Annotated in this window: 51 protein-coding genes (2 of these 51 running past the window's edge); 20 read left to right on the top strand and 31 right to left on the bottom strand. The window is 63.8% G+C overall.

The window, feature by feature from the left end:
• Positions 1 to 123: the 5' portion of a xanthine dehydrogenase family protein molybdopterin-binding subunit gene (locus G365_RS0106495; RefSeq protein WP_019644697.1), read on the bottom strand. The gene continues 2,181 nt to the left of window position 1, outside the view; only the first 123 of its 2,304 coding nucleotides appear in the window; it begins with the start codon at positions 121 to 123; its stop codon lies beyond the left edge, outside the window.
• 200 nt (positions 124 to 323) lie between these two features.
• Here G365_RS0106495 and G365_RS0106490 point away from each other — a divergent pair, with 200 nt between their 5' ends.
• Entirely contained in the window at positions 324 to 539 is a 216-nt protein-coding gene (locus G365_RS0106490; protein WP_019644696.1) for a hypothetical protein, read from the top strand.
• Positions 540 to 556: 17 nt separating this feature from the next.
• Here G365_RS0106490 and G365_RS0106485 read toward each other — a convergent pair whose 3' ends face one another.
• The 3 genes from G365_RS0106485 to G365_RS22790 form a co-directional block, all read right to left on the bottom strand.
• On the bottom strand, positions 557 to 1,504 hold the full coding sequence (locus G365_RS0106485) for an AEC family transporter (protein WP_019644695.1): 948 nt from the start codon (positions 1,502 to 1,504) through the stop codon (positions 557 to 559).
• 104 nt (positions 1,505 to 1,608) lie between these two features.
• Complete coding sequence (locus tag G365_RS0106480) at positions 1,609 to 2,523, bottom strand: LysR family transcriptional regulator (RefSeq protein ID WP_019644694.1); 915 nt, start codon at positions 2,521 to 2,523, stop codon at positions 1,609 to 1,611.
• Positions 2,524 to 2,525: 2 nt separating this feature from the next.
• The gene (locus G365_RS22790; RefSeq protein WP_155976159.1) at positions 2,526 to 2,939 is read right to left on the bottom strand and encodes a hypothetical protein; all 414 of its coding nucleotides are present in this window, start codon (positions 2,937 to 2,939) and stop codon (positions 2,526 to 2,528) included.
• 200 nt (positions 2,940 to 3,139) lie between these two features.
• Between G365_RS22790 and G365_RS0106470 the strand changes: the two genes are divergently transcribed.
• The 5 genes from G365_RS0106470 (at position 3,140) to G365_RS0106450 (ending at position 9,510) form a co-directional block, all read left to right on the top strand.
• Positions 3,140 to 3,610 carry a carboxymuconolactone decarboxylase family protein gene (locus G365_RS0106470; RefSeq protein ID WP_019644692.1) on the top strand — a complete coding sequence of 157 codons (471 nt, stop codon included), beginning with the start codon at positions 3,140 to 3,142 and terminating at the stop codon, positions 3,608 to 3,610.
• Between the two features lie 19 nt (positions 3,611 to 3,629).
• The gene (gene sigJ / locus G365_RS0106465; RefSeq protein ID WP_019644691.1) at positions 3,630 to 4,544 is read left to right on the top strand and encodes an RNA polymerase sigma factor SigJ; all 915 of its coding nucleotides are present in this window, start codon (positions 3,630 to 3,632) and stop codon (positions 4,542 to 4,544) included.
• Between the two features lie 194 nt (positions 4,545 to 4,738).
• Positions 4,739 to 6,241, top strand: a complete 1,503-nt coding sequence (locus G365_RS0106460) for a leucyl aminopeptidase (RefSeq protein ID WP_019644690.1) — start codon at positions 4,739 to 4,741, stop codon at positions 6,239 to 6,241.
• A gap of 72 nt (positions 6,242 to 6,313) precedes the next feature.
• Complete coding sequence (locus tag G365_RS20615) at positions 6,314 to 7,816, top strand: leucyl aminopeptidase family protein (protein WP_019644689.1); 1,503 nt, start codon at positions 6,314 to 6,316, stop codon at positions 7,814 to 7,816.
• A 227-nt stretch (positions 7,817 to 8,043) separates the two neighbouring features.
• Positions 8,044 to 9,510: a methyl-accepting chemotaxis protein gene (locus tag G365_RS0106450; protein WP_081628467.1), complete on the top strand. Its 1,467-nt coding sequence runs from the start codon at positions 8,044 to 8,046 to the stop codon at positions 9,508 to 9,510.
• Positions 9,511 to 9,568: 58 nt separating this feature from the next.
• Here the strand turns inward: G365_RS0106450 and G365_RS0106445 are convergent, their stop codons facing one another.
• From G365_RS0106445 to G365_RS0106415, 7 genes are all read right to left on the bottom strand, one after another.
• Entirely contained in the window at positions 9,569 to 10,273 is a 705-nt protein-coding gene (locus G365_RS0106445; RefSeq protein WP_019644687.1) for an ABC transporter ATP-binding protein, read from the bottom strand.
• 14 nt (positions 10,274 to 10,287) lie between these two features.
• Positions 10,288 to 11,049, bottom strand: a complete 762-nt coding sequence (locus G365_RS0106440; protein ID WP_019644686.1) for an ABC transporter ATP-binding protein — start codon at positions 11,047 to 11,049, stop codon at positions 10,288 to 10,290.
• Entirely contained in the window at positions 11,046 to 12,008 is a 963-nt protein-coding gene (locus G365_RS0106435) for a branched-chain amino acid ABC transporter permease (RefSeq protein WP_019644685.1), read from the bottom strand. Before G365_RS0106435 ends, G365_RS0106440 begins: the two co-directional genes overlap by 4 nt.
• Before the next feature lie 25 nt (positions 12,009 to 12,033).
• Positions 12,034 to 12,909, bottom strand: a complete 876-nt coding sequence (locus tag G365_RS0106430) for a branched-chain amino acid ABC transporter permease (RefSeq protein ID WP_019644684.1) — start codon at positions 12,907 to 12,909, stop codon at positions 12,034 to 12,036.
• Positions 12,910 to 13,050: 141 nt separating this feature from the next.
• Positions 13,051 to 14,217, bottom strand: a complete 1,167-nt coding sequence (locus tag G365_RS0106425) for an ABC transporter substrate-binding protein (protein WP_019644683.1) — start codon at positions 14,215 to 14,217, stop codon at positions 13,051 to 13,053.
• Between the two features lie 303 nt (positions 14,218 to 14,520).
• Positions 14,521 to 14,922 (bottom strand): hypothetical protein, encoded by a 402-nt coding sequence (locus G365_RS0106420; RefSeq protein ID WP_081628466.1) that lies wholly within the window; start codon positions 14,920 to 14,922, stop codon positions 14,521 to 14,523.
• Between the two features lie 166 nt (positions 14,923 to 15,088).
• Positions 15,089 to 15,922: a Phenylacetic acid catabolic protein gene (locus G365_RS0106415; RefSeq protein ID WP_019644681.1), complete on the bottom strand. Its 834-nt coding sequence runs from the start codon at positions 15,920 to 15,922 to the stop codon at positions 15,089 to 15,091.
• A gap of 641 nt (positions 15,923 to 16,563) precedes the next feature.
• Here G365_RS0106415 and paaX point away from each other — a divergent pair.
• Positions 16,564 to 17,508: a phenylacetic acid degradation operon negative regulatory protein PaaX gene (gene paaX, locus G365_RS0106410; protein WP_019644680.1), complete on the top strand. Its 945-nt coding sequence runs from the start codon at positions 16,564 to 16,566 to the stop codon at positions 17,506 to 17,508.
• A 54-nt stretch (positions 17,509 to 17,562) separates the two neighbouring features.
• Positions 17,563 to 18,885 carry an FAD-dependent oxidoreductase gene (locus G365_RS0106405; RefSeq protein WP_019644679.1) on the top strand — a complete coding sequence of 441 codons (1,323 nt, stop codon included), beginning with the start codon at positions 17,563 to 17,565 and terminating at the stop codon, positions 18,883 to 18,885.
• Positions 18,886 to 18,984: 99 nt separating this feature from the next.
• Here the strand turns inward: G365_RS0106405 and G365_RS20610 are convergent, their stop codons facing one another.
• Together G365_RS20610 and guaB are read right to left on the bottom strand one after the other, a co-directional pair.
• A complete protein-coding gene (locus G365_RS20610; RefSeq protein ID WP_019644678.1) occupies positions 18,985 to 20,364 on the bottom strand; it encodes an RsmB/NOP family class I SAM-dependent RNA methyltransferase in 1,380 nt (459 codons plus the stop codon).
• A gap of 131 nt (positions 20,365 to 20,495) precedes the next feature.
• Positions 20,496 to 21,959 (bottom strand): IMP dehydrogenase, encoded by a 1,464-nt coding sequence (guaB, locus tag G365_RS0106395; protein ID WP_019644677.1) that lies wholly within the window; start codon positions 21,957 to 21,959, stop codon positions 20,496 to 20,498.
• A 413-nt stretch (positions 21,960 to 22,372) separates the two neighbouring features.
• Here guaB and G365_RS0106390 point away from each other — a divergent pair, with 413 nt between their 5' ends.
• A complete protein-coding gene (locus tag G365_RS0106390; protein WP_019644676.1) occupies positions 22,373 to 23,623 on the top strand; it encodes an MFS transporter in 1,251 nt (416 codons plus the stop codon).
• A gap of 24 nt (positions 23,624 to 23,647) precedes the next feature.
• Here G365_RS0106390 and G365_RS20605 read toward each other — a convergent pair whose 3' ends face one another.
• On the bottom strand, positions 23,648 to 24,589 hold the full coding sequence (locus G365_RS20605) for a LysR family transcriptional regulator (protein WP_019644675.1): 942 nt from the start codon (positions 24,587 to 24,589) through the stop codon (positions 23,648 to 23,650).
• A gap of 152 nt (positions 24,590 to 24,741) precedes the next feature.
• Between G365_RS20605 and G365_RS0106380 the strand changes: the two genes are divergently transcribed.
• The 3 genes from G365_RS0106380 (at position 24,742) to G365_RS0106370 (ending at position 28,187) form a co-directional block, all read left to right on the top strand.
• Positions 24,742 to 25,851, top strand: a complete 1,110-nt coding sequence (locus tag G365_RS0106380; RefSeq protein ID WP_211217670.1) for an S-(hydroxymethyl)glutathione dehydrogenase/class III alcohol dehydrogenase — start codon at positions 24,742 to 24,744, stop codon at positions 25,849 to 25,851.
• Between the two features lie 72 nt (positions 25,852 to 25,923).
• A complete protein-coding gene (gene fghA, locus G365_RS0106375) occupies positions 25,924 to 26,784 on the top strand; it encodes an S-formylglutathione hydrolase (RefSeq protein ID WP_019644673.1) in 861 nt (286 codons plus the stop codon).
• 62 nt (positions 26,785 to 26,846) lie between these two features.
• Complete coding sequence (locus tag G365_RS0106370; RefSeq protein WP_026345147.1) at positions 26,847 to 28,187, top strand: GH1 family beta-glucosidase; 1,341 nt, start codon at positions 26,847 to 26,849, stop codon at positions 28,185 to 28,187.
• A gap of 3 nt (positions 28,188 to 28,190) precedes the next feature.
• Here the strand turns inward: G365_RS0106370 and G365_RS0106365 are convergent, their stop codons facing one another.
• From G365_RS0106365 to G365_RS0106340, 6 genes are all read right to left on the bottom strand, one after another.
• On the bottom strand, positions 28,191 to 28,913 hold the full coding sequence (locus G365_RS0106365; protein WP_019644671.1) for an N-acetylmuramoyl-L-alanine amidase: 723 nt from the start codon (positions 28,911 to 28,913) through the stop codon (positions 28,191 to 28,193).
• Positions 28,910 to 30,547, bottom strand: a complete 1,638-nt coding sequence (locus G365_RS20600) for a methyl-accepting chemotaxis protein (RefSeq protein ID WP_169545063.1) — start codon at positions 30,545 to 30,547, stop codon at positions 28,910 to 28,912. The genes G365_RS0106365 and G365_RS20600 overlap by 4 nt, the downstream gene beginning before the upstream one ends.
• A gap of 173 nt (positions 30,548 to 30,720) precedes the next feature.
• Positions 30,721 to 32,433 carry a hypothetical protein gene (locus tag G365_RS0106355; protein ID WP_169545061.1) on the bottom strand — a complete coding sequence of 571 codons (1,713 nt, stop codon included), beginning with the start codon at positions 32,431 to 32,433 and terminating at the stop codon, positions 30,721 to 30,723.
• A gap of 99 nt (positions 32,434 to 32,532) precedes the next feature.
• Entirely contained in the window at positions 32,533 to 33,006 is a 474-nt protein-coding gene (locus G365_RS0106350) for a DNA polymerase III subunit chi (RefSeq protein ID WP_019644668.1), read from the bottom strand.
• Between the two features lie 102 nt (positions 33,007 to 33,108).
• Positions 33,109 to 33,408 carry a ribbon-helix-helix domain-containing protein gene (locus tag G365_RS20595; RefSeq protein ID WP_019644667.1) on the bottom strand — a complete coding sequence of 100 codons (300 nt, stop codon included), beginning with the start codon at positions 33,406 to 33,408 and terminating at the stop codon, positions 33,109 to 33,111.
• Between the two features lie 224 nt (positions 33,409 to 33,632).
• Positions 33,633 to 34,283 (bottom strand): alpha/beta fold hydrolase, encoded by a 651-nt coding sequence (locus G365_RS0106340; RefSeq protein ID WP_019644666.1) that lies wholly within the window; start codon positions 34,281 to 34,283, stop codon positions 33,633 to 33,635.
• Positions 34,284 to 34,485: 202 nt separating this feature from the next.
• On the opposite strand from G365_RS0106340, the gene G365_RS0106335 reads away from it, so the two are divergent.
• From G365_RS0106335 to G365_RS0106300, 8 genes are all read left to right on the top strand, one after another.
• Positions 34,486 to 35,661: an efflux RND transporter periplasmic adaptor subunit gene (locus G365_RS0106335; protein ID WP_169545060.1), complete on the top strand. Its 1,176-nt coding sequence runs from the start codon at positions 34,486 to 34,488 to the stop codon at positions 35,659 to 35,661.
• 5 nt (positions 35,662 to 35,666) lie between these two features.
• Positions 35,667 to 38,777: an efflux RND transporter permease subunit gene (locus G365_RS0106330; RefSeq protein ID WP_019644664.1), complete on the top strand. Its 3,111-nt coding sequence runs from the start codon at positions 35,667 to 35,669 to the stop codon at positions 38,775 to 38,777.
• 130 nt (positions 38,778 to 38,907) lie between these two features.
• The gene (locus G365_RS0106325; protein WP_019644663.1) at positions 38,908 to 39,180 is read left to right on the top strand and encodes an exodeoxyribonuclease VII small subunit; all 273 of its coding nucleotides are present in this window, start codon (positions 38,908 to 38,910) and stop codon (positions 39,178 to 39,180) included.
• 13 nt (positions 39,181 to 39,193) lie between these two features.
• Entirely contained in the window at positions 39,194 to 40,108 is a 915-nt protein-coding gene (locus G365_RS0106320) for a polyprenyl synthetase family protein (protein ID WP_019644662.1), read from the top strand.
• Positions 40,109 to 40,245: 137 nt separating this feature from the next.
• Complete coding sequence (dxs, locus tag G365_RS0106315; RefSeq protein ID WP_019644661.1) at positions 40,246 to 42,183, top strand: 1-deoxy-D-xylulose-5-phosphate synthase; 1,938 nt, start codon at positions 40,246 to 40,248, stop codon at positions 42,181 to 42,183.
• Between the two features lie 85 nt (positions 42,184 to 42,268).
• The gene (locus tag G365_RS0106310) at positions 42,269 to 42,877 is read left to right on the top strand and encodes a MarC family protein (RefSeq protein ID WP_019644660.1); all 609 of its coding nucleotides are present in this window, start codon (positions 42,269 to 42,271) and stop codon (positions 42,875 to 42,877) included.
• Positions 42,874 to 43,653 (top strand): TlyA family RNA methyltransferase, encoded by a 780-nt coding sequence (locus G365_RS0106305; protein ID WP_019644659.1) that lies wholly within the window; start codon positions 42,874 to 42,876, stop codon positions 43,651 to 43,653. Before G365_RS0106310 ends, G365_RS0106305 begins: the two co-directional genes overlap by 4 nt.
• A 286-nt stretch (positions 43,654 to 43,939) precedes the next feature.
• Complete coding sequence (locus tag G365_RS0106300) at positions 43,940 to 45,196, top strand: hypothetical protein (protein WP_019644658.1); 1,257 nt, start codon at positions 43,940 to 43,942, stop codon at positions 45,194 to 45,196.
• Positions 45,197 to 45,254: 58 nt separating this feature from the next.
• Here the strand turns inward: G365_RS0106300 and G365_RS0106295 are convergent, their stop codons facing one another.
• The 11 genes from G365_RS0106295 to G365_RS22770 all read right to left on the bottom strand — a co-directional run.
• Positions 45,255 to 45,827 carry a hemerythrin domain-containing protein gene (locus G365_RS0106295; protein ID WP_019644657.1) on the bottom strand — a complete coding sequence of 191 codons (573 nt, stop codon included), beginning with the start codon at positions 45,825 to 45,827 and terminating at the stop codon, positions 45,255 to 45,257.
• Positions 45,828 to 46,102: 275 nt separating this feature from the next.
• Entirely contained in the window at positions 46,103 to 46,564 is a 462-nt protein-coding gene (locus tag G365_RS0106290) for a response regulator (protein ID WP_407635437.1), read from the bottom strand.
• A gap of 85 nt (positions 46,565 to 46,649) precedes the next feature.
• Positions 46,650 to 48,599, bottom strand: a complete 1,950-nt coding sequence (locus tag G365_RS22785) for an ATP-binding protein (protein WP_019644655.1) — start codon at positions 48,597 to 48,599, stop codon at positions 46,650 to 46,652.
• Positions 48,600 to 48,639: 40 nt separating this feature from the next.
• Positions 48,640 to 50,367, bottom strand: coding sequence for a diguanylate cyclase (locus G365_RS0106280; protein ID WP_019644654.1), 1,728 nt, complete (start codon positions 50,365 to 50,367; stop codon positions 48,640 to 48,642).
• The gene (locus G365_RS0106275; RefSeq protein WP_019644653.1) at positions 50,361 to 50,756 is read right to left on the bottom strand and encodes a response regulator; all 396 of its coding nucleotides are present in this window, start codon (positions 50,754 to 50,756) and stop codon (positions 50,361 to 50,363) included. Before G365_RS0106275 ends, G365_RS0106280 begins: the two co-directional genes overlap by 7 nt.
• Complete coding sequence (locus G365_RS22780) at positions 50,753 to 54,289, bottom strand: PAS domain S-box protein (RefSeq protein WP_081628463.1); 3,537 nt, start codon at positions 54,287 to 54,289, stop codon at positions 50,753 to 50,755. Before G365_RS22780 ends, G365_RS0106275 begins: the two co-directional genes overlap by 4 nt.
• Positions 54,290 to 54,392: 103 nt before the next feature.
• On the bottom strand, positions 54,393 to 54,827 hold the full coding sequence (locus G365_RS0106265) for a DoxX family protein (protein ID WP_019644651.1): 435 nt from the start codon (positions 54,825 to 54,827) through the stop codon (positions 54,393 to 54,395).
• Positions 54,827 to 55,603: an HvfC/BufC N-terminal domain-containing protein gene (locus G365_RS22775; protein WP_019644650.1), complete on the bottom strand. Its 777-nt coding sequence runs from the start codon at positions 55,601 to 55,603 to the stop codon at positions 54,827 to 54,829. Before G365_RS22775 ends, G365_RS0106265 begins: the two co-directional genes overlap by 1 nt.
• Positions 55,596 to 56,504: an MNIO family bufferin maturase gene (gene bufB, locus G365_RS0106255; protein WP_043741794.1), complete on the bottom strand. Its 909-nt coding sequence runs from the start codon at positions 56,502 to 56,504 to the stop codon at positions 55,596 to 55,598. Before bufB ends, G365_RS22775 begins: the two co-directional genes overlap by 8 nt.
• Before the next feature lie 207 nt (positions 56,505 to 56,711).
• Positions 56,712 to 56,981 (bottom strand): BufA1 family periplasmic bufferin-type metallophore, encoded by a 270-nt coding sequence (locus G365_RS0106250; protein WP_019644648.1) that lies wholly within the window; start codon positions 56,979 to 56,981, stop codon positions 56,712 to 56,714.
• A gap of 230 nt (positions 56,982 to 57,211) precedes the next feature.
• Positions 57,212 to 57,671: the 3' end of a hybrid sensor histidine kinase/response regulator gene (locus tag G365_RS22770; protein ID WP_019644647.1), read on the bottom strand. Its footprint extends 1,574 nt past the window's final position; only the last 460 of its 2,034 coding nucleotides appear in the window; its start codon lies off the right edge, out of view; the stop codon is at positions 57,212 to 57,214.

The following is a 57,671-nucleotide window of genomic DNA, read 5'->3' as shown; positions in this document are numbered from 1 at the left end:
GCGCACCACATAGCCAATGGCCTGCCCCGGCAGGCAGACATCATCGGTGTACTGCCCTGCCCCGGTCAGAAACCGGTCGTCTTCCACCCGCCGCAATGCCTGCCCAAAACCGAATCGCCCCATGTCCGGCTCCTGTTCCGGTGCTTATCCAGTATCGCAGACGGTACCCGATGACCCCGCCTGATGCCACGAAAACAACAGACCTCATGATGTCATGCAGATGACACCCTCAGCCCGCTTGCATCAGGGCATAATCAGGCGCACCGTATTTTCATGGTCCTGCATATAAAAGCCGGGACCAGTCCGGTTATAAGGGGAACATCATGCCGCTGCTGATCGTTCTGACCGTCGGGGCGCTGGCCCTGGCAATGCCGTTAACCATCAGCCTGTCGGTGGTGCTGGTGGCTCTGGCGCCATCCCATGCCCTGCTGTCGGTCGGGCTTCCGGCGCTGGTTCTCAGCAGTCTGCTCGGCCTGCATCATTATTATCAGACCCACTACCGCGATGGCATCCGCCAGACCTGCGGCGACCCCGGCTGATCCGGGGGCCTGATCCGTCAGGTCAGCCCCAGCAGCCACAGCGTCACCGGCAGGGTCAGAAACGCCCCGACCGTCTGCGCCGAAATGATCCGGGCCATCACCGGCGCATCGCCCCCCATCTGCCGGGCAAGGATGTAGGCTGACGGGGCGGTCGGCAAAGCCATCAGCAGCACCACCACGACCAAGGCCGTCCCTGACAGCCCGAAGGTGGTGCCCAGCGCATAGGCGATCAGTGGCTTGGCGATAAACTGGACTGCTGAAGCCAGAACCTCTGACCCCACCGCCCGGGCCTCGCCGCCAAAGCGGATGCCTGCCCCGACCGCCAGCAGGGCCATCGGCAGCCCGGCATCCCCGAAAATCTTGAACACACCATCCACCGCCACCGGCAAAGTGGTTCCCGTCGCCGTGAACACCGCGCCAATCAGGCAGGCGAGAATCAGCGGATTGCGCGACAGTTCCTTCGGGATCACCTTCAGCCGGGTCATCAGACTGCCGCCGCCACCGACGGCAAGGGTCAGGGTGGCAACACACAGCACATTGATCAGCACAATCATCGCCCCTGCGGCCAGCGCGGTCATCGCCACCCCTTCCCGCCCCAGCAGGCCATCGGCCACCGCCAGCCCGACAAAGGTGTTGAACCGCACCCCGCCCTGAAACACCGAGGTAAAAACCGGGCGGTTCCAGCCTCTGAAGATCAGGGCCAGCACCCACAGCCCGACCGCGCAGCCGATCAGGGTCAGCCACACCACCGTCATCAGGTCAGCCCACTGGGCAGGCAAGGCCGCTTTGCCACCCGGCTTTGGCCCAGCCAGCACATGCACCAGCAACGCCGGGGTCAGAATGTAATAGGTCAGTTTTTCCAGCCCGCCCCAGAAAGCCTCGGGCAGCAGTGACCGGCTTTTCAGCAGCCAGCCACAGAAAATCAGGACGGCAATCGGAATCAGGGCATTGAGAACGGCGATCATGGGGAGTCTCGCAACAGACGACAGGGCCGGGATACAGGGCCCGGATGCCCCCACTATGGGCCGGAACAGACTTCATTCAAAATTCATAATCGTGAAGGTTATCTTCAGATTTTCTGAAGATTAAAGCTGCCGCCAGTCTGCCGCAAAATCTCTGTCACCGCAGCCACCGCCTGCCGCCGGGGATGGTCGCGCCGCTGCATCACCCCGACATGCCGCAGCATCGGCGGGTCGCCAAAGGGGATCAGCCGCACCCGGCCCTGCACCGCCTGCGTCCGCTGCGCCGACAACGGGGCCACCGAGACCCCCAGCCCGGCTTCGACCATCACCAAAGCTGCGGTCAGGGAGTCAAACTGCATGGTTGCCTGCACATCCAGCCCACGCTGGCGCATCACGGCGTCAAGCTGCTGTCCGGCCCATGCCGACCGGTCAAACTGCAGATAGGGCAGCGAACGCAGCCAGCGGGCATCTTCCGGCCCGTCATCGGCGGGGGGCTCCGGGTGTCCGGCCGGAGCCAGCACATAGAACTGTTCCTGCCGGACCCGGGTAAATTCCAGCCATTGAGGGGGCGGGAACGGCGGCTCGGTCACCACCACCATGTCAAACTCCCCCTGATCCAGCCGGGCCACCAGCTCTGCCGACAGGCCGGTCAGTACGGTAGGGCGGATCGCCGGGTGGTCAGACTGCAGGCGCCGCAGCACCAGCGGCATCACCTCCACCAATGCGGTCTGAATCGACCCGATCCGCAACGGTCCGCCGGGGATCGCCGGGCCGCCCAGCCCGTCACCAAGCCGGTCGTAGGCATCCAGCAGGTCTTCCACCCGCTCCAGCACCAGCCGCCCGGCACTGTTCAGGCGCGGGCGGTGGTGGCTGCGGTCAAACAGGGCGGTGCCGACATGCTCCTCCAGCGCCCGGATCTGCATGCTGACCGCCGACTGGGTCAGACCAAGCTGGCGGGCGGCAGCGGCAAAACTGCCGCAGCGGCCAATGGCCCGGAAGGTCCGCAGGCTGCGCAGCGACATGGTCAGCCTTTCGGATCCGGGCAGCGGTCATAATGCGTGACCTTACCGGAACCGAAAGTGTATTTGCGCATTTCCGGCCCGCTGACGATAAACTGAAAGTCCGGGTCATCCTGCTGCACAAAGCGCTGCACCCGGAAGAAGGTGTTGGGGCTGCCCCGGTCCCAGCTGAAACGGCCACGGGCAAAGCCCCATTCCGTCCGCGTCTGCCGCCAGCGGTATCCGCCATCAGAAAAGATCAGCACCTGACTGTTTTCATTCTCGCACGACTGGCCGCGGATGACCCACGTGCCGACCAGCCCCGGCGGCGGTTCGTTAACCCAGGTATAGTCCGCCGCCCGCACATCCGCAGTTCCCGCCGCCAGCGCCAGCAGGGCCGCAGCCATACAGACCGGTAACCGGCTCATGACCTTAAACACGATAGACCTCCTTAACCCCGGTCTTTGCAGTATAGCACAGCGCGGCCCCGGATACCGCAGCCGATGGCCGTATGCTCATAATTCTGTCAGGGGAATTCAGTTTTTTTTTGCCGTGCCTGTCACAGACACCGGGCGCCGTGCGTCTGACCGGGTGAAAGGCGGCCCCGTATGGCCCGCCTGACCCTTAAAGGATTTTCCCCATGACGGCCCTGACCACCCGCTTTGATATCCGCGCAACCAGCCCGGTGCTGGCCGGCACCCTCTATTCCGTCACCCAGATGCTGGAAAAGACCGCATTCGGCAAGCGGCTGAAGCACCTGATTGATCTGAAGATCTCTCACCTCAACGGCTGCGTTTTCTGCATTCAGAAACACAGCTGGGAAGGCCATGAAGACGGCATCCCCGCCGAAACCATCGCCCTGATGGCCGGAGACGACTGGCAGGCCAGCCCGCTGCTGACCGATGCCGAGAAAGAGGCGATCGGCTGGGCAGACGGCCTGACCCGGGGCATGGAAGACGCCGAGACCGATGCCCGCCTTGCCCGGCTGCGTCTGCATTACAGCGAAGAAGACATCGGCACCCTGATCATGATCATCGCCATGATGAATGCGTGGAACCGGGTCGGCCGTGCAGGATACAGTCATACCCTGCCGGATCACGCCGCCGCCTGATCCGCCACAGGAGCCCGCCATGCCCGCCACCGCCCCGTCACTGGAAACCTATACGCAGGAACGCCCGCGCCTGCGGATGCTGGCCTACCGCCTGCTGGGCAGTTTCAGCGATGCCGAAGACGTCCTGCAGGATGCCTGGCTGAAATGGGCGGCGGCGGACAGCGACGGGCAGGCGGTGCGGTCGCCGCAGGCGCTGCTGACCACCATCGTCACCCGGCTGGCGCTGGACCGGCTGCGGGCCCGGAAACGCGCCGCCACCGAGTATGTCGGCCACTGGCTGCCGGAGCCGGACCTGACCCCCCTGCCGTCTCCGGTTGGGCTGACAGCCCCGCGCCGGGCTGATGACCGTGGCGAACACCTGTCCTATGCCTTTCTGGTGGTGCTGGAGCGGCTGACCCCGGAGCAACGCGCCGCCTTCCTGCTGCGGGATGTGCTGGATATGGACTATGCCGAGATCGCCCCGATCCTCCGCTCAACGCCAGCGGCCTGCCGCCAGCTTGTGCACCGCGCCCGCCTGAAGGTGGGGACGGAACCGGCCACGGTCTCCCCGGTGCAGGCCCGCACCATCGGCCATCTGACGCAGGAATTCGTCCGCGCGGTAGATGCCGCTGATTATGATGCGCTGATACGGCTGTTCACCGGCGATGCCGTGCTGCTGTCTGATGGCGGGGGTAAAGTCATCGCCGCCCTGAACACCATCCACGGGCCGGATGCCATCACCCGCTTCACCCTTGGCGTCTCCCGCAAGGCAGGGGCCGGGGCACGGGTCATCCCCTGCCTGATCAACGGGGCCCCGGGGGCGGTGGTGGTGCGCCCCGGACGCACCGACATCATCGGCTTCACGGCGCAGGATGACCGCCTGCGCGCGGTCTATATGATCGCCAATCCCGACAAGCAGACCACCCTCAGCGCCCTGCCCGGCCTGCTGAATTAATCTTTCGGATAGTTCACCTGCGGTTTTCCCCAGCTTCGGGCGCGCGGCAGTTATGCTTCGCGCCCCCTTTTCATTGGCGGGAAAAGCATTAAAGTTTTGGCGGAACTGTTTTTCTCCGGCCGGTTGCCTGACCTGCCGGATTGTGTCCCGACCGGCCCACCTCTCCGCCGGTCCTCTGAGGAGACTTCCCGACCATGAAAATCCGTTTTGCCAAATCCGGCCTGCCCGCCACCGGCACCGTGATCGTCGGCGTGCTGGCGGACCGCACCCTGACCGCCGCCGCCAAGGCGCTGAACGAAGCCGGGAACGGCGCGCTGTCACGGGCGCTGGATGCCGCCAAGTTCGACGGCAAGGCCGAACAGACCCTGACCATCCTCGCCCCGGCGGGCACCACCCTGTCGCGCGCTGTCGTGGTCGGTCTGGGCGATGCCGCCAAGGCTGATGTGGCGGCGTGGGAACGGATCGGCGGGGCTGCCTATGCCGCCGCCGTCGCCACCCAGGATGAAGACGTGCTGTTCGCCCTTGACGGTATCGACGGGGCTGCCGTCACCACCGCCGAAGCCGCTGCCCGCATCGGGTTCGGGGCGCTGCTGCGGTCCTACCGCTTCGACAAATACCGCTCGGAAGCCACCGAGAAGAAAGAAGACAAGCCGAAGATCACCACCTTCACCGTCGCCAGCGATATCGGCAAGGATGCGAAGGAAGCGTTTGCGCCGCTGGACGCTGTGGCGGAAGGCGTGTTCCTGACCCGCAACCTGCAGAGCGAACCGGCCAACATCCTCGGGCCAGAGGAATTCGCCAAGGAATGCCAGAAGCTGGAAAAGCTGGGTGTCAAGGTGACTGTCCTCGGCGAGAAAGAGATGAAGAAGCTGGGCATGAATGCCCTGCTCGGCGTCGGTCAGGGCTCGGTACGGGAAAGCCAGACCGTCATCATGGAATGGAACGGCGGCGCCAAGGGTGACGCCCCGGTCGCCTTTGTCGGCAAGGGCGTGTGCTTCGACACCGGCGGCATCTGCCTGAAGCCGGCCGGCGGCATGGAAGACATGAAGTGGGACATGGGCGGGGCCGGGGTCGTCACCGGCCTGATGCACGCGCTGGCCAGCCGCAAGGCCAAGGCCAACGTCGTCGGCCTGATCGGTCTGGTGGAAAACATGCCGTCCGGCAATGCCCAGCGCCCGGGGGATGTCGTCGTCTCCATGAGCGGTCAGACCATCGAAGTGATCAACACCGACGCTGAAGGCCGTCTGGTGCTGGCCGACGTGCTGACCTACGCCCAGCGCGAACACAAGCCGAAGGCGATCATCGACCTCGCCACCCTGACCGGTGCGATCATCGTGGCCCTTGGCGGCGAACACGCCGGGATGTTCACCAACAACGACGATCTGGCTGACAAGCTGTTCCGGAAGGGGCAGGCCACCGGCGAGAAGGTCTGGCGGATGCCGCTGGGCGATGCCTACGACAAGCTGATCAAGTCTGATATCGCTGACATGAAGAACGTCGGCGATGGCCGTAACGGCGGCTCGATCACCGCAGCCCAGTTCCTGAAGCGCTACATCGAAAACGATACCCCGTGGGCGCATCTGGACATCGCCGGTACCACCTGGACCAACAAGGACCTGCCGGTGGTGCCGAAAGGGGCCACCGCCTTCGGTGTGCGTCTGCTGAACGACTTCGTCGCCGACCATTACGAAGCCTAAGTCTGAGACAGGCGGGGGCAGCCACGGTTGCCCCCGCTTTTTTTCTGTTCCCGCATGATAAAAGGTAAGCCGATGCTGCCCACACCGACCCGTCCGACCGTCCGCTTTCTGCCCCGGCGCAGCCCGCGCCCGCTGGCCGATACCCCGGCGATCACCGTGATCGGCGTCGGCAGCGACGGCCGGTTTCCGCCCTCTGTCACCCCCGATCAGCAGGCCGCCCTTCTGGCCGCCATGCGCCAGTCCGGCACCGCCCTGCCGCTGCGGGCCGGGCAGGTGGTGCCCCTGCGCAGCGGGATTCTGCCGGGCACCACCACCGTGATCGCCGGGGTCGATGGCGAATGCACCCCGGCGCAGGCGCGCACGCTGGGCGGGGCGCTGGCGGTGGCCCTGCGCGGTCTTGGCGACGGCGGGGCCGATCTTGACCTGCCCCTTGGCCCGGAAGCGGCGGCTGAATGCCTGTCTGCCCTGCGGCTGCGGCTGTGGCAGGCCCCGACCTATGCCACCAAGGCCGACCCCCTGCCCCCGACCGTCACCACCCTGCACTGGCGCAGCGGAAACCCGGCCTCTGCCGCTGCCCTGTGGCAGGCGGCGGAAGCCGTCTGTGAAGGGGTGGAGCTGGCCCGCGACCTCCAGACCCTGCCCGCCAATATCCTGACCGTACAGACCTTTATCGACCATGCCCGCGCCCTGTCGGCGCTGGGGGTCGAGGTTGAGATCCTTGACCGCAAAGACCTTCAGGCTGCCGGTATGGGCCTGCATCTGGCAGTCGGTCAGGCCTCCGCCACGCCCCCGGCCCTTGCGGTGCTGCGCTGGCGCGGTGGCCCGGCCGGGGTCGCCCCGACCCTTCTGGTCGGTAAAGGGCTGTGCTTTGACACCGGCGGGATCTGCCTGAAACCGGCCGGTGGCATGGAAGAGATGAAGGGCGACATGGGCGGTGCCGCTGCCGTGATCGGCACCGTGCATGCACTGGCGCGGCAGCGGGCCCCGGTCTCGGTCACCGGACTGCTGGCACTGGCCGAAAATGCCATCGGGGAAAACGCCTATCGTCCGGGCGATATTCTGTCCTCGCACTCCGGCCTGAGTGTGGAAGTGATCGACACCGATGCTGAAGGCCGTCTGGTGCTGGCCGATGCCCTGTCATGGGGCTGCGCCACCGAAAAACCGGCGGCGGTCGTCGATCTGGCCACCCTGACCGGATCCATCATTGTCGCCCTTGGCCATGATCACGCCGGGCTGTTCTGCCGACATGACCGTGACGGTGATTCTCTGGCCGCCGCCCTGACCGACTCCGGGCAGCGCAGCGGGGAAGCCCTGTGGCGGATGCCGCTCAGTGAGCGCTGGGATGAAGCCCTGAAGTCTGACGCTGCCGATCTGCGGCACTGCGCCCCGGCAGCACGCCTGATCCCCGATGCCCTGCATGCGGCCCGGTTTCTCTCCCGCTTTGTGCCGGACGGGGTGCCGTTCGCCCATCTCGACATTGCCGGACCATCGGAAATCCGCCGCCCGCTGCCCTGGGCCCCGGCCGGGGCCACCGGTTTCGGGGTCCGTCTTCTGGTTGACTGGCTGACCCGCTGACGGCATCAGGCGTCCATCGACCCTCTTACCCTATGCTTTTTCCCCGCCCGGCCCCACCCATCCGGGCGGGATGATCTGCTTTTTCTGTTTTGGCATGCCTGCCCTGCCTGCTATCCTTTTCCGGCAATAATCTTGCAAAACAGGATCTGTAAAAGGTCCAAATCAAAACAACAAGCAACCAGAGGCTTCAACCGCCTGAGGCGGGATGTATTCTGGGAGGGTCGTGCATGAGTAGAACTGAATACGCCCGCCGGGACTCCGGCGGCGATCCGCCACCCATGGACATACCGGGCCCCTCCGCCGCACCGGCAGGGCCGGCAGCGCTGGAAGCAACCGCCCAGTCGATGGCCGGTACGGTCGGTGATCTGTGGAACCGGCTGGCGTCTGTTTCATCGGAGCTGGACAGCGTGACCGGCAAGGTCGGGCATCACGTCACCCAGTTCGGCGATATCCGCACCGCCACCGAAGCCATGCTGACGGTCAACGCCAGCATCGGTGAAGCTGCACGCGGGGCCGATGATCTGGGCCGTACCGTGGTGCAGGAGGCTGACAGCTCTCAGGCCAGCCTGCGGGAAGCCACCACCCTGATCCGCGAGCTTCTCGGGTCCGTCGGGCGGATTGAAGCTTTCCTCGGCACCCTGTCCACAACGCTGGGGCGGGTTACCGAGGTCTCGCGGGAGATTGACACAATCGCCAGCCAGACCCGCCTTCTGGCCCTGAACGCCACCATCGAAGCCGCCCGTGCCGGAGAGGCCGGAAAAGGCTTTGCCGTGGTCGCCAGCGAGGTCAAGGCCCTGGCCCAGCAGACCAGCAACGCCACCGCCCACATCGGGGAAACCGTCGGCCAGCTGAGCGGACTTGTCGGGGAACTGACGCGGGAAAGTCTGGACAGCCGCGACCGCGCCGCTTCCGTGGAAACCGCCACCACCACCCTCGGCAGCGTGATGGATGCCCTGTGCGGCCAGATCCGCAGCATGGGCCGGCAGGTCGGCGGCATCGTGCAGGAAGCCGAGCGCAACGAAAGCAGCTGCCGCAGCGTCGCCAATATCATCAGCGGTGTGATGCAGGAGCTGGAAACGGAATCGGTCGCGCTGTCAGACGCCAACAAACACACCGCTGAAGTGATGTGGGAAAGCCAGAAGGTGGTGGAAGAAGCCATGCTGGCAGGCCTGAAAACCCCGGACAGCGTGTTCCTTGATCTGGTGCGGGAAGGGGCTGCCGCCATCACGGCGGCGTTTGAGGCCGCGGTGAGCAATGGCACAATCAGTGAAGCTGATCTGTTCGACGAAACCTACCGCCCGATCCCCGGCAGTGACCCGCAGCAGGTGATGACCCGGTTCACCGAGTTCACCGACCGGATTTTGCCACCGATTCAGGAGCCGATTCTGGCGCGTAACCCCAATATCCTGTTCTGCGTCGCCATTGACCGCAATGCCTATCTGCCGACCCATAATACCGTCTATTCCAAGCCACAGGGCAAGGACCCGGTATGGAATGCCGCCAATTGCCGGAACCGCCGGATCTTCAATGATCCCACCGGGCTGGCAGCCGCGCGGAACACCAAACCGTTCCGGCTGACCAGTTACCGCCGCGACATGGGGGGCGGCACCTTTGTCATGTGCAAGGATCTGTCCGTGCCGGTGTTCCTGCGGGGGCGGCACTGGGGCGGCTTCCGGATGGGATACAAACTTTAATCAAAACGCCGGACGGTTCCCCCGCCCGGCGTTTTTTTTTCGTCCCGGCCCCGCCCGGTCACATACCGAGGTACGCGGCCCGGACCTGATCGTTGGCCAGCAGTTCCGTACCCGCCCCGGTCAGGGTGATGGCCCCGGTCTCCAGCACATAGCCACGGTCAGCGATGGCCAGCGCCGCATAGGCGTTCTGCTCGACCAGCAGGATCGTCACCCCCTGCTCCTTCAGCATCTGGACGATGTTGAAGATTTCCCCCACCAGCAGCGGCGATAGCCCCATTGAAGGCTCATCAAGCAGCAGCAGGTCAGGATGGGCCATCAGGGCACGGCCCATGGCCAGCATCTGCTGCTGTCCGCCGGACAGGGTTCCCGCAGCATCCAGCCGCTTTTTCTTCAGGATCGGGAACAGGCCATACATCCGTTCCAGATCAGCGGCGGGGTCATCGCCCCGGCGCTTGAAGGCACCAAGGCGGAGGTTATCCTCCACCGTCAGCGGGCCAAACACCTGCCGCCCTTCCGGCACCTGCGAAATCCCCAGCGAAACCCGCTTCTGCGGCGAAACCCTGGTGATATCCTGCCCGGCATAACGGATGGTCCCGCCCGTAATCCCCTGCACCCCGGACACGGCCCGCAGGAAGGTGGTTTTTCCGGCCCCGTTGGCACCGACCAGCGCCACCAGCTCACCCTTGTTCACCGACAGGTCAATGCCATGCAGGGCTTCGATACGGCCATAGCTGCTTTTCAGGCCTTTGACTTCAAGAAGCATCTCCGGTCCTCCCCTCACCCGACCTGACCCAGATAGGCGGCAATCACGTCGGGGTTCTGGCGCACTTCCGCCGGGGTCCCCTCTGTCAGCTTGCGCCCGTAATCCAGCACCAGAATATGGTCGGAGATTTCCATCACCATCTTCATGTCATGCTCAACCAGCACCACGGTCACACCCTGTGCCGCCACTTTCTTGATCACCTCGTCAATTTCGCGGCTTTCAGTGGCATTCAGGCCCGCCGCCGGTTCATCCAGCAGCAGCAGTTTCGGTTCCGCCGCCAGCGCCCGGGCGATTTCAAGACGCTTCAGGGCCCCGTAGGGCATGGCGTCAGCATCCCAGCCGATGTACTTCTCCAGCCCGACAAAGGCCATCAGGTCTTTCGCCAACGCCGCTGCTGCCCGGTCGCCCCGGCCGATTGACGGCCAGCGGAACAGCGACGGCAGGATGCCGGTGTTCAGATGCAGATGCCGCCCGACCAGCACATTTTCCAGCGCCGTCATGTTCATGAAAATCTGGAGATTCTGGAACGTGCGGGACATGCCCCGCGCCGCCAGCTCGTTCGGGCGCAGGCCGGTCACCGGCTGATCCTTGAACAGCACCCGCCCGGTACTGGGGGTGTAAACCCCGGTGATCAGGTTGAACAGAGTGGTCTTGCCCGCCCCGTTCGGCCCGATGATGGAATGGATGGTGCCGGGATTAATGGTGAAGGTCAGGTCGGAAATGGCGTGGACGCCCCCGAATTCCTTCGACAGGTTTTCAACGTTCAGCAGGGTCATTTCCCGCCCTCCGCCTTCGAGGACACACGCCGCAGCAGGGCACCCAGACTGGGCACGATCCCCTTGGGCAGCAGGATCATCACCAGCATCATGATCAGGCCGAAGATCATATGTTCATAATCTTCCAGCGCGGTCAGCACCTGCGGCAGCGCCGTCAGGATCGCCGCCCCGATCACCGCGCCGTAGGTGGAGGCCATACCGCCGAGAACCACCATGATCACCCATTCCACCGACTGGAAGAACCCGGCCTGCTGGGGGCTGATGAAGGCGACGTAATGGGCCTGAAGGCTGCCGACCACCGAGGCGAACACGGCAGAAATCACAAACACCATCACCTTGTAGCGGGTGGTATCAACACCCACCACCTCGGCAGCGACCTCAGAGCCGTGCACGGCCCGCAGGGCCCGGCCAACCGGGCTGTCAATCAGGTTCAGCGACAGCCACACCGCCAGCCACAGCAGCGCGCCGACCAGCCAGTACCACTCCCGCGCCTTGACCAGCTTGAAAGACCCGATGGTGAAGGCATCAACCGCCATCCCGTCCGGGCCACCGGTCAACCCGGCTTCCTGATTCAGCACAATGGAGATGATGATCCCCAGCCCCAGCGTCGCCATCGCCAGATAGTGGCCCTTCAGGCGCAGCACCGGACGGGCGATGATGAAGGCCAGCAGCCCGACCAGCGCGGCGGCGGCCAGCAGCGACACCAGCGGCGGCCAGCCGTAGCGGGTGACGGTGATGGCGGAGAAATAGGCCGCCAGCCCGAGAAACCCGGCATGCCCGAGCGAGATCTGACCGGCATACCCGATCAGCAGGTTAAGCCCGATCACCACAATGGCGTTAAAGCCGATGCGGACAGCGATATCGAACTGGAAATTGTTTTTCAGTGCCAGCGGCAGCAGGGCAATCACCACAGCCAGCAGCAGCAGCCCCGCCCAGCGGGACGACAGAACAGAACGCATCCTTGCCTCCTCAGACCCGGTCATCTCAGACTCGGTCGGTGCCGCGTTTGCCGAACAGACCGCTCGGCATGAAGAACAGGGCGGCAAGAATGATCACAAAGGCGATCACATCCTTGTATTCCGAGGAGATATACCCCGCGCCCAGCGCCTCGGCGACACCGAGGATGACGCCCCCGGCAATGGCCCCGAAGCCGCTGCCCAGACCACCGAGAATGGCGGCACAGAAGCCCTTCAGCCCCAGCATGATCCCCACCTCATAGTTGGTGGAGGTGATCGGGGTGATCAGGATCCCCGCGACCGCGCCCAGCGCCGCCGACAGCCCGAAAGACATCAGCAGGATGGCATTGACGTTGATGCCGACCAGACGGGCGGCCATCGGGTTATGACTGGTGGCAAGAATCGCCTTGCCCAGCAGGGTCCGGGTGAAGAAGTACTGCAGCAGCAGCACGATCACCACGGTGATGCCCAGCACCCACAGGGACTGTGGGGTAACGGTCGCCCCCAGAATGTTGATCGGCGTGTCGCCGGAGAACGACGGCAGGGTATGAAACTGCTTGTCAAACGCCACCTGAGCCCCGCCGCGCACGAAAATCGACGCGCCGATGGTGATGATGATCAGTGTCACCACCGAGGCATTGCGGGTCTGTTCCACCGCCAGCTTTTCCAGCGCGAAACCGACCACGGTGGCCATCAGCACGGCCAGCAGACCGGCCAGCGGCAACGGCACCCCGGCCGCTGCAATGAACACCGTGCCCATGCCGCCGAGCATCACAAATTCGCCCTGGGCGAAATTGATGACGTGGCTGGCGTTGTAGATCAGGGCGAAACCCAGACCGACCAGCGCATAGATCGCGCCGCTGGTCAGGCCGGAGAACAGGTATTGGAGAAATTCTCCCAGCATCGTCTCTTGCCGCCTTATCAGGGGGTCGTGACGGCAGGGCTCCCGCCTGCGGCACATGGCTGCAGGGGCCGGGCGGGACCCGTGCCGGTCAGGGTCGCATCAGCCACCGGGGCAGAAAACCGCCCCGGCAGCCTTGGCGGCTCAGTTCACCAGAGTCCAGTCGCCGTTGCGGATTTCCAGCATCCGGAAGGCCGACAGGTCCAGACCCATATGGTCGGTGGCCGAGAAGTTGACCACGCCGCCGGTGCCGACATAACCCTTGGTGGCTTCCAGCGCGTCACGGACCTTGGCCTTATCGGTGGACCCGGCACGCTTGTAAGCGTCAACGATCAGCATCAGACCGTCATAGGCATGGCCGCCGAAGGTGGAAACCGACTCAGCGCCGTACTTGCCGCCGAATTCGGCGGTGTAGGCGGTGACAACTTTCTTCTGCACGTCGCTGTCCGGCAGCTTGTCAGCCACCAGCAGGGCTGCGGCAGGCAGACGCACGCCTTCAGCGGCATCCCCGGCCAGTTCGATGAACTTCTTGGATGCCACGCCATGGCTCTGGTACAGCGGCACATTCAGGCCGAGCTGCTTGAAGTTTTTGGTGACAATCGCCGGGCCCTGACCGAAGCCCGGGTTCAGCACCGCCTGCACCCCGGCAGTCGCCTTGATCTTGGTGAGCTGGGCGGTCATATCGGTGTCTTTCGGGCCGTAGGTTTCATCGACCAGAATATCCACACCGTACTTACCGGCTTCACTCTTACATTCCGCCTGCATCGACGCGCCGAAGCCGTCGGTGCCGGAGATCATGCCGATCTTGGTCAGGCCGCGCTTCTTCATGTCTTCGAAGATTTTCTGGCAGGCCATGGTGTCGGTGTGCGGGGTCTTGAAGGTCCACTTCTGGACCGGATCAACGATCTTGCGGGCGCCGGCAAAGGAGATGTAGGGGATCTCGGCCTTTTCAACCATCGGCATCACCGCCAGCGTCTCGCCGGAGGCGGAGCCGCCGAGCAGGACATCGACTTCATCCTGATCAATCAGGCGCTTGACGAAGGTGACAGCCTTGTTGGGGTCAGCGGCGGTGTCGTAATGCACCAGTTCCAGCTTCTTCCCCAGCACGCCGCCGGACTCGTTGATCTTATCAACGTACATCTGCAGAGTCTTCAGCTCGGGATCGCCGAGGAACGACGCCGGTCCGGTGACGGCCAGGAAGGTGCCGACCTTAATGGTATCCGCCGCCGAAGACGGGGCAGCGGTGACGGTCAGCATGCCAAAGGCAGCGGCGGCAGCCAGCAGGGCACGCCGGGACAGCACAGAATTCATGGTTTTCCTCCCTATAAGGTTTCCCGCAGGGTGCGGGCCTGCCCCGTCGCGGGGCGTTTGCCGTGTCCTGTTCTCTGGAAGTCCGGTTTTTTCCGGCCCGGGGACTTAGCGGCGATAAAACGTGAGACCTGATCTGCTGATCGATGGGGGTAGCGGTTCTCTGCACGGTCTGTTTTTCCGGTCTCCGCAGGCTTGCCTGATGCAAAAGATCGCCGGAAACTCAAAACCGTTTCAAATGTAACTAATACCGCATCTCTTTCAGCAACAAAACCCTCTTTGATGTAAATCAAAACAAATTGGCGGTCAGGCCATCAGAAGCGCCGCCAGATCCTCGCGGGCATCGCCGAAAGCCTCGACCGATTCCTCATACGCCTCACGGGCCACCGAATAGCGCTCGACCAGATCGGTGTTGATACCGCCGGAAAACAGCCGGACGTGCAGGTCCTCGCAGGTTTCCAGATTGCGGTCGGCGATCAGGCGGCGGCTCATATAGGTGCGGGCAGCAGCCTGCTGATCTTCGGTCAGCCGGTCATAGGCAGGCACCTGCGGGCAGGCCGCGGTGGCGAAATCTCCGCGCAGATGATCCCACATCAGGGCCCAGTCCTCGCGCACTTCCCCGGCTTCCAGCTGGCGGTAGCCAAACTGGGCCAGCACACTGCGGCCATTGGAAAACAGGCGGTTCGGCAATTCCGGCAAGGCTGACATCCGTATCTCTCCCCAAATGCACTCTGTCTGCGGGACGCCGGGCTTCCTGCGGCCCGGCTTTCCCCTTTATTTTTTGCGGAAAACATCCCTTTAAGGGCACATCAACCCTGAAGCCGTCTCCAGCTTCAGGGTGATGCGTTTTCCGGACCGTCAGCAGGCTGTGGCGTTACGCCGCATCCACCGCCTCCGCCGCTTTGGAGACCTGCACGTCGCCGCCGTCGTAGCCCATGCGCATGTCGTAATCGGGGCTGACATCCTTCGGCAGCTCAAGGCCGACTTCCTTCAGGCGGCTTTCCAGCAGCTCAAGGTATTCGGCGGTCAGCTCTTCCGGGGTGCGGGTCTTGATGCCGTACTCATAGTACTTGTCGAACATCGCCGAGGCGTTGGAGCCCGCCGACGGACGCCCATAGAATCCCAGACCGACCTTCATGAACTTGGCGACCTTGGACTGGCAGATCTCGCGGGCTTTTTCGCCGCCGAACTCGATGTTGCGCTTGGTGCACCACACACCGAAGGCCAGATGGCCGTGTTCTTCCTTGTGGATGCGCACGTTGACGCGGGCCCACGGCAGGTACGAGCATTCGCGGTACTGACCCAGGAAGGCCACTGCCGCCGGGGTCACCACGGTGGAGAACAGGCCGACGTCGTACCAGTCCTCAAACCACTTGGACCAGTTTTCCTTACGGAACCCGTTGATGACGTTCACCTTCTTCGGGTCCGGGTTTTCCGGGTTCTGCACCAGTTCCTGCAGGCGGGCATCAACATCCACGCCCAGATCCTGCATCAGGTTCCAGACGTAATAGCCGTGCCCCATCTCCTCCATCACCTTTTTCGACAGGCGGTAGGCTTCTTCCGGGCGCGGGGCAAAGCGCATGTTTTCAGCCACCCGCTGCGCCCCGGCGTATTCGGAATCCGCCTGAAACGCCATCAGGTTCAGCAGCAGCGCCTTGTAGTCTTCCGGCAGCGCGTCGCCCTTGTCGTAGGTCTTCCACTTGGACATCAGAACTCTCCCTAAAATCCCTTTTTGTGACATCCCCCGGGGCCACCGGCCCTGAGGTGACTTCAGAACCCGCCGAAGCTTTTGCCCGTGCGCGGTCCGCTTTGAGGCTTGTGCGCCCCCGTTTGCCGGGGACACAGCCCCGGACGTTGATGCCGGAGCTTTTTTTATTATGGGGTCTGCTTTGCCTGCCGATGGCCCGGCCCGACTCTCCGGTCAGACAGCGGGCTGTCAGAACGGGCATCTTGACCCGGTATGAAAAGTGACACAGAATTACCGTCGAATTGAAGATTAGTGTAACACGTTTTGACCTGTCAAACGCTTTCTGCCCCCAAAGGCCGCGATAGGTTAGAATCATCATAATCATGAGAATCAGCGGAAAAGCGCACAAAAGCTGTGTGCATTGCAATATCAGACGCCGCTGGCCCCACGGATGGACAGAAACGGGCAGATTACTCCAGATGCTACACTTATCGGGACCATATCCGGATATGACGTAACAAAAGTTCGCGCCCCCGCTGCCGCCCCGCCAACCGCTTGACGGCAGCCCCGTAACCGGGAACTTTCCGGGGGAAACAGACCGCGCAGAAGACCGCACCGCGGCCCTGCCCCGGAATAAACCGGACCGCCCGCTTGAGGACCCAATGGCACGATCCAAACGTCTTGATGATCTGATCGACACCCTGCTTGGCAGCATCACCCTGCGCGCCAAGTCCCTGATCGTCACCATTTACGGCGATGCCATTCTGGTCCACGGGGGGTCAACATGGCTGGGCAGCCTGATCAGTCTGGTTGAACCCTTCGGCCAGAGCGAACGGATGGTCCGCACCGCCGTCTTCCGGCTGGCCAAAGACCAGTGGCTGGAAGCCACCCAGATCGGGCGGCGCAGCTATTACGCCATCACCGACATCGGGCGGCACCGCTTTGAAGCCGCCCATCGTCGCATCTATGCCGCCCCGCAACAGCCATGGAACGGCGAGTGGCTGCTGGTGCACACCAATACCGGCGAACTGGATCAGGAGGCCCGGGATACCCTGAAGCGGGATCTGTCGTGGCAGGGATTCGGGGCGCTGGCCCCGACCGTGCTGGCCCACCCGTCACCGGATGAGGAAGCCCTGCGCCTGACGCTGGCGGATCTGGATGCCACCGAAAAGGTGGTGTTGCTGCGGGCCTCCGCCGACAGGCTGACCAGCCCCGGCAGCCTGAAGGCGCTGGTGCGGTCGTGCTGGGACCTTGATCAGCTGGTGGCGGATTATAACGGCTTTCTTGACCGCTTCCGCCCGGTGTACCGCACCCTGGAATCGCTTGATGCGCTGGATCCTCAGGCCTGCTTCGTGATCCGCACCCTGCTGGTGCATGACTATCGCCGGATTCTGCTGCGCGACCCGATGCTGCCGGAAGAAGTGCTGCCGCCGGGCTGGCCGGGTGCCGCATCCCGCCTGCTGTGCCGCAACCTGTACCGCCTGATTCAGGAACCGGCAGAACGCCACCTGACCGGCCTGCTGGAAACCGCAGACGGCCCCCTGCCCGATGCCTCGACCTATTTCTATGACCGCTTCGGGGGACTGCTTGACACCAGCGCCCTCTAAAGACTTACCCCTTTAAAAACAAAATAAAAAACAGACTCAAAGAGGAAACATCCCATGACTGACACCACCCCGCTGGCGGTGTGTGTCGTCGGCAGCGGCCCATCCGGGCTGTATGCCGCCGACCACATCGCCCGGAAGCGCCCGGATTGCCGGATTGACGTGATCGACCGCCTGCCGACCCCCTTCGGGCTGGTCCGCGCCGGGGTCGCCCCCGACCATCAGGGCACCAAAAACATCGTCCGCCAGTTTGAGCGCGGATTCGCCAAAGGCAGTCAGCGCTTTATCGGCAACATCAGCGTCGGCGCCACCGTCTCCGCCGCTGAACTGGCTGATCTTTACGATGCGGTGATTTATGCCACCGGGGCCCCGCTGGACCGTGCCCTTGGCATTGCGGGGCAGGATCTGGCCGGGGTCTACGGGTCCGCCGCCTTTGTCGGCTGGTACAACGGGCACCCAGACCATGCCGGGCTGGCCCCCCGGCTTGGCCGGGGAATCGCCGTGATCGGCAACGGTAATGTAGCGCTGGATGTTGCCCGCATTCTGGCCAAAACCCGCGCCGAAATGACCGGGGCCGATCTGTGTGCCCATGCACAGGATGCTATCGAGGCTGCCCCGATCACCGATATTTACATCATCGGCCGCCGTGGCCCGCTGGAAGCCAGCTTCACCCCGCCGGAACTGGGGGAACTGGGTCATCTGCAACGCGCCTGCCCGGTGATTGACCCTGCCGCGCTGGCGGGGGTCTCCGCCGACAGCATTGCCGACCCGAAAGAGCAGAAGGTCAAAGAAAAGAACCTTGAGATCCTGACCGGCTTCATCACCGCCGGTCACGACAGACCGGTACGGGTGCATCTGCTGTTCTGCGCCGCCCCGCAGGAGATCCTTGGGGCTGACGGTGCCGTGACCGGGCTGCGGCTGGAACGGACCCGTCTGGTCAACGGACAGGCAGAACCGACCGGGGAAACCTTTGATCTGGCTGTGGAAACCATCATCAGCGCTATCGGCTACCGCAGTGCTGCCATTGATGGCGTACCGCTGGATTCCCGCAAAGGGATCATCGCCAATACCGATGGCACCGTTGCCCCCGGCATTTTCACCGTCGGCTGGGCCAAGCGTGGCCCGTCCGGGGTGATCCCGTCCAACCGCAGCGACTCCATCGCCGTCGCTGATCAGGTGCTGGCGTGGCTGGACACCTGCGCCGGTGGCAAGCCCGGACCGGATGGGCTGGATGCGCTGCTGGCGTCCCGCGCCGCCACCTGCGTTGATTTTTCCGGCTGGCAGAAGATCAACGCCGCTGAACAGGCGCGGGCCAGTGACGGCAAACCCCGTGAAAAACTGACCTCGGTGGCAGAGATGCTGACCGTCGCAGCGGGCTGACCGCCACCCGTCAGCCGTTTTCCGTTCAGGGATGACAAAGCCCGCGTTCCCGGTCAGAGAACGCGGGCCTGTCTGTCCCGTTATCAAGGGGCGGGGGTCTTACTCCCCGCTTTCCCCTTCAGCCGCCGCCGCATCCCCGACCCGCTCCAGAATGGCGGCGAAGAAACCGTCGGTGCCGTGGGCCGCCGGATCAAGGCGCAGCATCGGCCCGTCCACCGGGCACGGGCGGTCAGGGCCGAACACCTGAGCCCACACATCGGAGACCGGAATCAGCCGGAAACCGGGGGTTGCGGCAAGGAAAGCCTCCACCTGCCGTTCATTTTCTTCCGGCAGCAGCGAGCAGGTGGCGTAGATCACCCGACCGCCAACCGCCGCCAGCCGGGCAGCACTGGACAGAATCGACGCCTGCTTCACCACCAGCTCGCGCACATCCTGATCGCGCAGACGCCACTTGGCATCCGGGTTCCGGCGCCAGGTGCCGGTGCCGGAACAGGGGGCATCAATCAGCACCCGGTCATACTTTCCGGCAGAGCGCTTGACCCACTTGTCACGTTCACCTTCTAACGGATGACGGGTAACGTTATGCACACCGGCCCGCTTCAGGCGGACGGCGGAGCGTTCCAGACGACCGGCAGACACGTCACAGGCAACCAGACGGCCCTTGTTCTGCATGGTCGCGGCGATCGCAAGGGTCTTGCCCCCAGCCCCGGCACAGAAATCAACCACCGACTGGCCCGGACGGGCATCGGTCAGCAGGGCCAGAAGCTGCGAGCCTTCATCCTGCACCTCGACCAGACCGTCGCGGAAAGCGGCGGTGGCAGGCAGGTTGGCCCGGCCGATCAGCCGCAGTGCCAGCGGCGACCACGTCCCGGGGGCCACATCAACCTGTTCCTCGGCCAGACGCTCGACCACCGTTTCCAGATCAGCCTTCAGGGTGTTGACCCGCAGATCAACCGGGGCCTCGACGCTTAAAGACTCCAGAACCTCGGGGGTGCGGTCCTGATAGACGGCCCGCAGGCGCGGAATGATCCAGCCCGGCATTTCCCCCGCCACCCAGTCCGGCAGATCGGCTTTGGCGACGCGGTTGGATTTCAGGGCCCGGATCAGCGACCGCTCCCGTTCCCGCAGGCGGGCCGGGCCGAACTTTTCACCGTTGAACAGGCTTTCCAGCTCTTCCAGCGTTATCTTTTCGCGCTGGATCAGATCAGCCAGCAGGCGCTGCCGCGGGGTGACATCAGCCCATTCCGGCACATCCCCGGCGGGCCAGGTCGACAGGGCGGCGTGGCGCACCTGCCAGCCTGCCCGCGCCCAGTGACGCAGCATGATCCATACCCGGTCGGCGATCTCCCGCCGGTCCTTCGAGCCGATAAAACGCCGGGAGCGGAAAAACTCCGACGCCACCCCATCCGCCGGGCGCGGCGACAGGGCGATGGTTTCCAGAAGATCAAGGGCGGCTTGCAGGCGGGCGGCAGGAGTCACGGCGGTCTCTGACAATAAAAGAGGACAAAAATCAAACCACAGGGCCTGCCCCCTGTACAGGTCAACCCGTACGGAAGCAAGCCCTGTGGCCTGTCAGACGCACCCGGTACGGAACCGGGCGGAACGGTGCGTTACGACCCGACGCGGTAGTTCGGGGCTTCGCGGGTGATGGTCACGTCATGGACGTGGCTTTCACGGAACCCGGCGCTGGTGATCCGGCGGAATTTGCAGTTGGTCTGCATTTCCGCAATGGTACGGTTGCCGGTATAGCCCATCGCCGCCTTCAGGCCGCCGATCAGCTGATGAATGACGGTTCCGGCAGCGCCCTTGTACGGCACCCGGCCCTCGACACCTTCCGGCACCAGCTTCAGGTTGTCGCGCACCTCTTCCTGGAAGTAGCGGTCAGCCGAGCCACGGGCCATCGCCCCGACCGAGCCCATGCCACGGTAAGACTTGTACGACCGGCCCTGATACAAAATCACTTCGCCCGGGCTTTCGTCGGTACCGGCCAGCAGGGAGCCGACCATGCAGCAGGACGCCCCGGCGGCAATCGCCTTGGCAACGTCGCCGGAGAACTTCAGGCCACCGTCAGCGATCAGCGGCACGTCAGCCTGACGGGTGATCTCAAACACTTCCATAATCGCCGACAGCTGCGGCACACCGACACCGGCGACAATACGGGTGGTGCAGATCGACCCGGGGCCGATCCCGACCTTGACCGCATCGGCACCGGCTTCAATCAGGGCGGCGGCGGCTTCCGGGGTGGCAATGTTACCGGCAATCACCTGCGCCAGCGGCGAAATCGACTTAATGTCCTTCACCGCCTGAATCACGCCGGAGGAATGACCGTGCGCGGTGTCGATCACCAGCACGTCAACGCCGGCTTCCAGCAGGGCTTCGGCCCGCTTGGCCCCGTCAGCCCCGACGCCGCAGGCGGCGGCAACACGCAGACGGCCCTTATCGTCCTTACAGGCCGCCGGATAGGTCTGGGCCTTTTCCATATCCTTGACGGTGATCAGGCCGATGCAACGGTAAGCATCATCGACCACCAGCAGCTTTTCGATACGGTGCTTGTGCAGCAGCGCCTTGGCATCTTCCTGCGACACGCCTTCCCGCACGGTGATCAGGTTGCCGTTGGTCATGTAGGCGGCGACCGGCTTGGCCATATCATTGGCAAAGCGCACATCACGGTTGGTCAGGATGCCGACCAGCTTCTGGCTGCTGCGGTCAACGACCGGAATACCGCTGATCTTATAGTCTGCCATCATCTTCAGGGCATCAGCCAGCGGCTGTTCCGGGGTGATGGTCAGCGGATTGACGACCATGCCGGACTCATAGCGCTTCACACGGCGGACTTCCTCCGCCTGCTCGGTGATCCCGAGGTTTTTGTGGATCACGCCGATACCGCCCGCCTGCGCCAGCGCAATCGCCATAGCACTCTCGGTCACCGTATCCATCGCCGAAGACACCAGCGGGATGCCCAGGCTGACCCCACGGGTGAACCGGGTTGCCGTCAGCGCCTGCGCGGGCAGCACATCAGAAGCCGCCGGAACCAGCAGCACGTCATCAAAGGTAAGGGCTTCGGCAATGAGCATCAGTGCACCTTCTTGGTCAGCTATCCTGCAGGGGCCTGCGGGGGGTACGCCACACCCGGCGGATCTGGCAGCAGACTCCGGGGCAGGGACAGGATGGCATTGGGTTGTAGGCTATCGGTCCGGCGACGGGGCCAGACTCCAAGGTGCGCGCCATCATACACAGAAACAGCCGTATGCCAAGCAACAGAACCGCGACACCCCCACGCACCGCACGCCGGTCTGGGTTGCGCCGGACGCAGACCGGAACCACGACACCAGCAAAGCCGCGCCCTGCGGCAGAGTCAGATAAACTCATGCGCCTACGTCGTAAAATCAGCAGTTGCCAGTCTCTGCCGCCTGCCGTCTGATGGCTGCCCTCTTTCATGCCGCCCCGGCGGCGGCATCCTTTCAGCCTGTCAGGACTCCCCATTATCATGACATCGGCCCAGACGCCCGTTCCCCCCCTGCCCCGCCATAATTTCCCGCTGTTTCTCGGTGCCCGTTTCTTCGGGGTGCTGGGCACCATGATCCTGTCAGTCGCTGTCGGCTGGCACGTCTATGAAATCACCCGCGACCCGCTGGCCCTTGGCTATGTCGGGCTGGCTCAGTTCCTGCCGATGGTGCTGCTGACCCTGCCCGCCGGGCAGGTGGCTGATATGGTCAACCGCCGCTTTATCATTCTTGCCACCTCGGCCCTGCAGGCTGCTGTCGCCGGGGGCTTCCTGTTCCTGACGCTGGAAGGGATTCAGGATGTCGGCCCCTATTACGCGCTGCTGACCGTCTTCGGGGTCAGCCGGGCATTTGCCGGGCCTGCCGGACAGTCGTTTCTGCCGTTGTTGGTCCCGCGGGACAGCTTAAGCCGGGCTGTGGCGCTGAACACCTCGGCCTTCCAGACGGCGGTGATCGTCGGCCCGGCGGCAGGCGGGGCACTGGTGGCCTTTGGCGCCGCCTTTGCCTACACCGCCTGCATGGCCGGGTTTGCCGTCACCGGCTTTGCCATGATGTTCATCCGGACCCTGACCCAGCAGGCCGCCCCGGTGACCTCTGCCTCGACCGGATCAGCCCTGTCCCGCCTGACGGCGGGCATCCGCTACGTGCGGAACCAGCCGGTGGTGCTGGGGGCCATCTCCCTTGACCTGTTTGCGGTACTGCTGGGGGGCGCGGTGGCGATGATGCCCGCCTATGCGCAGGATATTCTGCACGCCGGGCCGACCGGACTGGGGCTGTTGCGCTCGGCCCCCGCCGTCGGGGCGGTGCTGACCGGCCTGTGGCTGGCAAAGCGCCCGCTGCGCCGCAACGCCGGGGCCATCATGTTCCTGTCTGTCGCCGGTTTTGGCGTCGGCACCATTGTTTTCGGGCTGTCGGAAAACCTGATCCTGTCGATGGTCGCCCTGTTCGTGATGGGGGCTACCGACATGGTCAGCATGTATGTGCGCGGCACCCTGATCCAGCTGGCCACCCCGGATGAAATGCGTGGCCGGGTCAGTGCCGTCAACCTGCTGTTCATCGGGGCATCCAACGAGCTGGGTGAATTTGAGTCCGGGGTGATGGCCGCCTTTTTCGGGCTGGTGCCGTCGGTGGTGATCGGTGGAATCGGCACCATTGCCGTGGTCGGTCTGTGGGCGTGGATGTTCCCCGACCTGCGCAAGGTCGATGACCTGAACGCGGTGACGGTCAAGCACTGACCGCCCCACAGAGACCTCCCCCGGTCACCGGGCAGACGGCGCAGGCGGCCCCTCCCCCTGCGCCGTCTGCGCTTCAGGCCCCTGATACTCCGGCCGCCGCGCCAGCCCGGCCCGCAGATGGTCCACCACCAGCCGGACCTTGCTGGACAGATACCGCCGCTGCGGATACAGCGCCCAGACCCCCTGCCCCGGCGGTTGCTGTTCCGGCAACAGCGACACCAGCCGCCCTGACCGCAGCGGATCGCGCACATAATAATCGGGCAGCTGGGCCAGCCCGAAGCCGCGCAGAGTAGCATCCAGCACGGCATGGCCGCTGTTGCAGCGCCAATGGTGCCGGGGCCGGAACAGCCAGTCTGCCCCGTTATTGCTGAACACCCACGTCTCGCTGGTGCCGATCAGGCAGCGGTGGGCCGCCAGTTCTGACAGGCTGTGCGGGGTGCCACGCTGCTCAAGATACGCCGGGGCCGCCACCAGAAACATCCGGCGGGGGGCAATCTGCCGCGCCACCATCGCCGAATCCCCCAGCCGCCCCAGCCGGATCGCCAGATCAAAGCGCTCATGCACCAGATCAACGGTGCGGTTGGTCAGCTCCATCTCCAGATGGACCTGCGGGTGCTGTTCCAGAAAGTCGTTCAGCAGCGGCATCACAAATTGTTCGCCATACGCCACCGAGCAGGTGACGCGCAGCATCCCCTTCGGGCTGCCCTGCACATCGCCGATGGCCTGAAACGCCTCCTCCCGCTCCTCCTGCAAGCGCTGGCAGTGGGTCAGCAGGATCTGGCCGGTCTCTGTCAGGCTCACCCGGCGGGTGGTCCGGAAAAACAGCCGTGCCTGCAACCGCTCTTCCAGCTGCGCCACCGCCCGGCTGACCTGCGACGTGGACAGCCGCAGCCGCTCCGCTGCCTTGCTGAATCCCCCGGTCTCCGCCACCGCCAGAAACTCGTCCAGACCATCCCAACCGCTCATTTTTCTGTTTAGCTCCTCAGACGCCGGACGCGGGCGCCCGCCCTCATTATCCCTTATTTGCAACAATCCTTGCACAAATGGGCGGATTATCCAATTCCGTCTGTTTTGTTACCCTGAGCCTCATTGTTTTTCACCGGAGTCTCCCCGCCATGATCAAATCCCGCGCCGCAGTTGCCTGGGCCGCCGGTAAGCCGCTGGAAATCGAAGAGGTCGAGGTTGCCCCGCCGCAGCAGGGCGAGGTTCTGGTTCGCATTGTTGCCACCGGGGTCTGCCATACCGATGCCTTCACCCTGTCCGGCGATGATCCGGAAGGTATTTTCCCCGCCATCCTCGGCCATGAAGGGGCCGGGGTGGTCGAGGCTGTCGGGCCGGGGGTCACCTCCGTCAGCGTCGGCGATCATGTGATCCCGCTCTACACCCCGGAATGCGGTCAGTGTAAGTTTTGTCTGTCCGGCAAGACCAACCTCTGTCAGGCGATCCGCGCCACGCAGGGCAAGGGCCTGATGCCCGATGGCACCACCCGCTTCAGCGCCCGTGGCAAGCAGCTGTTCCATTACATGGGCACCTCGACCTTCTCCGAATATACCGTTCTGCCGGAAATCGCGCTGGCGAAGGTCAACAAGGAAGCCCCGCTGGAAAAGATCTGCCTGCTGGGTTGCGGCGTCACCACCGGCATGGGTGCGGTGCTGAAGACTGCAAAGGTCGAGCCCGGCGCCACCGTCGCCATCTTCGGTCTGGGCGGTATCGGCCTGTCAGCGATCATCGGCGCGGTGATGGCCAAGGCATCGCGGATCATCGGCGTCGATATCAACCCCGACAAGTTTGATATCGCCCGCAAGCTGGGGGCCACCGACTGCGTCAACCCGCGTGATTTCGACCGTCCGATTCAGGATGTGCTGGTCGATATGACCGATGGCGGCGTCGATTATTCCTTCGAGTGCATCGGCAACGTCAACGTTATGCGGTCGGCGCTGGAATGCTGCCACAAGGGCTGGGGTGAGTCCGTCATCATCGGCGTCGCCGGGGCCGGGCAGGAAATCAGCACCCGCCCGTTCCAGCTGGTCACCGGCCGGGTCTGGCGCGGCTCGGCCTTTGGTGGCGTCCGTGGCCGCAGCGAGCTGCCCGGCATTGTCGAGCAGTACATGCGCGGTGATTTTGAGCTGGATACCTTCATCACCCATACCATGGGGCTGGAGGACATCAACAAAGCCTTCGATCTGATGCACGAAGGCAAGAGCATCCGCTCGGTGATCGTATACTGATCCGGTGCGCCGCCGCCGTCCACAGGGGCGGCGGCGTCCCTGTTTTCTGCCCTTCCCTGACAGAGGCCCGGCATGACCGCTGATCTGACCATTGTTTCCACCAACCGCAGCTTCGGCGGCTGGCACAAGCGTTACCGCCACACCTCGCGTGCGCTGGGATGCGACATGGTGTTTGCCGTCTTTCTGCCGCCGCAGGCAGAAACGGAAAAGGTCCCGGTGCTGTACTGGCTGTCCGGCCTGACCTGCACCGACGAAAACTTCATGCAGAAGGCCGGAGCCCAGAAGCTGGCGGCGGAGCTGGGGATTGCCATCGTCTGCCCCGACACCAGCCCGCGCGGCGATCATGTGCCCGCCGACCCCGAACAGCACTGGGATTTCGGCTATGGTGCCGGATTCTATGTCGATGCGACGCAGCAGCCCTGGGCCCGGCACTACCGGATGCACGATTACGTCACCCGTGAGCTGCCGGACCTGATTGAAGCGACCTTCCCCGTCACCGGCCGCCGGGCCATTTCCGGCCATTCCATGGGCGGGCACGGTGCCATCGTCTGCGCCCTGCGCAATCCGCGGCGCTATGTCTCGGTATCAGCCTTCGCGCCGATTGCCAGCCCGCTGAACTGCCCGTGGGGGGAAAAGGCACTGGGGCACCTGCTGGGGGCTGACCGGTCTGCGTGGAAAGACTGGGACTCCGCCGCACTGATCCAGTCTGCCTGTGAAAAACTGCCGCTGCTGGTCGATCAGGGGGATGCCGACAGTTTTCTGGCCACCCAGCTTAAGCCGGAGCTGCTGATGCAGGCCGCGCAGGCCGCCGGATATCCGCTGACCCTGCGGATGCAGCCCGGCTATGACCACAGCTATTACTTCATCGCCTCTTTCATTGAGGACCACCTGCGTCACCATGCCGCCGCCCTGCGGGGGCAGACCATCTCTTGACGCCGTAACCGCCTCGTTTCACAGTGGTTTCAGACCACAAGAACAGACCAAAGAGGCAGATGATGAGCGGCGCACTCCCCAGAAACGGCTGGCCGAAGGACTTCACGTGGGGGGTGTCGACCTCCGCCTATCAGATCGAAGGGGCCGCGCACGAAGACGGGCGCGGCCTCAGCATCTGGGATGTCCGCGCCATCACCAAGGACAAGGTCTATAAAAACGAAAGTGGCGAGACCGCCTGCGACCACTATCACCGGTACCCCGAAGATATTGCCCTGATGAAGGGACTGGGAGTGGATGCCTACCGCTTCTCTTTGGCGTGGCCGCGCATCCTGCCCACCGGGCGGACATTCGTGAATGAAAAGGGCCTCGACTTTTACGACCGCCTGATCGACAGCCTGCTGGAGGCCGGGATTGAGCCCTGGGCCTGCCTGTACCACTGGGATCTGCCGCAGGGCCTGCACAGCCTTGGCGGCTGGGCCCAGCGGGAATGCGCCGGCTGGTTTGCCGACTACGCCACCCTGTGCGCCCGCCGCTATGGTGACCGTGTCAAAAAGTGGATCACTTTCAACGAGTTTTCCGTCTTCACCCTGTTCGGCTACGCCATTGACTGGGCTGCCCCCGGCATCACCGACCGCGCCACCCATCTGCGGGCCATCCATCATGTCAACCTTGCCCACGGCATGGGGGTTGATGTGCTGCGCACCCACGTGAAGGATGCCGTGATCGGGGCCGTGCATAACCGGCAGGCCGTCTGGCCGGAGAAGGACACCGAAGCCGACCGCCGTGCCGCCGCCCTGCTGAATGAGCACTGGAATCTCGCCTTCCCCGACCCGCAGATCCTCGGCCATTATCCGCCGCTGATCGCCCGGGATATGGAGCCCTACATTCAGGGGGGCGACATGGCGCAGATCTGCCGCCCGGTGGATTTCTTCGGCCTCAACCACTATGGCCCGATTTTCGCTAAGGAAGACCTGAACAGCACCTGGGGCTTCGGCTGGGGGGATTCCCCGCCCGGCTCCCCCGACCACGGTATCGGCTGGCCGGTGTGGCCTGATGCCTTCCGCGATGAACTGCTGGAGCTGCACCGGCGCTATAAGCTGCCGGTGGTGGTGACCGAAAACGGGTGCGCCGGGGATGACGCCGTCAACGCCGACGGCAAGGTTGAGGACCCCCGCCGCATCAAGTATCTTGAGCTGTATACCGCCAAAATGGCCGAAGCGATGGATGCCGGGGTTGATGTGCGCGGCTACTTCGTCTGGTCCCTGCTGGATGCCTTTGAATGGGGCAGCGGCTATGGCCCCCGCTTCGGGCTGGTGCACGTTGATCACAGCACCCAGACGCGGACGCCGAAATCATCCTATGACTGGTATAAGGCCCTGATCCAATCCGCGAAACCGGCCTGACCCTTAATGCTTCCGGCAAAAGGCGGTGACAGCCTGCGTCACCGCCCCTGCCACCTGATCGCGGAAAGCCGGAGTGATCGCCCGGCTTTCTTCCTCGCGGTTGACGATCACCGCCGCCTCCAGCAGTACCGCGGGCATCGGGGCGGAATGCAGCACCACCAGATCGTCATACCGATATATCCCGCGCCGGGCATCCAGCAGCGGGCGGTTTTCGCCGGGTATCGGCTCGGCATGGTGCAGGCTTGGCCGCAGCCCGGCGGCCAGCAACGCATCGGCCAGATCCTGCCCGACGGCCTGACTGGCGGCAAAGCCGGTATTGCGCCCGGAGACAAAGACCCCGAACCCGGCAAAACGGTCAGAATATGACCGCGCCTTGCCATCCACCTGCCACGGGGTCAGATACTGCGGCTGCACCGAATCATGGTGAATCGACAGAAACAGGTCAGCCCCGGCCTCCGTCGCCTGCCGGGTACGGTCCTTCAGACCGATCGGTCCCCCGGCGGGGTTGATCACCACAGCCTTAACCCCCTGAGCGGTCAGCGATGCCGCCACCTGCTCCGTCAGCGCCCGGTTAAAAAACCACTCCCCGACACCCCGGGCACTGGTGGCGCCCAGCCGGTCTCGGGAATGGCCGGGATCCAGCGCCACCACACAGGCAGCAGCCGGAGCCGCCAGCCCGGCCCCGATCCCAACGGCAACCACCACACCCCACATCCACCTGATCATGCCGTCCGCATATCCGTCAGAAAGGTTTCAACGGCCCCGCGCAGGGACCGGGCCTCAGTATCCAGCACTGCGGCCACATCCGCCAGATCCGATGCACTGCCCGATGTCCGGCCCGCTGCACTGGCAACATCGGCGATCCCCTCAGAAACAGCCCGGTTGCCATCGGCAGCACTCTGCACACTGCGGGCAATCTCAGCCGTCGCGGCACTCTGCTGCTCAGCGGCGGCGGCAATGCCCGAGATCACCTCATCCACCTGCCGGATCGTCTCCACCACATCCTGTATCGCCGTCCGGCTGTCCAGCGTGGCCGCCTGCACAGCCTGCACCTGACCGGCGATTTCTGCCGTGGCCCGCGCTGTCTGCGCGGCCAGCGTCTTGACCTCATTGGCAACAACGGCAAAGCCTTTTCCGGCCTCTCCGGCCCGGGCAGCCTCGATGGTGGCGTTCAGGGCCAGCAGATTGGTTTGCCCGGCAATCTCAGAAATCAGCCCGACCACTTCACCGATCCGGCCCGCCGCCTCGGCCAGCCCGCTGACCACCTGTTCCGCCCTCTCGACCCCGGAAACAGCCTCGGCGGTAATCCGGCTGGTTTCACCGACCTGCCGGGTGATCTCAAGCACCGATGATCCCAGTTCCTCCGCCGCACTGGCGACCGCCTGCACATCACGGGCAGAGGCTTCCGCCGCAGTATTGACATGGGCGCTCCTCCGCCCGGTCAGATCCGCAACGCCACGCAGGCTGTCTACAGCGTTGCCGGTCCGGGTCAGCCCCGCCGAAACAGCCTCCAGCATCGCAGCCATCCGACGCTCAAACCCGGCTGTGAGATCGGCCTGACGGTGCAGACGGGCCAGATCCTGCTCCTGCCGCAGATGCTTTTCCTGCTCCAGCGCCGCAGCGGCCTGAAGCTTTTGCCGCAGATGGCTGAGACTGTCAGCCATGCTGCAGATTTCACGCACCGACAGGGTGCGCTGCCGCGCTTCCGTCAGGTCGCCGCCAGCCAGCCGGTCCATCTCCTGCGACAGGGCAGCCACATCGGTGTGAACCCGGCGGGAAACGCGCCACGCCGCCAGCCCACCCAGCAGAATCACCCCGCTGATGGCAGCCGCTTCGGTCAACAGACCGAGCAGAAAATCACGGTCAATATCATCAAGATACGCGCCGACACCAACAGTCCAGCGCCATTCCGGCACCTGCGCGACAAAGGCAACCTTTGGCACCTCCTGCCCATCCCGCTTCGTCCGGTAAAAGACGGTGCCACCCCCGGCCACACCGGCAGCAACCAGACGCTTCCGTACTTCGGAGGTGGGTTTGCAGTCCCCCTCCCCTGCCGGATCGGCCGGGTCAAGGATCATGCAGTGACTGTAATCAATCAGGAAAATGTAGTTGCCGCCGTCAAACCGGAAGTGGCGTAACCTCTCCTTCAGGGCCTTCTGTGCCGTGTCCGCATCAGGGCCGGTGGCCGCCTGACGGATCATGGCCGCCGTCCCTTCAGCAATCTGCCGGACACTGGCGACACGGTCCTCAATCATCTGGGTCCGCTTCAGGTAAAGCCCGAAAGCCGAGGTTGCAAGTGTCCCCAAGGCCATCACAACCACCAGCGTGGCAAGATAAACAGACAGGTTCCGCTGCGTCATCGAAGACTGCCCCATTGAGAGAGAACGCCTGCACGCGCAGAGCCACACAGGCGAAAATTGAACGCCTGCTTAGCACCAGTCCGCGCAGTCCCCCTGCGACACCTTGATGAATTTTTATCCGGGGCCACCATCCGACCGGGAAAGGTGGATGGCGGCCCCGGCAGATGAACGGATCAGCCCCTGAACCCGGCCAGCGCAAGTTGCCGGTGCAGATCGCGCAAAGCCTCGTCAGCCTCACTCTGTGACTGACATTCGGACACATAATGCTGAACGAAATTAGGCTGGCGGAGATGTTCGGCAATCCGCATCCGGGCCAGCTCCAGCGCCCGGCCTTCCAGCAGCAGACCGGACGAACAGAACTTAATCAACCGGACCGACCGTTCCCGCAGCCCCAGTTCAGGGTCATCCAGACGGTCGATAAACCCTTCACGCTCAATAAAGTTGACCAGAACGTCGTCAAGCATGCCAATCAGCTGGTTGCGGACGCTCTCCGTCAGCACCGACTCCTGAAGGGCCTTCTGGATATCCGTCACCGCCATCAGGCGGCGGGTCGCCGACAGATTACCGGGCACCAGCTTGTTGATGTCGCCCATCGACTCCTTCAGCTGACTGATCGCTTTGTGCAGAACATCGGCGCAGATCACCCCGGTTTCCGTTTCGGAAATGGAGATCATGTAGCGGATTTTCTGCAGCGGATCGCGGATCATATTGATCATCGCCCCGACCGCCAGCTTCCGCCCGGTCACCCCCCCTTCCTGAAACTGCATACTACAGCGGGAGGTCAGCACTTCTGCCATTTCCGGCCCGCCACGGAAGCCACGGGTGTTGGACAGACGGGCCATCAGCTTCAGGAACGAGTCATGTTCCTGATCCGGGTTAATGCGGTTCAGAGGCTGCTTGCTGCTGATCTGGGCCTTAATACGGTCGAGCAGCACATTGCTCCCCGCAGGCAGGTTGCCGTCGGCAATCAGGCGGCGCAGCACCTGCGCCACTTCCGGCACATCGCGGGGCGGCACATCCTCCACCCGGCCTTCCATCAGGTCAATCAGCCCCATCAGGGCGTTAAACAGTGTGGAACGGCTGCCAAGAATTTCCTGAATGACCTGCGCTGAGCCCAGAATATCAGCGACAAAGCCGTCGATGATCGCCAGATCCTCACGCGGCATGTCGGGAGAAACCGCCTCGAGCAGTTTTTCCAGCTTCGACAGCCAGTTGCGGTTGGTATAAAGCTCCCGCGCGATGGCACAGCGGATCAGGGTATCGCGCTCTTCCGCCCCGCCGATCAGGGTTGCCATTTCGGCCAGCGCGCCGAAATCCTGCAGGCTTTCCTTGAACAGACGCTTTTCTTTCTCCGCACTGCGGGCACGGCGGGCGACGGTGTCCATCCACTTATACAGCTCATCCCGGCGGACGCGGCTGTCAACGCCCAGCGCCGGGGCCTGAAGGCTGGCAATCTTGTCAATCGCCGCAGGATAGACCGGCGGGTCATTATCCATCAGCTTGGCTAGGGCACCGTAGTTATAAAGGATTTCTGACGGACACAGCGTGACGTGATCAAAGTACTTGCGCAGGATTTTCCACATCGTCAGGCGGGCATCCAGACCATACAGGTCATCGGGCCCGGCACAGGGTGGGGCGGTATCGATGGCGACAATCGCCACCTGCACATTGCGTTTTCCGTCACAGGTGCGGTCAAACAACACGGTCGCGGTATATGTACCGTCGTGTCGTTCCCGCTCCCGCTCCACACGCACCGCATCAGCGGCATTGGTTTTCACCAACTTCTCAGCGTGTTGGATCGCTTCGGTCTCAGTCATGAAGATGCGGTCGACAGTCCAGCGTTTCTCGCGGAGGACTTTGACCTCGAATGTATATTTTGGTGGCACAGCGAACCCCAGCTTCTGCCCTCGGGTTAAACTTTCAGCCGCAGCTGATCATGCCAACAGTCGCATTTGATATGTTCACTGCCAATCACTTTTTCAGTCTTACGACTCACGGGTAATATTTTTAGACATTTTTTCGGTCCAGCGCCCGCTTTCTTCCTGCTGCCAGTAGTACAGGGCATGCCCGGACACATCATGCCTGCGCCAACGGCCACGGGCAGCCTCCAGCGCCGCCTCATCCCGGCCATTAAACAGATCAAGAGTACGCGGCAGAGAGTCGGCCAGCGGACTGTCCATGCCGTCACACAGCACCAGCACCCCGGCGCCGTTGGCATTATCCTGCGGGTCATCGGTCAGCCAGACCGGCTGCTCGGTGGGGCGGCCATCGCGCTTGGTGCCATGGGGCAGCCAGCTTCCCTTGTCTTCCCACAGCATCAGGGCCAGATCCTCCACCCGGTCTTCCGACCCGGCCAGCACCATCGCCCGCTGCCCGCTGCTCAGCACGCGGTCGAGCAGACGCGGCAAGGCCTGCTCCAGCCGGAACAGTTGCAGATGATAGAAATCAACGCGCGGCATGGCGGGTACCCCCCTGCGGTCAGTGCGCCCCCCGGAGAAAGGGGATACCGGCGTGTTATAGCCGCAGCACCGCCGGGGGGAAAGATCCGTCAGGGTGCCGGGTCAGGCCCGGCCCGCTGCCAGCCCCACCTGTCCGTTCTGGCCGTGCTGCCCGTTCTGGCGGAACCACTGCAACGCATAGACCCGTGCCGCGCTGGACAGATTGCCGGGGTCATCCCCGGCGCGGGCGGAATCGATCTCTGCGATCAGGGCGTTCAGACTTAGGCCCCGTACGGCGGCGATGTCCCGCAGGGCATCCCAGAAGCTGTCTTCCAGCGAAATTGACGTCGAATGACGGGCAATGCGGACGCTGCGCTTAATCACGGCGTTCGATCCGCTGCCCGGTTCTGAATGACTGGTCATGTGGCCTTCCCACGGGGGGAGTGTTCCCCCCTTCTCTTCCCATCCTGCGACACCCGCCAGCTGAAATGCCGGTTTTATACCGGCTTTGGTCTTCCCCAACCCTTCCGCTGGCTGACACGGCTTTCCCTACTCTGTACTGATTACAATATTTCCATATTAGAAACATGGGTATTATGCCACAGCACAACAGGCCCGACGAGAGGGTTTTACAGCCCGGCACCGCCTTATAAAGCGGTCAGAAACGCCGTCACAGCCGCAACAGCCGCCTGCAGGTTCTCCGCCTCGGTAACCCCGGCGCTGCGCCGGGGTTTGAACGAATGATCACCGTCTGGCAACCAGTGCAGACGGATATGCGGCGGCAGATCCTGTGCCGAGACAAAGCCCCGGTCCCCCAGCGCATCACGCTCACCCTGTACGATCAGCATCGGCAGCGGGTTGGCATACAGGGCCTGCAGGCGCTTGGCCGCCGCCTCTGGCTTTCCGGCCGGATGAAACGGATAGCCCAGAGCCACCACCGCCCGCACATCCCCCGGCCGGTCCGCCGCCAGCAGGGTGGCCATCCGCCCCCCCATCGACTTCCCGGCAATCACCAGCGGAACCCCGGGATGCGCCTGCCGCACCTGCCCCAGAACCGCCCGCCAGCAGTCGAGAAGGACCGGCTCGCGGTCAGGTGGACGCCTGCCTTCCCCCGCCCGCAGCCGGGCCATGTAAGGAAACTCAAACCGGGCCACGCGGAGGCCCCTACCCGCCAGCCCCGCCGCCACGGCAGCCTGAAACGGGCTGTCCATCGGGGCCCCGGCCCCATGCGCCAGCACCAGAACAGTGGCGGCATCCGCCGGGCCATCCCACAGGATATGGATCGCCTGCCCTGTCATTGCCTCTTCTCCTGCCATCTTCAGTCCACTGCGGATGAAACTGGTCGTGTTACAAAATTTAACCGCCGTCAACCGTTGCATTCCGCCCCGGAACGCGCATCTTGTGGCGAAGAGTTTCAGGACTGCTCATGAACAGGGCCACCAACAGACCCCGCCCACCGGGGCACCGCAGAAAAACAGCAAAACAGCAGAGTGGATGCAGATGCAGCGTCGCGTGATCTTGACCGGGGTGGCAGTTGTGGCCATGGCCGCAGCGGGAATGTGGTGGAGCCAGAGTAAAACCGACGGGGGCAAACCTGCCGGGGGCACCGCCGCACAGGGCAGCCCCGGCGCCGAGAAACGCCCGGTGCCGGTGGTGCTGGCCCCGGTGACCCGCCAGCCGGTCGACCTGAAGCTGACCACCATCGGCACCGCCCAGCCGGTCGCCACCGTTGCGGTGCGGGCCCGTATCGACAGCCTGATCGAACAGGTGCACTTCACCGAAGGGCAGGAAGTACAGGCCGGAGATCTGCTGTTCACCCTTGATGACCGCAGCCTGCGCGCCCAGCTGGCACAGGCCGAGGCCAATCAGGAACGCGACCGCGCCCAGCTTGAGAAAAGCCGCAGCGACGTCACCCGCTACGCTGAACTGGTCCGCCAGAATGCGGCCCCCCGCCAGCAGTACGACACCGCCGTCGCCACCGCCAATGCGCTGGAAGGCACGATCAAAGCCAATCAGGCGGCGATTGAAAGCGCCCGCACCGCGCTGAGCTTTACCAAAATCATCGCCCCGATGTCAGCCCGCACCGGGGAAGTGACCGTCAAGCCGGGGGCCTCGGTCCGGGCCGGGGATGCCACCGCGCTGGTCACCCTGACCCAGCTGCGCCCGATTCAGGTCTCCTTCCGGGTGGCTGAACGGAACCTGCCCGGTCTGCGGCAGGCCATGGCACAGGGCACGGTGCGCGTTGCGGCGCAGGTGCCCGGGGATACCGCCACCCCGCCGGAACAGGGGACGCTGGTGTTCATCGACAGTCAGGTCGAACAGCAGAGCGGCACCGTTCTGGCAAAGGCAGAGTTCACCAACAGCAACACCCGCCTGTGGCCCGGCCAGTTTGTTGACGTCACCGCCATTCTGCGTACCGATGCCGACGCCCTGACCGTACCGGTGGAAGCGGTACAGGCCAGCCAGAAAGGGCCGTTCGTTTACGTTATCGACACAGACGGCAAAGCCCAGATGCATCCGGTCACCGTCGCCCGCCTGACTGACGGGCTGGCGGTGCTGACCGGCGGTGTAAAGGAAGGGGACCGGGTGGTCCGTGACGGTGCATCCCGCCTGATCCCCGGCAGTGCCGTGGTTGAGTCCGGTGCCAAAGCCCCGTCTGCCAGCAGCGGGAGCTGACCGCCATGAATGTTTCGGAACTCTGTATCCGCCGCCCGGTGATGACGCTTCTGCTGTCAATCGCCGTGGTGGTCCTCGGGCTGTTTGCCTATAAAAAGCTGCCGGTCGCCGCGCTGCCAAGCGTCGATTTTCCGGTGATCAACGTCTCCGCCAGCCTGCCCGGTGCCAGCCCGGAAACCATGGCGGCCTCGGTGGCGACCGTGCTGGAGCGGGAATTCTCGACCATCGCCGGGGTGGAAAGCATCACCTCGTCCTCCAACCTCGGATCGACCTCGATTTCCATCCAGTTTGTGCTGGACCGCAATATCGACAGTGCGGCGGCGGATGTGCAGGCGGCGATCAACCGCACCCTGCGCCGCCTGCCGTCAGAGATGACGACGCCCCCCAGCTACCGCAAGGTCAACCCGGCGGATGCCGCCATTGTGCTGCTGGCCCTCAGCTCGCCGACCATGCCGCTGTCACAGCTGAACGACTTTGCCGAAACCGTGGTGCAGCCGCGCATCGCCACCCTGTCCGGGGTGGCGCAGGTGCTGGTCTACGGGTCGCAGAAATATGCTGTGCGGGTACAGGTGGAACCCAATGCGCTGGCCCTGCGCGGCATCGGGCTGGATGACGTGCAGAAGGCGTTGGCCTCGGCCAATTCCAACACTCCTGTCGGCAGCCTCAGCGGGGCGCGGCAGCAGATGATCCTGACCTCCAACCCGCAGCTGCCGGATGCTGACGCCTTCCGCAATCTGATCATTGCCTGGCGCGGCAATGCCCCGGTCCGCCTGGGGGATGTCGCCACCGTGCTGGACAGTGTGGAAAATGCCCGTACCGCCAGCTGGTACAATGGCACCCGTGCCATCGTGCTGGCCGTGCAGCGCCAGCCGGAAGCCAACACGGTGGAGGTGGTCGATCTGGTGCGGCAGCAGCTGCCCGCCTTCCGGGCCCAGTTGCCGCCTTCGGTGTCGATTGACCTGATGAACGACCGCTCCACCTCAATCCGTGAAGCCGTGGAGGACGTGGAGTTTACCCTGATCCTGACCATCGTTCTGGTGGTGATGGTGATTTTCCTGTTCCTGCGGCGGGCGGCGGCAACGCTGATCCCGACTCTGGCGGTGCCGATCTCGCTGGTCGCCACCGCCGGGGCCATGTATCTGCTCGGGTTTTCGGTCGATAACATTTCGCTGCTGGCGCTGACCCTGTCGGTGGGGCTGGTGGTCGATGACGCCATCGTCATGCTGGAAAACATCGTCCGCTATATCGAAGAAGGGCTGAAGCCGTTCGACGCCGCCATCAAAGGGGCGCGGGAAATCGGCTTCACCATTCTGTCCATCACCCTGTCGCTGGTGGCGGTGTTTATCCCCATCCTGCTGATGGGCGGGGTGGTCGGCAAAGTGTTCCACGAATTCGCCGTGGTGGTGACCATCGCCATCATGGTGTCAGCCGTGGTCTCGCTGACCCTGACCCCGATGCTGTGTTCCCGCTTCCTGACCCGCGAAAAACACGGGGAGGAAGAAGGCCCGGTCGGCCGGGCACTGGAAGCCGGGTTCGATGCCCTGCTGCGCGGCTACAAACGCGGCCTGCTGTGGTCCCTTGACCATATGGCGGTGATGGGTCTGCTGATGATCGCCACCGTGATCGGCACCGTTGTCCTGTTCCGCGAAGTGCCGAAAGGCTTTTTCCCGACGGAAGATATCGGCCAGCTGTCCGTCTCGGTGGAGGCGGCCCCTGACATTTCCTTCGATGCAATGGTCGAAAAGCAGAAGCTGGTGGCCGCCACCGTTCAGGCCCATCCGGCAGTCGCCGGGGCCACCTCCGCCATCGGCGGCGGGGCCAGCTCGGTCATCAGCTCCGGCCGGATGTTCGTCACCCTGAAACCGCGCAGCGAACGGCCCGGGATTGAAAAGGTGATTCAGGATCTGCGGAAGGAAGTCGGCAAAATCCCCGGTATCGCCGTTTACCTCAACCCGGTGCAGAACCTGCGGATCGGGGCGCGGTCATCGAAAAACACCTATCAGTATACCTTACAGGGGCTGGACCTGCATGACCTGTACGACTGGTCAGACAAACTGCAGGACGCCATGCGGCGGATCCCCCAGCTTCAGGACGTCGCCTCGGATCTGGAACGGAATAACCCGCAGGTCTACATCGACATCAACCGGGAAAAGGCCGCCAGCCTCGGCGTTAACGTCGATCAGGTCAGGTCCACCCTGTACAGTGCCTTCGGCCAGCGCGAAGCGGCGACTATCTATACCCCGTCAAACGACTATGCGGTGCTGATCGAGCTGGACCCCCGCTATCAGCAGGATGAATCAGCCCTGTCGCTGGTTTATGTCCGCTCCTCGACCGGGTCTCTGGTCTCGCTGGATTCCTTTGCGGCGGTCCGCCGCACCGTCGGGCCGCTGTCGGTCAACCATCAGGGGCAGATGCCGGCGGTAACCCTGTCCTTCAACCTTGCCCCCGGCGTGTCGCTCGGCGATGCGGTTGACCTGATCCATGAAGCCGAACGGGCACTGGCGATGCCGGTGACCATCACCACCAGCTTTGCCGGTACAGCGCAGGTGTTCCAGCAGACCCTGTCCAATCAGGGGGTGCTTCTGGCTGCCGCCGTGCTGGTGATTTATGTGGTGCTGGGCATTCTCTATGAAAGCTTCATCCACCCGATCACCATCCTCTCCGGCCTGCCCTCCGCCAGTCTGGGGGCACTGGCAACCCTGATCTTATTCAAGGAAGATCTAAGCGTCATCGCCATCATCGGCCTGCTGATGCTGATCGGGATCGTCAAGAAAAACGCCATCATGATGATCGACTTTGCGGTGGCGGCCCGGCGGGAACAGAACCTGTCCCCGCGGGAAGCGATCGAGCAGGCCTGCCTGCTGCGCTTCCGCCCGATCATGATGACCACCATGACCGCCCTGATGGGCACCCTGCCGATCGCCATCGCCTTCGGGGCGGCTGCGGAACTGCGCCGCCCGCTGGGGCTGGCGGTGGTCGGCGGGCTGGTGGTGTCGCAGACGCTGACCCTGTTCATCACCCCGGTGCTGTACCTGTATTTTGAACGGTTGAGCCAGTGGCTGCAGGGCCTTGGCCGCCGCCCGGACAGCTCCGACGCCCCGCAGGCGGCAGAGTAAACCACGGCACCGACCGCAGGCGGGGAAGGAAGGAATCCGCCCCCGCCTGCGCTGTCGTCTTGCCAGCCGGGATCTACGGGCTATATTCTGGCCGCCATTCCGCCCGTCCGACAGACCGGACACCCAGATCATGGGGAAGCCCGACAGCATGACCGATACCGCCCTGCCCGCCGAGATCGCAGCCCTGAGCTTCGAGGACGCCCTGCGCGAACTGGAACAGATCGTGCAGCAGCTGGAACGCGGACAGGTCCGCCTTGATGAAGCCGTCACCGCTTACGAGCGCGGATCGCACCTGAAACGCCACTGCGAGCGCCGTCTGGCCGAAGCCCGCACCAAGGTGGAAAAAATCATGGTTTCCGCCGACGGCACCGCCGCCGGAACCGCCCCGTTTGATCCGGTTTAAGGGGACTGCCCGCATGCCCGGTATGAGCGACGCCCTGCAGGCTGCCCTGCGTGACCGCGCCGAAGCGGTGGACAGCACCCTTGATCTGCTGATCCCCGATGTGACCGACCCGGAAGGGCGGGTCTTCGAGGCCATGCGCTATTCCGTCCTTGGCGGCGGCAAACGCCTGCGCCCGTTTCTGGTGCTGACCACCGCCGAGATGTTCCGCGTGGCGGAGCGGTCGGCCCTGCGCACCGCCGCCGCGGTGGAGATGCTGCACTGCTATTCATTGATCCATGATGACCTTCCGGCCATGGATAATGATGACATGCGCCGTGGCCGCCCCACCTGTCACCGCCGCTTTGATGAGGCGACCGCCATTCTGGCCGGGGATGCCCTGCTGACCCGGGCGTTTGAGGTGCTCGCCGCCGAAACAACCCATGCCGATCCGTCGGTGCGCTGCCAGCTGGTCAGCGAGCTGGCCCGGGCCGCCGGGCCGCACGGCATGGTCGGCGGACAGATGGTTGACCTGCTGACCGAGCGTCACGGCGAAGCCCGCGATGCGCTGGATGTCGCGGCCATCACCCGGATGCACCAGATGAAGACCGGGCGGATCATCGGCTTTTCGTGCATGGCCGGGGCGATCCTCGGCAAGGCCCCGCCCCAGCTGCGGCATGCCCTGCAGGCCTATGCCCATGATCTGGGGCTGGCGTTCCAGATTGTTGATGATCTGCTGGATGTGGAAGGCGACCCGGCCACCCTTGGCAAGTCTCTGGGCAAGGATGCCGCCTCGGGCAAAGTGACCTTTGTCACCCTGCTGGGGCTGGACCGGGCCCGCGACCATGCCCGCATCCTTGGTGAACAGGCCATTTCCCACCTGAAGGTGTTTGACGGCGAGGCAGACCTGCTGCGCGATGTGGTCCAATACGTTCTGGACCGGAAATCCTGATCCAATTATGACGTTCCGGCGGTTGGCGTTCGTTCCCGCCGCCGGGATCTGTTATTGTCGGATTCATTCCCCGCGCCGGGCGGACCGGCTATGCCTGTCCGCCCCGGTGATCTTTACTGAAGCTGTAGAGTCTGCCCGTGTCCACTCCCGCCACTCCGCGCCCGGTCACCCCGCTGCTTGACACCATCGGCTCCCCCGCCGACCTCAAGGCCCTGAAGCCTGAGGATCTGGTGCAACTGGCGCAGGAAGTCCGGGACGAAATGATCGACGCCGTGTCCACCACCGGCGGGCACCTTGGCGCAGGGCTGGGGGTGGTGGAACTGACCGTTGCCCTGCACCATGTCTTCGACACCCCGGCTGACCGCCTGATCTGGGATGTCGGGCATCAGTGCTACCCCCACAAGATCCTTACCGGGCGGCGGGACCGCATCCGCACCCTGCGGCAGGGGGGCGGACTGTCGGGGTTCACCAACCGGTTTGAAAGCGAGTATGACCCGTTCGGGGCCGGGCACAGCTCCACCTCGATTTCCGCCGGTCTCGGCATGGCAGTCGCCCGCGACCTCGCCGGGGGCAAAAACCACGTCATCGCTGTCATCGGCGATGGTGCCATGAGCGCCGGGATGGCCTATGAGGCGATGAACAACGCCGGGGCGATGGACAGCCGCCTGATCGTCATCCTGAATGACAACGACATGTCAATCGCGCCGCCGGTCGGGGCGATGAGTGCCTATCTGTCAAAGCTGATCTCCTCGAAATCCTATGTCTCGCTGCGGCACCTGCTGAAGGATCTGTCCTCGCGGTTCCCCGGTCCGGTCAAGCGCGCCGCCCAGCGGGCGGAGGAATACGCCCGGGGCATGGTCACCGGCGGCACCCTGTTTGAAGAGCTTGGCTTCTACTACGTCGGCCCGATCGACGGCCATCAGATGGACCATCTGGTGCCGGTGCTGAAGAACGTGCGGGATCATGGCGAAGGGCCGGTGCTGATCCACGTGGTGACCCAGAAGGGCAAGGGCTATCCGCCGGCCGAAGCCGCTGCCGACAAATACCACGGGGTCGCCCGCTTTAATGTCGTCACCGGCGCGCAGGAAAAAGGCAAACCCAACGCCCCCAGCTACACCGGGGTTTTTGCCAAGGCGCTGACCGCCGCCGCCCGCAATGACGATAAAATCGTCGCCATCACCGCCGCCATGCCCGCCGGGACCGGGCTGGACGTGTTCGCGCGGGAATTTCCCGCCCGTACCTTTGATGTCGGCATCGCCGAACAGCACGCCGTCACCTTTGCCGCCGGTCTGGCCTGCGAAGGCTATAAGCCGTTCACCGCCCTCTATTCCACCTTCCTGCAACGCGGGTTCGATCAGGTGGTGCATGACGTGGCGATCCAGAACCTGCCGGTCCGCTTTGCCATCGACCGCGCCGGAATGGTCGGCGCCGACGGGGCAACCCATCACGGTTCTTTCGACCTCTGCTATCTCTGCTGTCTGCCCAACATGGTGGTAATGGCCCCGTCTGACGAGGCCGAACTGGTCCATGCCGTTGCCACCGCCGCCGCCTATGACAGCGGCCCGATTGCCTTCCGCTACCCGCGTGGCGAAGGTACCGGCGTGCCCCTGCCGGAAACCGGTGAGGTGCTGGAACTCGGCAAAGGCCGGATCATCCGCAACGGGCGCAGCGTCGCGCTGCTGGCGCTGGGGCCGATCCTGCACCAGTGTACCGCCGCCGCCGATGACCTGCAGGCGCATGGCCTGTCAGTGACAGTCGCCGATGCCCGCTTTGCCAAGCCGCTGGATGCCGCCCTGCTGGCTGATCTGGCCAGCCGCCACGATGTGCTGATCACGGTGGAAGACAGCGCCCGCGGCGGGTTTGGCGCCATGGTGCTGACCCACCTGTCTGACACCGGGGCGCTGGATGGCGGCCTGAAGGTGCGGACCCTCGGCCTGCCAGACATCTTCATTGAGCATGAAAGCCCGGCCCGGCAGCTGGAACTGGCAGGGCTGACCGCCCGGCAGATTGCCGCCCGTGTTCTCGATATTCTGGGGCAGACCCAGCCGGAAGCCGGATCGGCCTCTCCGGCCTGACCGGTCAGCCTTGCCACACTCTGCCCGTCACGGTGCCCGGCCCGGCACCGTGACGGTTTTCTCATTTCCGGACAGGAGCACCGGCATGACCGTCACTTCCGCGGTGATCACCCTGTTTCTGCTGATGGATCCACTCGGCAACGCCCCGATTTTCCTGTCGGTTCTCGGCAAGCTGGAAAACCGCAAACGCCGCCTTGCCATCCTGCGCGAACTGTCTTTCGCCCTGATCATCCTGATGGTCTTCCTGTTCTTCGGCAAAGTGATCCTGACCTCGCTGGGGATCTCTACCCCGGCGCTGTCGGTGGCCGGGGGCGTGGTGCTGTTTCTGGTGGCGCTGCGGATGATCTTCCCCGGCCGTCATGGCGGCATTGCCGGAAACAGTGACGATGCCGACCCGTGGCTGGTGCCGCTGGCAATCCCGCTGGTGGCCGGGCCGTCAAGCATGGCGTTTGTGATGCTGCTGGCCACGCAGGAACCGGGCCGGATGACCGACTGGCTGACCGCCGTTCTGGTGGCCTGGCTGATCGGCGGAGCCATCATTTTCGCCGCTGACTTCGGCCGCCGCTGGCTGAAGGATAAGGGCCTGAACCTGATGGAACGCCTGATGGGGATGATTCTGGTGGTGGTGGCCGTGCAGATGCTGATGAACGGCATGGCCCAGTACATGGCAACCCTGAAGGACACTGTACCGTGAGTAACAGCAGCCCTGAAAAGGCAGGACCCGAAAAAGTCGGAAAGGAACGTCTGGACCAGATTCTGGTGGACCGGGGACTGGCGGAAAGCCGCACCCGGGCACAGGCGCTGATCATGGCCGGTCTGGTGCTGGTCAACGGCCAGAAAGCTGATAAGCCGGGCACCAAGATCCCCACCGACCGCACGGTGGAACTGAAGGGGCAGGACCACCCCTGGGTCTCACGCGGCGGCCTGAAACTGGAAAAGGGCCTGACCACATTCGGCATCACCCCCACCGGCTGGGTGGGGATGGATGTCGGCTCTTCCACCGGCGGCTTCACCGATGTGCTGCTGACCCACGGTGCCACCCGGGTCTATTCGGTGGATGTCGGGTATGGGCAGCTGGCCCACAAACTGCGCACCGACCCGCGCGTGGTGGTGCTGGAACGCACCAATGCCCGGCACCTGACCGCAGATCAGATCCCCGAGCCGGTCGATATCGTCGTCTGTGATGCCAGCTTTATCGGCCTGCGTACGGTGCTGGAAACCCCGCTGACCTTCCTGAAGCCCGGTGGCTGGCTGGTTGCCCTGATCAAGCCGCAGTTTGAGGTCGGGAAAGAGCGGCTGGGCAAAGGCGGAGTGGTCCGCGACCCGGCCCTGCATGCCGAAGTCTGCGACACCATGCGCGACTGGCTGGGCAACCGCCCCGGCTGGCGGGTCGAAGGCATCACCGAAAGCCCGATCAAAGGACCGGAAGGCAACGTCGAATTCCTGCTGGTCGGGCAGTATCAGCCATAACAGACAAAAGCCCTGTAAATCAGGCTGTTCTGATACGCGCCAAAGGCACCATCGCAGACTTTTCTTTCAACCCCATTGCGGTATACCCTTAAGATACAAAGCAGTCCCCGCTTCTACGGAAGCGGGAATGGCCGAAACAGGCGGCTGCAGGGGCATTTTCTGATCAGGGGGCAGCGGTTCATCGGGGAAGACGTCCTTCATGTCAACGTTTTCAACCACAGAGCTACCTGCCTTTTGCTGAAAACGCCCTGATCCATAGGGTCCAATGGATTGGGGGGACACTGTGATGACTGATCCTGATGCAATTATCCGCTCTCTGGCTGATCTGCCAAAAGACGGGGATGACTTTCCACAGATGGGGCTGGCCAATGTGGTGCGGGAATACTGCGCCGCCACGGTCGGCCTGCCGCGCCTGTATGTCTTCAGCCTGAAAGAATTCCGCGAGGCTTTTGGCCCCCACTGGCAGGCGGTGGCGGAAGGGACCGTCCTCGCCGCCGAACGGATCCTGCAGGGCTGGCTTGGCAGCCGGGATGCCTACAGCCGTCAGGGCGATGTCTCGTTTGTGACATTCCTCGCGCAGGGCCGCGCGGGTGAAGCCGAGCAGCGGGCGACCACCATCGCCACCGATATGCGCGACCGCCTGCTGTCCGGCCAGCCGGTAACCCTGAAGGGCAACGGCGTACAGGTCAAAAGCATCTCCCTGTCGGAACTGGTCGACACCGCCGTCGCCCATATGTTTGAGCGCCCCAGCGCCGCCACACAGGCGCAAAGCCAGAGCAGCGAAATTCTCACCCGCCTGCACCAGCAGCTGTCCACCGTCTACGCCCCGGTGCTGACGCTGGAAAGCGGTATGGTACAGGGCCTGCAGTCAATCGCCCGCCGGGAGACCGAAACCGGACGCCGGAGCGGGCAATGGGTGCTGAATGGCGGTTATGATGATCCGCTGACGGTTGCGGTCGATATGCACAGCCTTGACGCTCTGGCCGTCCAGCTGAAAAATACCCAGCCGTGGAAGGAACGGCCGGTGTTTATCCTGCCCCTGCACTTCCGGTCCCTGCTGGGAAAAAACCGCGACCGCATGGTGGCCCAGTTGCAGAAAACAGCCCCCGCCGACCGACAGATGGAACTGCGGATCGAGCTGGTCGGGGTCCTCGACAACTTCCCCCTGTCAGATCTGCCGCAGACCATCACCGACCTGCGGAGCGTCTGCGGCGGTGTTTTTATCCGCTGTCTGCTCAGTCATCTGGAACGGATTGCCCCCCATGCCGGGCGGGCCGATGCGATCGGCATCGACCTGAACGACCTCAGCCGTCACGGGGTATCGTCAGAACAGCGGCTGCATGCACTGCAGGATTTCGCCAATCTGGCAACAGTCTGCCGGGGCCGCCTGCCCCGTCTGCGCTATGCATGGGGCCTGCGTGATGAGGAAGACCTGAAGGAAGCCGCCAAGCTGAAATACGCGCTGGTCTCCGGCTTTGCCGTGGACAGCGAAGGGCCTGATGCACGGGTCCCCTACCAGAAATCCCTGAAAGGGCTGGGATAATGGCTGCCCGTCTCCCCGCGGTGTCTTGCTGAGACCGCGGGGAGGCAGCGCACCCTGATTAGTCCCCGAAGCCGAACGGGGCCGGGGCTTCATTCACAATCCGGCTGTAAAGCGAACGGGTTTCCGCCCGCCCCTGCGGCCCGAACACCGGGTCGGCATTATCGCGGAAAGCGGTATCAATTTCCGCCCAGTCTTCCTCTGTCAGTGCCCGCATGGCCAGCGGCAGCACGATCCCTTCTTCTTTCTGCAGGTGCTTGGTCTGAAAGCGCAGATAGTCTGCCGCCAGCGCCCTGAACGTCTCCAGACCCTCCGGGCCCTGCGCCCGGAAGGCCGCCAGCCCGTCTTTGACCGCCTTCAGAGAAACCGGGCAGCGCTGATGCTCTTCCTCCAGTTCCTCAATAATCGCCTCCGCCCCGGCATCGCGCTGGCGCAGCAGACGGAACAGGAACAGATCTTCCTTCGGGTGGTGATACACATCGGTGAAGGTTTCGATGTAATCAAGAACATCATCCAGAAAGGAGAAGTCGGGCGTCTCCCCCGGCTTCAGGCTCCGCAGGATCTGATCCATCATGTTCACCACGCGGAACAGGTTGCGGTGTTCCTGTTTAATGATGTGCAGCGACTCCCTCATGGCGTCCGTCATTCCCTCAGGGGGGCGGGCCGCAGCGGCAGGTGCGGACCCCGCCGGTTCTGCCGCTGCCGCCCCGGTCTGTCCCCCGGTGGACCGGCAGCCCTGCGGCGGCTGTGTGTCGGGGACCACAATACCGCAAATTCTTTAATGTTTCAATTTTCACTTCAATGAATAAAAAACTGTATCACTTTATCCATTCTCTCACCCGCTCCCCCACCAACAGAAAACCCCGCACACCGGCGGGGTCTCTGAGGCAGGAAAAAGAACTCCGGCGGTCATACCGGCGACAGCTTGACCAATGAACACCAGAAATCCTCGATCCCCTTCACCACATCAATAAAGCGGTCAAAATCGACCGGCTTGACGATATAGCAGTTGGCGTGCAGATCGTAGGCACGGGTCACGTCATTTTCTGCCTGCGATGTGGTCAGGACGATCACCGGAATGCGCCGCAGTGCCGGGTCTTCCTTAATCTCGGCCAGAACCTCGCGCCCATCCTTCCGCGGCAGATTGAGATCCAGCAAAATCATATCCGGCCGGGGTGCCGCCTCGTGGCGGCCCTGACGGCGCAGAAAGGCCATCGCTTCAATTCCGTCAGAGGCCACATGCAGCCGCGTCGGGATTGTCCCTTCCTTAAACGCCTCTGCCGCCAGCCGGGCATCGCCCGGATTATCTTCGACAAGCAGGATTTCGATGATCCGCTCGTATTTCATGACCGCCCCCGGTTGCTCTGCCATCCGCCCATATCTGTACCACCACTATTGGCACAGCCTTTGACAGTAAGCATTTTCCGTTTCCTGACAAACAATTTCAGCACTGCGGTCACGGCGGACCTGCCCGCCCGGCCAGATCCTGCAACAGGGTTTCAAGGCGGCTGATCTGCGGCGCACACAGCCCCCGCAGGGTTTCTGCTGATCCGCCGCTCACCGCCTGCTCATGCCCGACCGCCTCCAAGGCCCGCAGGCAGTCAACCAGCTCCTGAAAGCCGAACAGCATGGCATTGCCCTTCATGGTGTGGGCAGAACGCCGCACCCCGGCAGCATCCCCACCACCGGCGGCCCGACGCAGCGCCGCCAGATCTTCGGCAACCCCGTTCAGAAACACCGGGACCAGAGCCACCAGTTCCGGCTCAAGCACAGTCACGGCAGCCGGTTCCGTCGCCGGTTCGACCGGCTGCTGCTCAAGATCGGACAGGGATCTGTTGCCGTCCTTCGCCGGGCAATAGGTCCGCAACAAGGTCAGCAGAACATCCTTCCGCAGCGGTTTAACAACGTAGTCGTTGCAGCCCAGTGCCAGCGCCCGCTCGCGGTCTTCGCGCAGGGCGGTCGCAGACAGGGCCAAAATCGGCACTGGCGTGGCACCGCTGGCTTTTTCCTGCCGCCGGATCGCCTCAATCGCCGAAAAACCATCCATCACCGGCATCTGGATATCCATGAAGATCAGGGAAAACCCCGGTTCCTTCCGGACTTTGTCCAGCGCTTCCAGTCCGTTCAGGGCGGTACTGACCGACAGACCGAACCGTTCCAGCATATCCCCCAGCACCATCCGGTTGAGATCAGAATCATCGACCACCAGAATCCGCCCGTCGAATGGCCGGGCCGGATCCAGGGGCACCACCTGCCCGCGCGGGGCCTCAATCGGCTGCACCGGCAGGGTGAAATGAAAGGTTGACCCCACATGACGCTGACTGGTGACGCTGATCGCCCCGCCCATTGCCTCTACCAGACGCTTGCTGATGGCCAGCCCGAGTCCGGTTCCGCCATGACGGCGGGTATTGCTGATATCAGCCTGCACAAAGGGCTGAAACAACTGGGGTTTCTGGGCTTCCGCGATCCCGATCCCGGTATCGGAAATCGAGAACTCCAGCATCTGAAGCCCCCCCGGCCCCGGCGTGCCGCGGGCTGTCACCTTGACCTCGACATGGCCGTTGTCGGTAAATTTGACCGCATTGCCGATCAGATTGGCCAGAACCTGCCGCAGATGACGGGCATCACCTTTCCACCAGCGCGACAGATCGGGGGCAACACTGCCCCGCAGGGCAACCCCCTTCGCCTCGGCACGGGCGCGGAAAATATCCATCACCGCCCCTGCCAGCTTCCGCAGGTCAAAGGCGACCGTCTCAATTTCCAGATGGTTGGCCTCGATCTTCGAGAAATCAAGGATGTCGTTCAGAAGGTCGGAGAGGTGCTCCCCTGCCTGCACCAGCGCCCGCACATAATCCTGCTGGCGGGTATTCAGTTCAGTCCCCCGCAGCAGATCAATCAGGCCGATAATTCCACTCATCGGGGTGCGGATTTCATGGCTCATCATCGCCAGAAAATCGGCCTTGGCCTGCCCGCTTTCCTCGGCCCGGGCCCGCGCCTGCTGCAGGCCCTGCTCCCGCTGGTGGCTGTCGGTGACATCGCGGCCCGTGATCACCACATGCCCGGTCTCGGCCTGCCGCCGCGCCACCATTGATACGGCCTGCCACTCTCCGCTCACATGCGCCCAGCGAACCGTGCAGCGGGCCTCTTCCACAGGGACAGCCCCGCCGGAAAGCGGTGCCGTCAGCAGGGGATCGAGAACCGCCAGCATCCGGTCCTGATCATCGACATGGACGAATTCAGGCAGCAGACGCCCCAGTAATCCACCCTCGGCATAACCAAGCGCCCGGCACAGACCTCGGCCCTGAAACACCACCCGGCAGCGGGGATCGACCACCACCACCATATCGCCGAGCGTCTCCAGAATCCGTTCCGCGGTCAGGGGAACGGCAAGGGTCGGTGTTGTCACGGTCCGGTTCCTGTCACTGTCCACTTGTCTGTTTGGCTCCTCAGGCCTCAGCGTGGGACGGGGTGGCCAGACAGACCTGATCCCGACCCCGGTTCTTGGCTGCAAACAAGGCGGAATCGGCAGCCCGCAGGCAATCGCGCACCGTTCCCGCGCCATCGGCAAAACCGGCAATCCCGGCACTGACCGTCGCCTGAAACACCCCGTCACGGCACGGCTGGTCAAGGCTGCGGAAGGCCCCGGCGATATCGGTGATCACCTGCCGGGCCTGCGTTTTCGAAGCCCCCGGCAGAATGATCGCGAAGGTTTCACCGCCCAGACGGCCGATGATGTCGGTTTTGCGCATCCGCTGCCGCAACAGGCGGGAAAAGCCCTGCAGCACCGCATCACCGGTCTGATGGCCCCACAGCTCGTTGATTTCCCGCAGGCCATCAATATCCAGCAGGGCGACCGACAGATCAGACCGGCCACGGCGGGCCAGAGACAGCTCGCGTTCCAGCTGATTGATGAAAGCCCCATGGGTCAGCAGATTGCACAGGGAATCACGGGTGATCAGCGCCTGCACCTCGCGGAACCGCTGCACCCGGTGCCAGACCGACAGCACCAGTACATCGGGGTCAAACGGCAGCGCCACCGCCACATCAGCCCCGGCGACGCTGTCGGCGTGCAGATCAGCGTCACGCCCCCCGAGGATCAGCGCGGGCAGGCTGACATACGCCGGATGCTGGCGCAGCGCCCCCAGAATATCACCGGCGGGCAACCCGGCACAGCGGCGCAGCAAGATCAGTAGATCAGGCCGGGCATCGGTCAGGCACTGCAACAGATCATCGGGATCATCGGGACTGATGCAGGTCATCCCCGCAGCCTGCAGGGCATGCAGGCACAGCGCCTTTTCCATACTGTCATCGCCCAGCACCACCACCGACGGCGGGCGGGTATCCGGCACATGATGCAGACGGTCCAGAAGATCGACAATCACCGCCGCATTGACCGGCTTGCCGACAAAGGCAACAGCCCCGGCCTGACGGGCATCAATACGCCGCTGCAGACTGTCATCATGATCCATCACCGCCACCGGGATATCCGTGGCCAGACCGGCGGTGACATCGGCGGGCAGGACTCCCCCTTCCTCGGGATCCGTCGCGGGGCAGGCATCGCGGTCAAGGATCACCAGCGTGGTCATCCCCGACTGTGCCGCCGCCAGAGCCGCAGGGGCAGGCCGGACCGTCAGGATCAACCCATAGGGGGCAAGATCCTTCTGCAGATGGTTGATCACCACCTCATCCTGCGAGATCAGGATGATCTCGGTCCCCAGCCGCAGGGACTGCCGGGCCCGGACCCCCGGCGGGGCAAACCCCGGCGCCACATCCCCGGCCATCAGGATCGCTTCCGCCTGCTCATCCGCCGGCTGCAGCAACGAACTGTGGTCCGGTTGCAGTCCGGCCATCCGCTTCAGCACCGCACCGGTCAACAGACGCAGCTGGGCAGCCTCTGCCGGGCCCGGACGGTCCGGGCTTTCGGTCAGCGCCACCAGCGCCACATCCAGATACAGGGCCGTCCGCCCCAGTTCGGGAAAGCCCATGCTGCCACCGGATCCGGCCAGCTGATGGGCATCACGCCGGAACAGCGGGTAGGCCGGATCCTGCCGCAGATCGTCTCCGGCAGCGGCGGCGGCCTCCAGCGCGGCGGCGCAGCTCTGCAGACTGTCCCGCCGCTCGGCCAGAGAGTCGCAATACCGGGTCAACAGTCCACGCAGTTTTTCATTCAGCATTGAGCCCCCCATTCAGCCCACAGCGCCCGGACCTGATCAGCAAGCGTCATCGGATCAAACGGCTTGCTGATAACCCCGATCGCCCCCATGTCACGATAGCGGCTGACCTCGTGCGACTGCACCTTGGCAGTCATGAAGGCCACCGGAATCGTTTCTCCCCCCGGCAGGGCCCGCAACGACGTCATCGTCGTCGGGCCATCCATTCCCGGCATCATCACATCCAGCAGCACCATCTGCGGGCGTACGGCGGCGAAGGCAGCCAGTGCCTCGCGGCCTGAAGAGCAGACCGTAACATCAAGCCCCCCCAGATCAACCAGCGCCAGACGGGCGATTTCCTGAATATCACTGTCATCCTCGACATACAGGATCCGTTCCAAAGGCGCGTTCATACCGTTTCACTCCCCTCTTCGCCGTCCGCCGCCGGACTGGCGGCAGAGTGATCGCGGCGTCCGCGGATCAGGGTCCGCACCGTTTCAACCAGTTCTTCGTTACTGACCATACTCTTGACCAATGCCGCCGATACCACGGTGTCAACCGGCGGGCTGCCGGGCAAAGCGGACAGGATCACCACCGCCGGATGCGACGGGTGCGCCCGGATATCGGGGAAAAGGTCCTCGCCACGCCCGTCAGGCAGATGCAGATCAAGCAGCACCAGATCAAAGGCATCGCCCCGGGTCAGATACCGCCGGGCCTCCTGCACCGTCGAGGCACCGATCAGGTCAACCTGCTCGGACAAAACCTCCTGCAGGGTACTGCGCAGATCACTGTCATCCTCGACATACAGGGCTCTGGCCCGGCTTCCCGCCGGAATCGCCCGACGGACAGACTCCCGCAGCAGACTCGGATCAATCGGCTTACGGACCCAGTCATGGATCCCCAGCGCCTCGCCCAGCACCCGCCGTTCATCGGCAATCGCTGACACCACCACCACCGGCACCGCCCCCAGACGTCCCTGACGGCGCATTTCATCCACCAGCGTCAGGCCGTCGCCATCAGGCAGCATCAGATCAAGCGTGATGCCGTCAAAGTGCGTCTGCCCCAGCATGGTCCGGGCCTCGGCCACCGTTGAGGCGACAGAAACCCGGTAGCCGTCCTGCCCCAGATATTCTGTCAGCAGGTCAGAGATCACCGGATCATCCTCAACGATCAGCAAAGACTGCGACAACGGCGGGGGAAGCGGTGCAGGCTCCACCTCCACAGCCGGGGCGGTCATCGGCAGGGCCAGAACAAACGTGGTGCCCTGCCCGGCAACGCTCTCAAACGAAATCGTGCCGTGATGATGATCGACAATCGCCTTGGCGATCGACAGACCAAGCCCGGTCCCGCCCTTGGCACGGGTATCCGTAGCATCCGCCTGCGAGAACTTCTGGAAAATCTGAGGCTGAAACTCCTCCGGAATGCCCGGCCCCTGATCGGTGATCAGCACCTCTGCCATCCGCCCCCGGGTCTGCAGCGCCACGGTCACTTCCCCCCCTTCCGGCGAGAACTTGATGGCGTTGGACAGCAGATTAATGGACACCTGCACCAGACGGTCGGCATCACCGGAAACCATCACCGCCGTATCACCGTTGTCTTCGGGGACGGTCAGCGTAACGCGTACACCGTATTGCCCGGCAAAGGCATTGATCTCCGTCACCGCCCGCCGCAACAGCGCACTGAGGTCAAGCGGGCGCATGTCATAGACCATCCGGCCGGACTCGATCTTCTGCATATCGAGGATATCATTGACCAGCGTGATCAGGCGTTCGCTGTTTGAATAGGCGATACCGACAAGATTACGGGCTTTCGGCGGCAGCTCGCCCACCGCACCGCCGTTAATCAGGCCCAGCGCCCCGCGGATAGAGGTCAGCGGGGTCCGCAGTTCGTGGCTGACGGTTGAAACGAATTCATCTTTCAGACGGTCAATTCGCTTGCGCTCGGAAATATCACGGCAGACGCCGATGAACAGCCGCTTGCCGCCGAACCAGACCTCGCTGACGCCCAGCTCCAGCGGAAATTCCAGCCCCGATTTCCGCCGGGCGAGGATTTCGCGGCCATTCCCCGGCACCCCTTCCTCCCCCGAGTGGCTGTAGAGCGCCATAAAATCCGGATGCGGCAAGGCCGCATCCCCGGCAAACAGCATGGAGACGGCCCGGCCGACCATTTCCCGGGCGGAGTATTCAAACATCCGCTCAATCGCCGGATTGACCGATTCTATGATCCCATATTCGTCAACGGTCAGAATACCGTCGATCACGGTGTTGACGATGCTGCGGAACCGGGCCTCGCTTTCCAGAAGGGCCTGCCGGGCCTGTCGCCGTTCCGTCACATCCAGCGCCGCACCGCGAAAGCCGGTCAGCCGGTCACTGCCATCCACCACCGGCACCCCGGACAGGCGCAGGATCACCCGCCCCCCGTTGGCGCGCCGGGTTTCCACCTCATAATGAAACGGGCTGTAACGCCGCAGTGCCGCGGCCACCCGGGGGCGGTCATTCTCGCCGATCAGGTCGGCCAGTGGTCGTCCCATCAGTTCCGACCCCGCCACACCAAGGGCGGCCCGCGCCCGTTCCGTCACAAAGACCAACGTGCCGGAGCCATCGGTTTCCCAGATGAACTCACCGGAGGCTTCCGCCACATCGCGGAACCGCTGCTCGCTGCGGCGGAGCGCCTCTTCCGACAGCAGGCGCTGGGTGACATTCCGGGCAATCGCAAAGACCCGGCTGTTTTCCGCCACCGCCACCATCGACAGATAAATCTGCCCGTTGCTGTGATCACGGAAGCACAGGGTAAATTCTTCCACCCGCCCGCCGACGGACAGCCGCAACAGAATATCAGCCAGACGGCTGCGGTCTTCGCTGTGGACGAAATCCAGCACCGACTGACCGAGTATCTCGGCACGAGGCAGCTTCAGGGCGGATTCCCACGCCGGATTGACTGACAGGAACCGGCCATCGGCCTCCAGCACGCACACCGGATCCGGCGACAGGGTAAACAGGCGGTCGCGGTCACGGATCACCCGCGACACCGGTGCCCACACCAGAAACAGGACGATCAGGGTCCCGGCCATCAGGAACAGCTGCCGGGACAGGGAGGCATGCCACTGGCTGTCCGCACGGTCCCAGGTGCGCATCATCACCACCCGCACCGGCATCCCCGATACCGGAGACACAGCGACCAGCGTATCGTCACCATCAAAGACCCCATACGGTGACGGTGCATTGGCAAACCGCAGGGCCGCATCGCCGAAAACACGGGTTTCCTCAAGGCGCTTGCCGGTCAGCGAGGTATCATCACCGGGGACAAAAGCCGCAATGATCACATTGTCCGGCGTCACCAGCGCCAGTGCGGCATCTTCCGGTCGGCGGGATTCCCGCAGCAGGCGCTGGAGAAACCCGACATCAATCACCCCCAGCGCCACCCCGGAAAAACGGCCACCGGCATTCACCACCTCGCGGCTCATACTCAGGAACCACGTCCCGCTGGTCCGCCCGACCACCGGGGTCCCGAGGAAGGTATCGCGGCCATTGCCATGATCACTGCGGGAGAAATGGGTGAAATAGTCACGGTCGGCGACATTGACCGGCGGAACCGGAAATGCCGTTGAATCGTAAACGGAATTGCCGGCCTGATCGAAGATGACCAGCCCCCGGACCTGCGCAACGAACTGACCGAGCGCCTCGACAGTGGCCTGCACATCCGGGTCAATGCCATTCCCGGCGCGCAGATTCTCCTGCCGCCGGGTGACCACCGCCACCAGAGTGTTTTCCACCACCTGAAAGGTCGACAGAAATGTGCCGGTCAGGGAATCCGCGCGGGCGTTCAGCTCAACCCGGGCCAGTTGCCGGATATTCTGACGGTTCTGCCACTCAAACCAAGAGGTCCACGCCGCCAGAACCAGCAGCGCGATGGCAAAAATCGACAAGACAGACCTGTAATCACGCACCGGACCGGCCCCCGAAACACTCCGTCACCACCATAATCTGATCGGGGGCAGGCCGTACAGTTTTCTTCCGTCAGTGTTTTTGTTTCCTTGCCGGATCCTGCGCTCAGAACCGGAAGCGTGACGGCAGCAGCGCATCCAGCGCAACCGGCCCCGCCCCCTTCACCGCGATCAGCAGCAGCGCCGACAGCCATGTCAGATGATCCGGCCACAGCCCGGGGTACACAAACACCTGAATCACCAGCGTCATTGCCGCCAGCGCCAGCGCCGACAGCCGGGTCAGCAGCCCCAGCACCAGCAGAACGGGAAACAGATGCTCGGCCCCTGCCGCCAGCCATGCCGCGACCTCCGGCGGCAGCAGCGGCAGACGATATTCTTCAGCGAACAGATAAATCGTGCCGTCGGTGACGGACCAACCATCAACCTTGGTCTGGCCGGAGCGCCAGAAAATGCCCGCCATGCCCAGCCGGGCCAACAGACTCAATCCGGCATCAGGAATCCGGGACAGGGATGACGATAAAACCTCTGAGACCGCTTTCATCAGACCTGCTCCTTCTGTACCGCAGCATCACGCCGGAACCAACCTGCGCTGAGGGCCTGAGCCAGCAGGGCCCCGGCATTAAAGCCCGGCTCCTCCTCCACCGCCCGGGCAATGGCCGGTCCGATCCCCTGATCAAGACACGCCAGAAAGCGCGCCCCGCCCGGTGGCAGGGCCTGTAACAGCACCTGTGCCTGCGGGCGGACAATCACAATGTCCTGCCGCCGGGGAGAGAACCTGAGCCGGTCAAAGTCATCCGGCCCCTGATGGGCCTGCCACAGATCCAGCACCGGCCAGTCAGACACCACAAGTCCGGCGGTCGGGTGCAGGGTCAGGGCCAGCCCATCCGCCTGATCCACCGGCAGGGCGGCCAGATCACCGGCGGTCAGAACCGGGGCCTCCGGGCCGTGCAGGGCCTGATGGCGCCGCCATTCCAGACGGGCCAGATCCGGCAGATAGGGAAGCCCCTGCGCCGGGGGCAGTTCTTCCAGAAAGGCAGGAAACCGCCCGCCCCACAGCAACAGCGTCGCGGCCACGGGGGGCTGATCACGCAGGAAAAGTCTGGCCGCCTGCGCAAAAAAGTCATCCCCCACCACCTGCCGGGTGACCGGGTAGAGATCACCCAGCGCATCGCTCAGAGTCAGGCGGACCGTATTCCGGTGAACCCACAGGCCCGGCCCTTCCACCAGACCGGCCAGACCGGCCCCGTCATCCTGCCCCAGCACCCAGCGGGCAAACCGGCGCTGAATGTCCTGCAAGGCCTGAACAGCGTCAGACATCGGCCCTCTCCTCATCCCATACGGCGGCCAGCAGGCGGTCAGCCTCCGCTGCCTCCTGCTGCCAGCAGGACAGCGTGGGGATCTCGGTATCCCATTCAATCAGGGTCGGCGGTGGCGGTAGACCACGGTCCCGCAACAGCCGCAGGGTCAGGGTATAGAGCGCCCACACCTCAGGGCGGACCGGACTACCATGATCATCCAGCCGCAGGGTCTGGCCTTCCACCTGCCGCACCGCATGCCCGGCCAGATGGATTTCCTGCACCGCGTCCAGCGGAAACGCCCGCAGATATGCTTCCGGGTCATCCCCCAGATTGCCGCAGCTGACCGCCACATTGTTCACGTCCAGCAGCAGGCCGCAGCCGGTCCGGCGGACCAGATCCCGCAACAGGGAAGTCTCGGTCATCTCCGCCCCGGCCCAGCGCAGATACAGTGACGGATTTTCGATCAGAATAGGGCGCTGAAGTACGGTCTGCACCCGGTCAATGTTGGCGGCGAACACATCCCGCGCCACGGCGGTCAGCGGGACCGGCAGCAAATCGTTGAGATACAGCCCGTCAACCTGACTCCAGGCCAGATGATCCGACACCATCGCAGGCTGATACCGGTCGGTCAGGGCTTTCAGGCGGGCCAGATGCGCCGGATCAACCCCACCGGCAGACCCAAGGGACAGACCGACGGCATGCAGCGACAGCGGCCAATGCCCGCAGATGGCTGTCAGCCAGCGATGTGGCGGGCCACCTTCCCCCATATAATTTTCCGGATGCGCCTCAAACCAGCCGACATTGGGCAGCCCCTGCGGCCCAGCCTGCAGAATATCCGCATAGTGTTCCGGCTTCAGGCCAATACCGGCCCGGCGCGGTAAACCAGAGGTTTCGCCATTGCCGCTGAAATGCAGTGTCATGATGGCAGGGTCCGCCCGACGCAGGAGCATTGCCCCGGCCATCCCGGTGCCAGCCCACAGAAGGCATGCTCAGTTTGCAAAGAAAAGCATCTTCACGGCCCCAGAACCGGAACCAGAACCCGATTCCGGGGAAACAGCAGGACGGCCCGGCGAAGGCATCCCCCCTTCGCCGACCGGTCCAGACTGGCAGGCCGTCAGCCGCCGGACTTACTTCTTCGGTTCCAGACTGCCACCGGAAAGCTTGACGCAGGTGCCCTTCGGGACCGCCACAAAGGCATCCCCCTGACGGTCGACCTTGGAGGTTCCAGCGCAGGACGACGTCGCCGTCGCACAGTCATTCTTACCAGCGGCGGCAATCCCGAAGCACTTTTCCATATCCCCGGCGGCAGAAGCCGGGGCGGAGACAGCGGCAGCCCCAAGGGCAACAGACAGGGCAGCAGCGGCCAGCGACAGCGGGCGGGCAACAGTTACAGTCATAGCTGAAAACTCCCATAAAAATGAAACCTGCCGGGGCAGATTTTTCCGGTGAAGACAGAACTCAGGAAATATCAGAGGAAATTACCTGATCATCAGACCGTAACCAGAAGACAGAAACTCTTGTATTCCGCCCTCATCCTTATCTTTCGGCCTTGAACAAACCCTATCAACACCGGATCATTTCAGGAATTCACAGCCGCGTGAGACAGGGGTTCCTCACGCATCTGTTATCAGCCAGTCCCCTCCAGATCCGGGAACCGCGCCATCAGCCCCTGCCGGGTACGGGCCATGACCAGCCACAACCCCTTGGCATGGGCCGCCAGACGGGCCGGGTCTTCCTCCACCAGCAACTGGCGGGCCTGTGCCGCCAGCATCGTGCAGCCCAGACGGTCGGCGGTGCGTGCCAGCTCGGTCGCCGGGGTCATCACGAAGCCGCCCTCCTCACCGTTCAGGCACTCACCGATTGCCTGCAGCAACCGGTCGGCATCGTTCAGGAACAGCCGCATCAGATCCGTGATGCCATCCGCCCCCAGCGCCATCCCCAGCACATCCAGCGCCGCGTCGTCAAAGACCGCCAGATCGGCACCGGCAACCGGCAATTCCACCCGGACCGTAAAGCACGCCCCCTGACCGGGGGCACTGCGGACCTCGATGGTGCCTCCCATCGCCGCAATGATTTTCTGGCAGATC

Origin of the sequence: Novispirillum itersonii subsp. itersonii ATCC 12639 (assembly GCF_000381985.1) — a bacterium.
GTDB classification, from domain to species: Bacteria; Pseudomonadota; Alphaproteobacteria; order Rhodospirillales; family Rhodospirillaceae; genus Novispirillum; species Novispirillum itersonii.
Note: the sequence above shows the minus strand (reverse complement) of the source record. Positions and strands in the feature narration are given on the sequence as shown.

Bases quoted from the DNA above. Each gene is read 5' to 3' on its own strand.
- G365_RS20600 (WP_169545063.1), bottom strand. From the start codon at position 30,547: ATGACGCAGCGGAACCTGTCTGTTTATCTTGCCACGCTGGTGGTTGTG.
- G365_RS0106275 (WP_019644653.1), bottom strand. From the start codon at position 50,756: ATGAACGCGCCTTTGGAACGGATCCTGTATGTCGAGGATGACAGTGAT.
- G365_RS0106340 (WP_019644666.1), bottom strand. From the start codon at position 34,283: ATGACAGGGCAGGCGATCCATATCCTGTGGGATGGCCCGGCGGATGCC.
- G365_RS0106265 (WP_019644651.1), bottom strand. From the start codon at position 54,827: ATGAAAGCGGTCTCAGAGGTTTTATCGTCATCCCTGTCCCGGATTCCT.
- G365_RS0106460 (WP_019644690.1), top strand. From the start codon at position 4,739: ATGAAAATCCGTTTTGCCAAATCCGGCCTGCCCGCCACCGGCACCGTG.
- G365_RS0106280 (WP_019644654.1), bottom strand. From the start codon at position 50,367: ATGCTGAATGAAAAACTGCGTGGACTGTTGACCCGGTATTGCGACTCT.
- G365_RS22775 (WP_019644650.1), bottom strand. From the start codon at position 55,603: ATGTCTGACGCTGTTCAGGCCTTGCAGGACATTCAGCGCCGGTTTGCC.
- G365_RS0106370 (WP_026345147.1), top strand. From the start codon at position 26,847: ATGAGCGGCGCACTCCCCAGAAACGGCTGGCCGAAGGACTTCACGTGG.
- G365_RS0106290 (WP_407635437.1), bottom strand. From the start codon at position 46,564: ATGGCAGAGCAACCGGGGGCGGTCATGAAATACGAGCGGATCATCGAA.
- G365_RS0106480 (WP_019644694.1), bottom strand. From the start codon at position 2,523: ATGTCGCTGCGCAGCCTGCGGACCTTCCGGGCCATTGGCCGCTGCGGC.
- guaB (WP_019644677.1), bottom strand. From the start codon at position 21,959: ATGCTCATTGCCGAAGCCCTTACCTTTGATGACGTGCTGCTGGTTCCG.
- G365_RS20615 (WP_019644689.1), top strand. From the start codon at position 6,314: ATGCTGCCCACACCGACCCGTCCGACCGTCCGCTTTCTGCCCCGGCGC.
- G365_RS0106250 (WP_019644648.1), bottom strand. From the start codon at position 56,981: ATGACTGTAACTGTTGCCCGCCCGCTGTCGCTGGCCGCTGCTGCCCTG.
- fghA (WP_019644673.1), top strand. From the start codon at position 25,924: ATGACCGCTGATCTGACCATTGTTTCCACCAACCGCAGCTTCGGCGGC.
- G365_RS0106430 (WP_019644684.1), bottom strand. From the start codon at position 12,909: ATGCTGGGAGAATTTCTCCAATACCTGTTCTCCGGCCTGACCAGCGGC.
- G365_RS0106435 (WP_019644685.1), bottom strand. From the start codon at position 12,008: ATGCGTTCTGTTCTGTCGTCCCGCTGGGCGGGGCTGCTGCTGCTGGCT.
- G365_RS0106420 (WP_081628466.1), bottom strand. From the start codon at position 14,922: ATGTCAGCCTTGCCGGAATTGCCGAACCGCCTGTTTTCCAATGGCCGC.
- G365_RS0106470 (WP_019644692.1), top strand. From the start codon at position 3,140: ATGACGGCCCTGACCACCCGCTTTGATATCCGCGCAACCAGCCCGGTG.
- G365_RS0106485 (WP_019644695.1), bottom strand. From the start codon at position 1,504: ATGATCGCCGTTCTCAATGCCCTGATTCCGATTGCCGTCCTGATTTTC.
- sigJ (WP_019644691.1), top strand. From the start codon at position 3,630: ATGCCCGCCACCGCCCCGTCACTGGAAACCTATACGCAGGAACGCCCG.
- G365_RS0106415 (WP_019644681.1), bottom strand. From the start codon at position 15,922: ATGTCCAAGTGGAAGACCTACGACAAGGGCGACGCGCTGCCGGAAGAC.
- G365_RS0106295 (WP_019644657.1), bottom strand. From the start codon at position 45,827: ATGAGGGAGTCGCTGCACATCATTAAACAGGAACACCGCAACCTGTTC.
- G365_RS20595 (WP_019644667.1), bottom strand. From the start codon at position 33,408: ATGACCAGTCATTCAGAACCGGGCAGCGGATCGAACGCCGTGATTAAG.
- G365_RS0106390 (WP_019644676.1), top strand. From the start codon at position 22,373: ATGACATCGGCCCAGACGCCCGTTCCCCCCCTGCCCCGCCATAATTTC.
- G365_RS0106320 (WP_019644662.1), top strand. From the start codon at position 39,194: ATGCCCGGTATGAGCGACGCCCTGCAGGCTGCCCTGCGTGACCGCGCC.
- bufB (WP_043741794.1), bottom strand. From the start codon at position 56,504: ATGACACTGCATTTCAGCGGCAATGGCGAAACCTCTGGTTTACCGCGC.
- G365_RS0106450 (WP_081628467.1), top strand. From the start codon at position 8,044: ATGAGTAGAACTGAATACGCCCGCCGGGACTCCGGCGGCGATCCGCCA.
- G365_RS0106335 (WP_169545060.1), top strand. From the start codon at position 34,486: ATGCAGCGTCGCGTGATCTTGACCGGGGTGGCAGTTGTGGCCATGGCC.
- G365_RS20605 (WP_019644675.1), bottom strand. From the start codon at position 24,589: ATGAGCGGTTGGGATGGTCTGGACGAGTTTCTGGCGGTGGCGGAGACC.
- G365_RS0106310 (WP_019644660.1), top strand. From the start codon at position 42,269: ATGACCGTCACTTCCGCGGTGATCACCCTGTTTCTGCTGATGGATCCA.
- paaX (WP_019644680.1), top strand. From the start codon at position 16,564: ATGGCACGATCCAAACGTCTTGATGATCTGATCGACACCCTGCTTGGC.
- G365_RS0106445 (WP_019644687.1), bottom strand. From the start codon at position 10,273: ATGCTTCTTGAAGTCAAAGGCCTGAAAAGCAGCTATGGCCGTATCGAA.
- G365_RS0106325 (WP_019644663.1), top strand. From the start codon at position 38,908: ATGGGGAAGCCCGACAGCATGACCGATACCGCCCTGCCCGCCGAGATC.
- G365_RS0106405 (WP_019644679.1), top strand. From the start codon at position 17,563: ATGACTGACACCACCCCGCTGGCGGTGTGTGTCGTCGGCAGCGGCCCA.
- G365_RS0106440 (WP_019644686.1), bottom strand. From the start codon at position 11,049: ATGACCCTGCTGAACGTTGAAAACCTGTCGAAGGAATTCGGGGGCGTC.
- G365_RS0106490 (WP_019644696.1), top strand. From the start codon at position 324: ATGCCGCTGCTGATCGTTCTGACCGTCGGGGCGCTGGCCCTGGCAATG.
- G365_RS0106350 (WP_019644668.1), bottom strand. From the start codon at position 33,006: ATGCCGCGCGTTGATTTCTATCATCTGCAACTGTTCCGGCTGGAGCAG.
- G365_RS0106365 (WP_019644671.1), bottom strand. From the start codon at position 28,913: ATGATCAGGTGGATGTGGGGTGTGGTGGTTGCCGTTGGGATCGGGGCC.
- G365_RS0106300 (WP_019644658.1), top strand. From the start codon at position 43,940: ATGACTGATCCTGATGCAATTATCCGCTCTCTGGCTGATCTGCCAAAA.
- G365_RS0106425 (WP_019644683.1), bottom strand. From the start codon at position 14,217: ATGAATTCTGTGCTGTCCCGGCGTGCCCTGCTGGCTGCCGCCGCTGCC.
- G365_RS0106330 (WP_019644664.1), top strand. From the start codon at position 35,667: ATGAATGTTTCGGAACTCTGTATCCGCCGCCCGGTGATGACGCTTCTG.